Origin of the sequence: Thalassobius vesicularis, from assembly GCF_004799325.1 — a bacterium.
GTDB classification, from domain to species: Bacteria; Pseudomonadota; Alphaproteobacteria; order Rhodobacterales; family Rhodobacteraceae; genus Thalassobius; species Thalassobius vesicularis.
The window spans coordinates 613,875-668,818 of record NZ_SSMD01000001.1 but is presented as its reverse complement, the minus strand read 5'-3'; the positions used below and the strand labels follow the sequence as shown (position 1 = coordinate 668,818).

Sequence of the window (54,944 nt, the reverse complement as noted above, 5' to 3'; positions counted from 1 at the left end):
TCAGGGGCCGTCAAAGTTTCGGTCATGAGTCAGCGCGGGAACCCGCGCCCTTGCTTCTTGCACAGCTGACATATCTAGATCAACGAAAGTGACGCCGGGTTCTGTCCCTGCATCGGCCAAAACTTCGCCCCAGGGCGCGATTGCCAGGCTGTGCCCATAGGTTTTCCGCGGCTTGCCCGTCTGTGCCGTATGTGTCCCGGTCTGCGCGGGGGCCAGCACGAAACAGCCCGTCTCGATCGCGCGGGCACGCAGCAGCACCTCCCAATGGGCGGCGCCGGTGACGGGCGAGAACGCCGCCGGAACCGTCAGGATTTGCGCCCCCGCCTGCGCCAACGCGCGGTAGAGGTAGGGGAACCGCACGTCATAGCAGATGCTCAGCCCGATCTTGGCGAACCCCGCATCGACAATGCTGGCATGGCCACCGGGCCGATAGCCTGCGGATTCGCGATAGCTCTCGGTTTCGGACACCTGCACGTCAAACATGTGGATCTTGTCGTACCAAGCGGCGATCTGCCCCTCGGGCGAAATCAAGAAGGACCGATTGGCAAACCGCCCGTCCGCATCCCCGGTCTTCAGCGCCAAGGACCCGATCAGCAGCCAGATCCCCAACACCCGCGCCTCGGCCTGCAAGGCGGCCAGCGTCGGGTCGTCGTCCTGCAGATGCAACACCGCCTCTTGATGCGCGCGCGAGGTCGAAATGCAGTTCGTCACCTCGGGCGTCAGTACGAACCCCGCACCCCCGGCCGCCGATTGGCGAACCATCGCCAACGTCTCGGCCAGATTGGCCACGGGGTCATCGCTGACCGTCAGTTGCAGCAGGGCGGCGCGCATCTCAGGCCAGCAGCGCGTCCAGCTTGCCCTCTTGCTCCAGCGCGTAGAGGTCATCGCAGCCGCCGACATGCGTCTCGCCCACGAAAATCTGAGGCACAGTCCGGCGGCCATTGGCGCGCTGCATCATCTCGGGGCGGCGTTCGGGGGCGGCCCAAACGTCGATCTCGGTGTATTCGACACCCTTCTGGTTCAGCAGCCGCTTGGCCGCATGGCAAAAGCCACAGGTCGGGGTGGTGTAGATTTCCACGGGTTTCATGTCGCACGTTTCCTTTGCAGTCGCAGCACTTGTCCAAAATCTAGGGCCGGATTGCAACGCGCGCCAGTACCAGTGCGGAAACACCGCAGGCCCCAGCCGCCAGACAAGCGTCTGCGGCGGCACTGAGCGTCGCGCCAGTGGTCATCACGTCATCCACCAGCACCACATGCCGCCCCGCGATCAACCCCCGCCGTTTCGGATGCACCTGGATCGCGCCCTGCATCTGCGCAAACCGCGCCTCGCGCCCCTGATCCTGCGTGGTTTTGGTCCTTTGGGGCCGGATCAGCAGGTCCGGGCAATGCTGCGCGCCGGTTTCACGTGCCAAAGCAGCAGACAACAGCGCCGCCTGATTGAACTTGCGCTTCAGCAGCCGGGTCCAGTGCAGCGGCACGGGCGCGATAATCGGGTCGCCCTCCAGCAAGTCGCGCCCAGTTACCGCCAGCCACCGCCCTGCCCCGCGCGCGATGTCGTGGCGGTCGCCGTGCTTCAGGTCCATCACCAGTTGCCGTCCGTTACCCTCGTACAGAAATACAGCCCGCCCGCGCGACCAGGGTCTAGGCGTGGTCAGGCAATCGTCGCACAGCTCGGCCTGGCCTGATTCGCCGGGCAGAGGCACCCCGCAGGCGTCACATGTCAGCCCGGTGATGAACGGCGTGTCACGCCAGCAGGGGCCACACAGGCCGAACTCGGACTCGACCATATCGCCGCAGCGCAGGCAACGCGGCGGATAGATGAGACGTAACGCCGTTTGAAACTTTGCCTTCATCGCTTTATCTGTGCGTCCATGACCGAGATGCCAAAACTCACCGATCGCGCGACCCTGACGCGCCACCGCGCCCGCGCCCTGCGCGACCCCGCGCTGTTCCTGCATGAAACCGCCGTCGAGGATCTTCAGGATCGCCTCTCGCTGGTTAACAGAACCTTTACGTCGCCCGCGATCGTGACCGGGTTTCCCGAATTCTGGGCCGCCGCCTTTCCCGGCGCGCGCGTCGTCGCGGACGAGGACGTGCTGGATCTGGAACCCGGTGCGCATGACCTGGTGATCCACGCGCTGTCGCTGCACTGGGCCTCGGACCCTGTGGGACAGATGATCCAGTCGCGCCGCGCCTTGCGCCCTGACGGGCTGTTCATGGCGGCGATGTTCGGAGGGCAAACCCTGCACGAGCTGCGCACCGCCTTGGCCGAAGCTGAGTCGCGCGTCACCGGCGGGCTGTCCCCGCGTGTCGCCCCGATGGCCGAAATCCGCGATCTGGGCGGGCTGCTGCAACGCGCCGGTTTCGCGCTGCCCGTGGCCGACTCGGTCCCGCTGAATGTCAGCTACCAAAGCGCCTTTCACCTGATGCGCGACCTGCGCGCGATGGGCGAGACGAACGCACTGGAAAGCCGCCTGCGCCGCCCCACCCGCCGCGCCGTGCTGAACAAGGCTGCCGAGATCTACGCCGACACCTACGGCGCCGATGGCCGCATCCCCGCAACGTTCGAGATGATCTTTCTGCTGGGCTGGGCCCCGGACGAAAGCCAGCCCAAACCGCTGCGCCCGGGATCAGCCGCCGCCCGTCTGGCCGATGCGCTGGGAACCCGCGAAATCAAACTGCCCGATTGACCCGCCCGCCCCGGCCCCTATGTCGGAATGAAACACTCTGAACACGGAATATCACTGCGATGACGGACCAAGCCAAATGCCCGGCCCATGCCCCGGCGGATCACCCTAAAATCCCCGCTGAAAAGGTCGGCGTACTTATCGCCAATCTGGGTACTCCGGACGACACCGACTATTGGTCGATGCGCAAATACCTGTCCGAGTTCCTGTCCGACAAGCGCGTCATCGACTACCCGTCGTGGAAGTGGCAGCCGCTGCTGCAGCTGATCATCCTGTCGAAGCGGCCGTTCTCCTCGGGCAAGGCGTATCGCTCGATCTGGAACGAGGACAAGAACGAATCACCCCTGATGACCATTACCAAGGACCAGACCCAAGCCCTGCGTGCGGCACTGGTGGACCGCTACGGCGATCAGGTCATGGTTGAGTTCTGCATGCGCTACGGCAACCCCTCGACCCAGTCCAAGGTGCAGGAAATGGTTCAGGCCGGCTGCACCAAGATCCTGTTCCTGCCGCTTTATCCGCAATATGCCGGGGCCACCTCGGCCACTGCGAATGACCAGTTCTTCCGCGCGTTGATGCTGGAAAAATGGCAACCGGCCGTGCGCACCGTCTCCGCCTATTTCGACGATCCGGCCTATATCGACGCGCTGGCCCAATCGGTCGAGCGTGGCTTCGCCACCGCCGCCAAAAAGCCCGACATCCTGGTTGTCTCGTACCACGGGATGCCGAAACGCTATCTGCTAGAGGGCGACCCCTACCATTGCCAGTGCCAGAAAACCACGCGCCTGCTGCGCGAACGGCTGGGTTGGGCTGACACGGAAATCACCACGACCTTCCAGTCCGTCTTTGGCCCCGAGGAATGGCTGCGCCCCTACACCGTGGATCACGTCGCCGATCTGGCGCGGCAAGGCAAGAAATCCATTGCCGTGATCGCGCCCGCCTTCTCGGCCGATTGCATCGAGACGCTGGAAGAGATCAACGAGGAAATCCGCGAAAGCTTTGAGCACGCAGGCGGTGAAACCTTCACCTACATCCCCTGCCTGAACGACGAACCCGCCCATATCGCGGCGCTGGCGGGTGTGGTTGAACGCAACCTTGCGGGCTGGCTGGACTGATCCGGACGGCCCCGTACGCTACAGACTTTCAGACACAAAAAAAGGCGGTGGAAAAATCCACCGCCCTTTCTTTTTCCGTGACGGGAAATCAGTCAGCTGCAACAGCAGCGACGATTGCCAGGATCACCAGCGGAACGATGACGCCACCAGCCGACGAGCTGGAAGCTTCTTCGACGATGACCGGAGCTTCCATGACGGGCTCAGCCAGGTTGCCAGCGAAAGCGGTCGAAGCAGCGGCGGTCAGGGCAGCAGCGAGAACGAGTTTTTTCATTGTATCCTCCAGATATTAGCATAACCGCACGGATGATGCGGAAAGCATCCAAGACTTACCTCGTGGACTCCGATAAAGCAGCAATTTTGGACAATTGCAAATGCAGTTTATCGACGCCCTCGGGTGACCATGGGCGAGGCGTCAAATTAGCAACACCTGCGTGCCAACTTTCGTCAAAGCAAAAAGTTCAGAGATATGCTCATTATACAGGCCGATGCAGCCGTTCGACGAACGCCGCCCGATCTTGCGCGTGTCGTGGGTGCCGTGGATGCGGTAATAGGTCCAGCTCAGGTACAGCGCGTGGGTGCCCAGCGGGTTTTCCGGGCCCGGCGGGATGTACGGCGGCCATTCCGGATTGCGCTTGATCATCGACGGAGTCGGGCGCCATTCCGGGCCCTCGACCTTGCGCACGACATGCGTACGGCCACGTCTGGTCAGGTCGTCCGTCAGCGGCACGCTGGTCGGGTACAGCTTGTAGGTCGTGTGGTCCTCGGACCAGTAGTGCAGCGCCCGCGAATCGATATCGACCAGAATCGCACCCTTGTTCAGGTTGCGGAAATACGGCTGCCAATCCAGCCAGCGAAAGCTGGAGATATTGTGCCGGACGGCCGGGCTGACCTCGCGGTCGGCCTCGGTGGATTCGTCGGTGTTCAAGTTTTGGGCATAAGCCGGCGCGCCCAGAATCATGGCGCTTCCTGCTAGAAAATCACGTCTTTTCATAAACAGCTCCTGATGGCGTCCCCGGTTAAACGCCACCGATGGGTAAGGGTTCCGCCGAATATATGGCGCGAATGCCGCAGTCGCAAATCAAACCCTCGTTAATGGAACAACTCTCGCGGATGTGAGTTTGATCGGCAACGTCATCCGCGTTAAACCGTGCGGATCATTACTATGGAAAGTCACTATGCTGCGCATTCTGGTCCTGCTTCTTGTTGCCGTTTTCGGTCTGTCTGCCTGCGAAGCGCCCCAGCGCACGATGGGCCCCGACGGAAAACCCCTGCCGCGGATGTACCGGATCAGCAGCTCTGATTCCGCCAAGATCCAGTATCGGATGCTGGATTCGATCAACGCCCTGCGCAGCGCATCCGGCGCTCAGCCCGTCGTGATGAACGGCAAGCTGAACGCCGCAGCCGCCACCCATGCGCGTGACATGTCGGTTCAGAACCGCCCCTGGCATTTCGGCTCGGACGGCTCCTCGCCGCTGGATCGGATTGCCCGCGTTGGCTACGAAGGCCGCCTTGCCGGCGAGAACATCTCGGAGACGTACGAGACCGAGATGGAAACCCTCTCCGCCTGGATGGAGCAAGACGACACCCGCCGCGTGATCCTGGACCCGAACGCGAACGAGCTTGGCTTCTCCTGGTTCCAGGAGCCGAACGGCAAGATCTGGTGGACGCTGGTTCTGGGTGCCCGAGGCGGATCTGCGATCTAAGGATAGATCAGGATCGGCGTTCCCTCGCGGACCATCGCATAGATTTCTTCGATCTCGCGGTTACGCACCGCGATGCAGCCCGCCGTCCAGTCACGGCTGCGTTGCCGTTCCTTTGACTGACCGTGGATGAAGATATCCCCGCCGGGGCTGCGGCCCTTGGCATAGGCCTGCGCGCGGTCTGCGTTGTTGGGGTAGGAAATCCCGACCGACAGATGGAACTGCGAATCCGGGTTGCGGCGGTCGATGTAATACTTGCCCTCGGGGGTTTTGCCGTCTCCGGACACCGTCTTGTGCCCCTTCGGATCAAAGCCCAGCCCGATCTTGTAGGATTTCAGAACCTTGTTCTGATGCAGCAACTGCATCTGCCGCTTGTCCTTGAACACCTCGATCCGGGTCACTTCGGGACCGTGGTAGGATTTGAATTTCGAAGAACAGCCGCTCAGGCCGACCAGCACAACACCGATCATCACCAGCTTCACGAACCGCATCAGTCTCTCGCCTCAAGAGTATTGTTTTTTTCAGGTTTACCTTTTTTTGGGCGAAATGTGTAGACCCGGCGCGTGACTCATACGGATAGGCGGAAACGGCCAACCAGTTCGACATGGGCGGACCAGCGGAACTGATCGACGACCTGCACCCAGTCCAGGGCATAGCCGGCCTCGAGCAGGATTTTCGCGTCGCGGGCAAAGGTCACCGGGTTGCAGGACACGAATGCGATCACCGGTATCCGCGATTTCGCCAGCTCGTGTACCTGCGCCTCGGCCCCTGCGCGGGGCGGGTCGATCACGGCGGCACCGAATTTCGACAGCTCGTCCGGCAGCAGCGGGCGGCGGAACAGGTCGCGCGCCTCATGGGTCACGCGTTTCAGGCCCTGCGCCTCGCGCCAACCACGATCCAGCGCGGCTGTCATCTCGCGCGAGCCTTCGACGGCGTGCACTTCGGCCTTGCGCGCGATCGGCAGCGCAAAGGTGCCGCAACCTGCGAACAGATCGACCACCGGGTCGCAGCCCTGCACGATCTCCAGCACCGCGTCGCGCAGCGCCGACTCACCGTCCCTGGTGGCCTGCAGGAACGCGCCAAACGGCGGCATCACCTTGACCCCGCCCAGATCCTGCACCGGCGCGTGGCGCATCGCGACGACCTCGCCCTCCCACGCCAGGCGGGCCAGGCCGAATCGCTCGGTCACAGCGGCCAGGTCGATGCGCAGCTGCCCGTCCAGCGGCTTGCCCCCCGTCACCGCCAGATCCAGCCCCGAATCCGAGGCAGTCACCAGCACCGACAACTCTCCCTTGCGGCTACCGCCGACCACGGCCAGTTCCTCGGCCACCGGGATCGCAGCCAACAGCGCGGGGTCCAGCAACTGACACTCCGGGATCGCCACAATCGTGTCCGAGGCCCGTGCATGGAATCCCGCCAGCGCGCCCTTCTTGGTGCGCCGCGCGGAAATGCTGGCCCGCCGACGCGATTTCGCGCCCGAGGTCAGGATCGGCCGAAACTCTGCCTCGATCCCCTGCGCGGTCAGCGCATAGCGCACCACGTCCGTCTTCCACTGCGCCACGAACGGGTCCGAGGCGTGCTGCAACTGGCACCCGCCACAGGATTTGTAATGCTTGCAGGGCGCCGCAACCCGGTCCGCGCTGGGGGTGACGATACGCACATCGGTCAGCTTTGCGCCGTCCAGCGTGCCGGTCACCACCTCTCCGGGCAGTGTCAGGGGGGCGAAAACCGGGCCTTCGGCAATGCCGTCGCCCTGGTGACCAAGTCGGAGGATCGTGTGTTCTGTCATGGCCCCAGATACCAAGCCGTCACAGCAACGCCAAGAGCGCGTCGCGCCCTATCGTGAAACCGCTGTCGATCCAGATCTGCTCCAACCGTTTCAGCGCGGCCCCCAAAGCGGGGCCTTGCAGGTCCGGCATCAGGTCCGCGCCCTTGATCGGAAACTGCGCCTGCGCCGCGTGATGCAGCGGCGCGCGCTCCAGCATCAGCGGGGTTTCAAACGTAATCGCCCGCAGCATCGCCACGTCCACGGCCATTTGCTCGCCGTGTCGATAGGCGATTTCGGGCAAGGTTAGGGTCGATTCCAGCCCCTCGCGCAGATGCGCCAACTGCCGCGTTTGCGCATTGGACAGGCGCAGATGGTCCGCCGCATGAGGATCCCCCAGACAGGCCAGCCGCCGCACCGGATCGGGGTCAGCGCCCAGCGCGCCTTCGTGATGGACCAGCACCGGCAACCCGCGCGCATTTGCGCCCGGCAAAATCCGCGTCAACACGCCCGAAGCCTGCATCGCCGCCACCGCCGGCGCAGGGTCGCGCGCAGTCAGCAGCTTGCGCATCTCGGCGCCAATCCGTTCGACCGACAGCGCCTCCAACCCTTCGGTATTCTCGGCAATCGCGGCCAGCCCTTCGCGGTCCAGCCCTTCGTCGGGGTCGCCATACCACGCGTAAAACCGGAAGAACCGCAAGATACGCAGGTAATCTTCGCGGATACGCTGCTCAGGGTCTTCGATGAAACGTACATGCCGCGCCTCAAGATCGCGCAGCCCGCCGCCCAGCGGATCGACAACCGTCCCATCCGCGCGCGCATAGAGCGCGTTCATCGTGAAATCGCGCCGCCGCGCATCTTCGAGGATATCGTCCGAGAACGCCACGACCGCGCGCCGCCCATCGGTCTCCACATCGCGCCGAAAGGTCGTCACTTCGTGCGGCAGCCCCCCGGCGACCACGGTGATCGTGCCGTGCTCGATCCCTGTCGGCACGGGTTTCAGCCCCACCGCCTTGGCCAGCGCGATCACCCGATCGGGCCGCGCATCCGTGCAAATGTCGATATCTGCGACCTCGGCCCCGATCAGCGCGTTCCGCACGCAACCGCCCACGAAAAAGGCCTGATGGCCCCCCTTCTCCAGCATTGCGCAGACCTGCTGCGTTGCCGGGTTCGTGATCCAGTCGCCGCTGACCCGCATTTACCCCGCCATTCTGTCCGCCAACCCGCGCAGGATACGCGCGGTTGCGCCCCAGATATAATACGGACCGAAGGGAACCGTGAAGTAATACCGCCGCATCCCGCGCCAGCGCCGCCCCTGAATGGAAAACCGCGACACGTCCGCGACATGCGACAGCGGGACAAAGAACACCTCGTCCACCTCACCGGGTTCCGGCACCGGAGTAAACTCGCCCATCACCCGCGCCAGAACCGGAGTCACCGTGAACCCCGTCACCGTTTCATGCGCGGGCAAGGTGCCCAGCACCTCGACGATATCTGGGTTCAGGCCGACCTCTTCCTTGGCCTCTCGCAGCGCGGCCGCAACAACATCGGCGTCGGTGTCGTCCTGTTTGCCGCCCGGAAACGCGATCTGCCCCGGGTGATGCTTCAGATGCGAGGCGCGCTTGGTCAGGATGACATGCGGCACGCCGTCCTTCTGGATGAACGCAACCAGCACACCGGCGGGGCGCAGTTTCCGCCCCTCCGGCAACTGGATTTCCGGGTTCAGGTCAAAGTCGGACGAAGACGAGCTTGCCCGGCCCAGCGCCTTGATCACCCGGTCCAGCGGATCACTCATTCCCGGTGCCCTCGAACCCCAGCGTCGCCGGGTCCAGATCGTAATGCGCGCCGCAGAACTGGCAATCGGCGGTCAGGCGACCCTCGTCGTTGGTCATCTTGGCGATGTCCTTTTGCGAGTAGATCGACATGGTCTGGCGCACACGTTCTTCGGAACAGGTGCAGCCGAACCGCACCGGTTGCGAGTCGAACACCCGCGGAGCCTCTTCGTGGAACAGGCGCACCAGCAGGTCGGTGGGTTGCACCGACGGGCCGATCAGCTCCAGGTCATCGACCGTATCCAGCAGGATGTTGGCGCGGTTCCAGTTCTCGTAATCGTCGCCATCCACCAGATCGCGGGCGTGCAGCAGCCCCTCTGCGCCGGTCGCTTCGGTGCCTTTGGCAAAAGGCGAGGCTTTGGGCATGTGTTGCAGCATCACGCCGCCCGCGCGCCAATGTTCGCCCACGCCCGGCTCGGTCGATTTGCCAAAGCTCAGCGAGAACCGCGTCGGCAGCTGTTCAGACTGCGCGAAATACGCTTCGGCGGCGGTGGCCAGCGTCGGGCCGACCAACGGGGTCAGGCCCTGATACGGGGTCATGCCTTTGCCCTGGTCGATCAGAATCGCGAAATAGCCTTTGCCGATCTGCTCCATCGCGGGTCCATCGGTCAGTGCGTCAGCGTCGTAATTCGCATAGGCGCGAATTCGGGCGGGTTCGCCTTCCTCGTTCGGGCCGTAATAGTCGGTGGCGATCATCTTCACCGGGCCGTTCGACTGCACCTGCAACGACAGTTTCCAGCGCAGTTTGACGGTCTGGCCGATCAGGGCGGTCAGCAGGGTCATCTCTGCGACCAGCGCCTCGACCACGGGGGGATAGTCGTGCTGTTTCAGCACGCCATCCAGCACGCCGTCCAGCCGCGCGACGCGACCACGAATATCCGCATTGTCCAGCTGGAACGGCAAAACGGTGTCGTCCCAAGCGAGTTTATTTCCAAGAGTCATGGGGTTTCCTTACAGGTCTTGCCCTGCCATACCGCGTCAATATAGGTGTCGCAAGGCGAAGACCAAGGGTTCAGGAGGCACAGCATGATCAGACGGTTCGGCCAGGCCCCCTTGCCCGGCGTCAAATATACCCGTCGTCCGGGCGTCTACTGCCTGCTGCCGCAAGACGGTGCGTTGCTGCTGACCCACCAAGCCGAACCCTGGCCCGAATACCAGCTACCCGGCGGCGGTATCGACGCCGGAGAGCACCCGATCGCCGCCCTCCACCGCGAGGTACACGAGGAAACCGGCTGGCTGATTTCGACACCCAAGCTCGTGGGCGCGTTCCGGCGCTTTACTTTCATGCCCGAGTACGAGCTTTGGGCCGAGAAGCTGTGCACCATCTACATCGCCCGCCCGATCCGCCCCGTCGCCGCACCGACCGAGCCCGGCCACACCGCCTGCTGGATGTCGATCGCCGACGCCGCCGATTTCCTGGGCAACTCGGGCGATCGGCATTTCGCTGGCCTGCTACTGAACGGCCGTATCTAAACCCCCGGTGTATTCCACCAGCACCGCCGAAACATCGTCCGGAAATTCCTCGGTCTCGGCGAAATCCGCCAGCCGCCAGATCAGCGCCTCCATAAAGGCCTGCCCGCGGATGTTCTTCAGGTCGCTCATCAGGGTGATCAACCCCTCCTCGGACAGCAGGCTGTTATCCTCGGTCGGGCATTCCGTCACCCCGTCCGAATGGATCAGCAGCCGGTCCCCCGGTGCCAGCACGATCTGGGTTTCCTCGAACGTGGCGCCCGGCAACAGGCCCACCGGCAGGCCGCCATTTCCGATCATCCGGCACACGCCATCGGCCTGCTGCATCACCGGATAGGGGTGTCCGGCCTGCACCATCGTCACCGCACCGGTCGGCAGATCCATGATCGCCAGCATCAGGGTAAAGTAATGCTCGGTCTCCATCTCCTCCAGCACGATGGTGTTCAGCCGTTCGACCACTTCGGACGGCGGCAGCGCCGTCACCCGCCCCTCGGCATCGCGGACAAGGCCGATGTTCTGGTCCGGCGCGGCCGAGGACAGATACCCCGCCAATCGCGCCGTCATCAGCGCCGAGCTGACCCCGTGCCCGGACACGTCGATGGCAAAAATCCCGATCTGCTCGTCCGTGATCGGGTACATGCCCACCAGATCGCCGCCGACATGCCCGCTTGGCCGCAGCATCAACGACACCTGCGCGCCGCCAAAATCGCGATACCGTTCGCGCACCAGCGATTGTTGCAGCTTGCGCGCCTCGACCAGGTCACTGTCCAGCGCGTCATACATCGACTGCAACTGCGACAGTGTGTGGCTGACCAGCTTGTTCTTCTCGGTCAGTTCCCGCTCCATCCGCAGGATGCGTTCGCCCGCATTGATCCGCGCGCGCAGTTCGGCGGCGTTCACCGGCTTCGTCAGGAAATCGTCCGCCCCGCAATCCAGGCCGCGCGCCACGGCCTCCTTCTCGGTTTTCGAGGTCAGCAGGATGAAATAGCCATAGCTTTCGCGCGGCATCTGCCGAAACGTCTGGCAAAACTCCAACCCGTCCATACCCGGCATCATCCAGTCGCTCAGCACCAGATCGGGCTGCTGGATGGCGCATTTTTCCAGCGCGTCGAGGGCATTGTCCGCCTCGGTGACGACATAGCCCCAACGCGCCAGCGACGCCGCCAGAATGCGCCGCTGCAACCGGCTGTCGTCCACGATCAGAACGTTCCGGATCGCGGAAAGTGGCGCTGCCCCATCCAATGTCATCTCGGGTTCCGGCACCCTCTTCTCCGCGGTTTGCCCGTGTTGTCTGGGGTCGGTTTTACCCGCGCGGGGCTTAACGATGCGTGAACGCGCGCAATTTGAAACATTTCTCGGACTGAAACCGTTCGTTAAGGGTTTGAAGTCACCATGCACCCGATCCGAGCAAGGAGGCAGGACATGATTGACTGGGCCAGAGTCGCAGAATTGCGCGATCAGATCGGCGCCGACGATTTCGGCGAGGTGGTCGACCTGTTCCTTGAGGAGGTGCAGGAGGTGATCGCCAAACTCCGCGCCGGCCTTCCCAAGGACAAATTGGAATGCGCCCTTCATTTCCTGAAAGGCAGCGCATTGAACCTGGGTTTCGCCGACTTTTCCGAGCAGTGCCATATCGGCGAACGTCAGGCCGCGAATGGCGACGCGGACAAGGTGAACGTCCCCGCGATCCTGGCCAGCTTCGACGCCTCGCGCCACCTGTTCCTAGAGGAGTTGGAGGTGCGATTCGCCGCTTAGATCAGGAATTCTGCCAGAATCTGGTCGCCGGTAATATCGCGATAGGTGAACCCGGCCGCATCCAGTCGGGCGAACAGAATCCGGAAATTCTGCGCCTTGGTCGTCTCGATCCCGATCAGGACAGAGCCGAAGTTGCGGGCGGTTTTCTTCAGATACTCGAACCGCGCGATATCGTCGTCGGGGCCCAGGATCTTCAGGAAATCCTTCAGCGCGCCGGGGCGCTGCGGCAGGCGCAGAATGAAATACTTCTTCACGCCCGAATAGCGTTGGGCGCGTTCCTTCACCTCTGGCAGCCGCTCGAAATCGAAATTCCCGCCCGAGGTGACGCAGACCACCGTCTTGCCGCGAATCTGGTCGGCCACGTCGGTCAACGCATCCACGGCCAGGGCGCCTGCGGGCTCCAACACGATGCCTTCGACGTTCAGCATGTCCAGGATCGTCGTGCAAATCCGGTCTTCGGGGGCCAGGATCACGTCCAGCGGTTCCACATCCGAGAGCCGCGCAAACGTCTTTTGCCCGATGCAGGCCACCGCCGCGCCGTCCACAAACGTGTCGATCTTGTCCAGCACCACGGGCCGCCCCGCGACCAAAGCCGCCAACAGACTGCCGCCGCCCGCCGGTTCTACATAGGTGTAATGCGGACCGTCACCCAGATAGCTGCGAATGCCGGCCGACAGACCTCCGCCACCGACGGGCAGCAGGATGTGATCGGGCGCGCGCCCCAGCTGCTCCATCAGCTCGACAGCAACCGTCGCCTGCCCCTCGATCACGTCATCATCGTCGAAGGGCGACAGGAAATACGCCCCCTCGGCCGCGCAATATTCCTTGGCCGCGGCCAGAGTGTCGTCGAAATAGTCGCCAACCAACTGGATTTCGACATTTTCGCCGCCAAAAATCCGGGTCTTCTGGATCTTCTGCTGCGGAGTCGTCACCGGCATGAAGATCACGCCCCGCACCCCGTAATGCCGGCACATGAACGCCACGCCCTGCGCATGGTTGCCCGCGCTGGCACAAACGAACACGCTTTGCGTCGGATCATCGGCCAGCACCTTGCGCATCGCATTCAGCGCGCCGCGAATCTTGTACGACCGCACCGGCGACAGATCCTCGCGCTTCAGCCAGATGTCGGCGCCATAGCGATCCGACAGATGGGCGTTCCGCAAAAGCGGAGTGGCGGGGAAAACCTCGCGCATGGCGCGCTCGGCCGCTTGGGCATTGATCTGGAACTGGCTCATTTCAAAATCAGTGACGCAGCTTTGCTGCCTCTGCAAGCCCCTGACCTTGCTTACCCCCGCAAAACCCGATAATCGCCTCTGAGCAAGCGAATTAAGGGGAAAACGATGTCCGCGCCCAAGAAAGTCGTCCTGGCCTATTCCGGTGGCCTCGATACCTCGATCATCCTGAAGTGGCTGCAAACCGAATACGGTTGCGAAGTGGTGACCTTCACCGCCGATCTGGGCCAGGGCGAAGAGCTGGAGCCCGCCCGCAAAAAGGCCGAGATGCTGGGCATCGCGCCCGAGAACATCTACATCGAAGACGTCCGCGAGGAATTCGTGCGCGATTTCGTGTTCCCGATGTTCCGCGCAAATGCCGTCTACGAAGGCCTGTACCTGCTGGGCACCTCGATCGCGCGTCCGCTGATCTCCAAGCGTTTGGTCGAGATCGCCCATGAAACCGGCGCCGACGCCGTCGCTCACGGCGCGACCGGCAAGGGCAACGACCAGGTGCGTTTCGAACTCAGCGCCTACGCCCTGAACCCCGCCATCAAGGTGATCGCACCCTGGCGTCTGTGGGATCTGACCTCGCGCACGAAGCTCATCGACTTCGCCGAGAAGAACCAGATCCCGATCGCCAAGGACAAGCGCGGCGAGGCTCCGTTCTCGGTCGACGCGAACCTGCTGCACACCTCGTCCGAGGGTAAGGTTCTGGAAAACCCCGCCGACATGGCGCCCGATTACGTCTACCAGCGCACCGACGATCCGATCACCGCGCCGGACGAACCCGAATACATCGAGATCACCTTTGAAAAGGGCGACGCCGTCGCCATCAACGGCGAAGCGATGAGCCCGGCCACCATCCTGACCAAGCTGAACGAGTACGGCAAACGTCACGGCATCGGCCGTCTGGACTTCGTTGAAAACCGTTTCGTTGGCATGAAGTCGCGCGGCATCTACGAAACCCCCGGCGGCACCATCCTGCTAGAGGCACACCGCGGCATCGAACAGATCACCCTGGACAGCGGCGCAGGCCACCTGAAGGACTCGATCATGCCCCGCTACGCCGAGCTGATCTACAACGGCTTCTGGTTCTCGCCCGAGCGTGAGATGCTGCAGGCCCTGATCGACAAGTCGCAAGAACACGTCACCGGCACCGTCCGCGTCCGCCTGTTCAAAGGCGCGGCCTTCACCGTTGCCCGTTGGTCGGATCACTCGCTGTACTCCGAGGCCCACGTGACGTTTGAAGAAGACGCAGGCGCCTACGATCAGAAGGACGCCGCTGGCTTCATCCAGCTGAACGCACTGCGCCTGAAGCTGCTGGCCGCACGCAACCAGCGCCTGAAGGGCTGACTTGGCGGCACCTGCCCCAAGGTTAGAATTGTTGAATATGAAACGCCTCCGTATCTCTCGGGGGCGTTTTGCATTTTGGGGGACACCATGACGCTAGCCGAAATCGCTCAGATGATCCGCGCCGGGGTTCAATCCAGCGCCTTTGCCGACAGCCTGAAATTCGATTGCGGCGACGACGGCGTGCTGGTGATCGGCGGCGGCGATGTCTCGCTTGAAGATCGCGAGACGGATGTGACCCTGAAAATGTCCGTCGAAAACGTCGAAAAGCTGATCAAGGGCAAGCTGAACCCGATGACCGCCCTGATGATGGGCAAGATCAAACTGTCCGGCAATCCGGCGGTTGCGATGAAGCTGAAAGACCTGCTTTAGAGCCTGATTTTCGCCAACCGCTCGTAATGCGGCAGCGCCTGCTCCAGCAGGTCCGCCGCCTTTCCTGTCAGTTCCGGCAACGCCCCCTCGGCGGGCGCAAACCCGGTCGAGCCATGCACCGCCCCGTACCAATGCGCGGCCCAGACGCCATCCGCCGGATGCCCGCCTTTCGGCCAGGACAGCATCGCCGGATCGAACGCCAGCCCGATCGCGTCGCACAATTTGCGCAACATCCCCCCGGGGTCGCGCCGGATGTCCGCGCTGTCCACCACCACCGGCACCTGCCCCAACGCCTGCACGTAATCGAACAACTCGGTCTGCTGGGTGAAGCCGATATCCTCCAGCCCGAACCCGTCCCATTTCGCACCAAAACTGGCAATCACCCGCGCGGGGTGACGGATCAGGAACACGTTGACCACCTCGGCCATCCACGCGCGCGGCATTCCTGGGATCATGTGTTGGGTCATGTGTTTCTGGTAAAAATGCGGCTTTTGGGCTGGAATAGAGCCTGTTAGCGACGCCGCAACCTCCTCGACCCCCTCGGGACGCGAGGCCAGAATTTCCGCGCGCATCGGATGGTCCAACCCGGTCATCCGCAGATACGGGCCGTAGAACGGCTCATCCACCACGGCGCAATCGGACCGTGCGCCGAACGAATACATCATCGCCGTGGACAGGTTCCGCGGGCCAGACCACATCGCGATCCGCATCAGGCGCACTCCTGCTCGATCAGGGCTTTGTACAATTCGCGCAGACGTTTCGTGACCGGCCCCATCTGCCCGTCCCCGATCTGCCGCCCGTCGATCATGCCCACCGGCGTTTGCGCGCCGAACGTGCCGGTCAGAAACGCCTCATCCGCGCCGTAGGTATCGACCAGCGAGTAATTCCTCTCGAACACCGGGATTCCGTTGGCCCGACACAGCGCGATCACCTTCCCCCGCGTGATTCCGTTCATGCAATAATCCCCGGTCGAGGTCCAAACCGCCCCCTTCCGCACGATGAAAAAGTTGCAGGCGTTGGTCGTGTTCACGAACCCATGCACGTCCAGCATCAGCGCCTCATCCGCACCCGCCTTTTCCGCCGCGATACAGGCCAGAATGCAGTTCAGTTTGGAATGCGAGTTCAGCTTCGGGTCCTGGCTCATTGGCAGTCCCCGGATATGCGGCACCGTCGCCAAGGTGATCGGACGCGGGATCGAGGGGCGCGAATGTTCGATGATAATCGCCACCGTCGGCCCCGATCGGGACAGCGAGGGATGCTGGAACGGCCGCACCTTCACCCCGCGCGTCACCATCAGCCGCGCATGGGCATCCGCGACCATCCCGTTGGCCTTTTGTGTCTCTAACAAGGCGGAAATCACCTGTTCTCGGGTCATCCCGATGTCCAGATCAATCGCCTTGGCAGCTTCGAACAACCGGTCCATGTGGTCGTCCAGAAACGCCCAGGTGCCGTTGTACAGCCGCAGCCCCTCCCACACGCCGTCGCCCAGCATGAACCCACTGTCATAGACCGAGACCTTGGCCGCCTCTTTCGGCACGATCTGCCCGTTCAGGTAGATCAGGATCTGGTCGTTGCGGGCGTCCTCTTCGGCCTGGTGGGTGGTGACGTGATCGGTCATGCGCGCTCTCCTTTGCGGTCAGGCTACGGTGCGACGCGCATGATGCAAGCGCCTTCACGCGCCCTCACCCTTGCGTGACAAATGATTACGGGGATTGGCCCGCCCTCGGGCACCACACATTCTGGCCGCGAAAGGGGATTTCGCCATGACCAACACCTTCAAACCCGTCCTTCTGGTCGCCGCAATGCTGGTCGGCGTGTTGTTGGAGTGCCGCACCGCCCAAGCCGACACGCTGACCGTCGCGGGCGGCTGTTTCTGGTGCGTCGAAAGCGATTTCGAAAAGGTCAAAGGTGTGTCCGAGGTCACCTCGGGCTATACCGGCGGCACGGTCGACAATCCCAGTTACAAGCAAGTCACTCGCGGCGGCACCGGCCATTATGAGGCCGTGCAGATCACCTTTGACCCCGGTGTTGTTTCCCGTGAAACCCTGCTGGGGCTGTTCTTCCGCTCGGTCGATCCCACCGATGCGGGCGGGCAGTTCTGTGATCGCGGCGACAGCTACCGCACGGCGATTTTCGTCTCTAATCCAGCTGAACAAGCCCTTGCCGAGGCTGCAAAGGCCGATGCGCAAAAGGCGTTGGGCAAGACAATCGTGACGCCCATCCTGCCGGCGAAAACCTTTTGGCCTGCCGAGGAGTATCACCAGAATTACTACAAAGGGTCCGGCCTGCGGATCACCCGCTTTGGCCCGGTTCAGCAGTCCACGGCCTACCGCCTATACCGCGAAGCCTGCGGGCGGGATCAGCGGGTGAAACAGCTTTGGGGCAAGGCCGCGGCCTTTACCCACTGAAACCCTGCACGTCGCGCAGATCGGGGATGACATCCGCCGTCCCCTTGCGCGTCACCATCAGCGCGGCGGCGCGGGTGGCCAGGTCGATGGCTTGTTCGATCGGCATTCCGCGATCCAGCCCGGCCAGTACATAGCCCGTGAACGTGTCCCCGGCCCCGGTCGTATCCACCGGAACCACTTTGCGGGCGGGGAATTTGCGAGGGGCCCAGTCGCGCGATTTCTCGAACAACAGACAGCCCTCGGCCCCGCGAGTGACCAACACGGTTTTCACACCCATCTGCGGCCCCGGCATCAGCCCGGTGGCGGAATGCAGCTGCTCCATCTCGACCGCGTTCAGGATCAGCATGTCCAGTTTCGGCATGATCGCCGTCACCGCCGCCACCGAAAACGGCGCCGCCGCGTAGACGATCTTCAACCCCAGTTGCGAGCCTATTTCAGCCGCAAACCGCTGTTTGTTGGTCTCGTTCTGCATCAGCAGGGTGTCGCCCGGATGCGCCTCGGCCAGCGCCAGGCCAACCACCGATTCCGGGATGTCCCGGTTCGCTCCGGGATAGATGACGATGGCATTCTCGCCGTTGTCATCGACGTTGATGATCGCATGGCCCGTGGGATGCGACACCTCGCGGATCCAGCGCGTATCGACGCCGTATTCCGTCAGCCGCTCGACCGCCCAGCGCCCGTCCGGTCCAATCGCCCCGATATGCGCCGCACGGGCTCCGGCGCGGGCGACCGCGACGGACATGTTCGCGCCTTTGCCGCCCAAACCACGCTCTAACGAGGCAGCGGCGATCGTCTCACCGGGGGCCGGCAGATGCGGCACCCGATAGACGTAATCGGCATTGATAGACCCGAGATTCCAGACGGTCATTCGGGCCCCCTTGCGTTAACCCACCTTGCACGCGGCCAGAACGGCCATGTTCAGGATGTCATTTGCCGTCGCATTGGTCGAGCAAATCTGGATCGATTTATCGACACCCGACAGGATCGGCCCGATCACGGTGGCCCCTGCCATTTCCTGCATCAGCTTCACGCTGATCGAGGCCGAGTGACGCGCCGGAACCACCAGAATGTTCGCCGGACCCGACAGGCGCTGGAACGGATAGGCCTCGGCGGCTTTGGGGTTCAGCGCCACGTCGACGGTCATTTCGCCTTCGTACTCGAAATCCACGCCGCGCTTTTCCAGCACGCGCGGGGCGATGTGCATCTTCTCGGCACGTTCGGAAATCGGATAGCCGAAGGTCGAGAACGACACGAACGCGACCCGAGGCTCCAGCCCCAGGTGACGCGCCACATCGGCGCTGCGTTCTGCGATGTTGGCCAGGTCTTCTTCGTTCGGCCATTCATGCACCAGCGTGTCCGAGATCAGCACGATCCGGCCCTTGTGGATGATCGCCGTGACACCGGCCGCGCCATGTTTCGCGTCGGCGTCGAAGACGTGGTTGATCAGCTCCATCACATGCGCCGATTTCCGGGTTGCCCCGGTTATCAGGCCGTCGCCGTGACCATGCGCCAGCATCAGCGCGCTGAACACGTGGCGATCACGTGCCGCCAGACGGTGAACATCGTGACGGTCAAAGCCTTTGCGCTGCAGGCGCTGGTACAGGAAATCCTTGTAGGTCGACAGGTAACGCGTGTTGGCGGCGTTGATCACCTCCAGCTCGCGCACCGCGTCGCCCATACCGGCGGCTTCCAGCTTTTCGCGCACATCGGCCTCGCGGCCCACGACCAGGGCCTTGCCCAGACCCGAACGCTGGTATTGCACCGCAGCCCGCAGCACGCGCGGATCGTCACCCTCGGCAAAGATCATCCGGGCCTGCGCATTGCGCGCACGGGCGTGGATGCCTTGCAGAATGCTGGCCGTCGGGTCCATCCGCGTCTTCAGCGAAACCTCGTACGCGTCCATGTCGATGATCGGGCGCCGCGCGGCCCCGGTGTTCATCCCCGCACGCGCCACCGCCGGCGGGATCGTGTAGATCAGGCGCGGATCGAACGGCGTCGGGATGATGTAGTCGCGGCCAAAGCTCAGCGCTTTGCCATAGGCCATCGCCACTTCGTCCGGCACATCCTCGCGCGCCAGTTTGGCCAGGGCCTCGGCGCAGGCGATCTTCATGTCGTCGTTGATCGCACGGGCGTGGATGTCCAGCGCGCCGCGGAACAGGTAGGGAAAGCCCAGAACGTTGTTCACCTGGTTCGGATAGTCCGAACGCCCCGTCGCCACGATCGCATCCGGGCGAACGGCGTGCGCCTCTTCCGGGGTGATTTCCGGATCGGGGTTGGCCATCGCGAAAATGACCGGGTTCTCGGCCATCGATTCCACCATCGCCTGCGTCACGGCACCCTTCACGGACACACCCAGGAACACGTCGGCCCCGGCCATCGCCTCTTCGAGCGTGCGCAGGTCGGTCTTCGCCGCATGAGCCGATTTCCACTGGTTCATACCCTCGGTACGGCCCTGATAGATCACGCCCTTGGTGTCGCACATGATGCAGTTGTCGTGCTTGGCGCCCATCGTCTTGATCAGCTCAAGGCAGGCGATCCCCGCGGCCCCGGCGCCGTTCAGAACGATCCGGCACTCCTCGATCTTTTTCCCCGAGATGTGCAGCGCGTTGATCAGACCCGCCGCGCAGATCACCGCCGTCCCGTGCTGGTCGTCATGGAAGACGGGGATGTCCATCTCTTCCTTCAGGCGCTGCTCGATGATGAAGCATTCGGGCGCCTTGATGTCTTCCAGGTTGATCCCGCCAAAGGTCGGGCCCATCAGCTTGACGGCCTTGATGATTTCCTCGGGGTCTTCGGTATCCAGCTCGATATCGATCGAGTTCACGTCGGCGAACCGTTTGAACAGGATCGACTTGCCCTCCATCACCGGCTTCGACGCCAGCGCACCCAGGTTGCCCAGACCCAGCACCGCCGTCCCGTTCGAGATCACCGCCACCAGGTTGCCTTTGTTGGTATAGTCATAGGCGGTTTCCGGCACCGCCGCGATTGCTTCACATGGAACAGCGACGCCGGGGCTATAGGCCAGCGACAGGTCGCGCTGCGTGGTCATCGGAACGCTGGGCGTGATGTCGAATTTGCCCGGGCGGGGCTCCAGGTGGAAGGCAAGCGCCTCTTCGGGGGTAACGCGGTTTTTGGTCATGTCATCGGGCCTGTGAATGATGGGGCTTTCGCCTCTTACAAGGTGTGGGCCGCAGTCTCAACAGAAAGACGTTTTCGCCTTTCGTCCAAACCACCGGATTTGTAAGGTTCCCCGAAATAACAGGGGGACAGACGTGAGCACGGTCACGCCGATGATGGCGCAATATCTGGAGATCAAGGAAGCGCACAAAGATGCGCTGCTGTTCTACCGGATGGGCGATTTCTACGAGATGTTCTTTGACGACGCCGTCGCCGCATCCGAGGCGCTGGATATTGCCCTGACCAAACGCGGCAAGCACCTGGATCAGGACATCCCCATGTGCGGTGTCCCCGTCCACGCCGCCGAAGGGTATTTTCTGACCCTCATCCGCAAGGGCTTCCGCGTCGCCGTCTGCGAACAGATGGAAGACCCCGCCGAGGCGAAAAAGCGCGGCTCGAAATCCGTGGTCCGGCGCGAAGTCGTCCGCCTTGTCACCCCCGGCACCCTGACCGAGGACTCGCTGCTCGAAGCGCGCCGCAACAACTTCCTCGCCGCCTATGCCGCCGTCCGTGATCAGGCCGCTTTGGCTTGGGCCGACATCTCGACCGGCGAGTTTCACGTCACCCCCCTGACGCCCCTTCGGCTGGGTCCGGAACTGGCCCGTTTGCGCCCGTCTGAGGTCGTCGTCGCCGATAGCGAGGAGTTGTACGTTTCCGGCTCAGAATCTTACGATTCCCGGCAGATCATCATCGATAACGGGGCGTCCGTTACCCCGCTTGGCCGCGCTGCGTTCGACTCGACTTCGGCTGAAAAACGGCTGTGCGATCTGTTCCAGGTCGGCTCTCTGGATGCCTTCGGGCAGTTCACCCGAGCCGAGGTGTCGGCCATGGGCGCCGTGCTGCAATACCTTGAAATCACACAGAAAGGTAAGCTGCCCCTGCTGCGCCGTCCGGCCCGCGAAGCCGAGGCGCGCACCGTCCAGATCGACGCCGCAACCCGCCGCTCGCTAGAGCTGACGCACGCGATGAACGGTGGCCGTGCCGGTTCCCTGCTGGCCGCGATCGACCGCACCGTCACCGCCGCCGGCGCGCGCTTGTTGGAACGTCGCCTTTCCAGCCCCTCGCGCGTGCTGGACGTGATCCATTCGCGGCTCGAAGCTGTTGATTTCGCTTACGAAAACACGACCATCGCGCGTGGATTGCGCGACGCGCTGCGCAAGGTTCCCGACCTGGATCGCGCGCTTTCCCGGCTGGGTCTGGACCGCGGCGGCCCCCGCGATCTGGCCGCGATCCGGAATAGTTTGCAGCAGGCCGGGGAAATTGCTTCGATTTATAACGAAATCAACCTGCCGGGTTTGCTGGCCAACGCGGCCCAAGATCTTGTGGGTCACGACGAACTTCTGGACCTTTTGGATCAGGCTCTGGTCGCCGAGCCGCCCCTCCTGGCCCGCGACGGTGGTTTTATCGCGCCCGGTTTCGACGACGAGCTGGACGAGATGCGCCAACTGCGCGACGAAGGCCGCGGCGTCATCGCCCGGATGCAGCAGAAATACATCGACGATACGGGTATTAACTCGTTGAAAATCAAGCACAATAACGTGCTTGGCTACTTCATCGAGGTGACCTCGACCCACGCCGAAAAGATGCTGTCGGCCCCCCTGTCGGACACGTTCAAACACCGCCAGACCACCGCCAACCAGGTGCGTTTCACGACGGTCCCGCTGTCCGAGATGGAGACCAAGATCCTGAACGCCGGTGGCCGCGCGCTGGAGATCGAAAAGCGCCTGTTCGACACGCTGAAAACCGCGATAATTCAACAGGTTGGCCCCCTCACCGCCGCATCCCGTGCGCTGGCCGAGCTGGATCTGGCAAGCGCCCTTGCCGACCTTGCGCGCGGTGAAAACTGGTGCAAACCGCAGGTCGATGACACCCGCGCGCTGGAGATCGTCGCCGGGCGTCACCCCGTTGTCGAACAAGCCCTTAGAAAACAAGGGGATGCGCCCTTTGTCGCTAATGACTGCGACCTGAGCGCCGCACCAAATGCCGCCGCGATCTGGCTGCTGACCGGTCCGAACATGGCCGGTAAATCGACCTTCCTGCGCCAGAATGCGTTAATTGCTTTGCTGGCCCAGATGGGCAGCTACGTCCCCGCCGACAGTGCGCATATCGGTGTCATCAGCCAGCTGTTCAGCCGCGTTGGCGCCTCGGATGACCTGGCGCGCGGGCGCTCGACCTTCATGGTCGAGATGGTGGAAACCGCCGCGATCCTGAACCAGGCCGATGACAAAGCCCTTGTTATCCTTGACGAAATCGGGCGCGGGACGGCCACGTATGACGGCCTCTCGATCGCCTGGGCCACGCTTGAACACCTGCACGACGTCAACAAATCCCGCGCGCTGTTCGCCACGCATTACCACGAGATGACCTCGCTTGCGGGCAAGCTGACCGGCGTCGAAAACGCGACCGTGACCGTTAAGGAATATGAAGGCGACGTTATTTTCCTGCACGAGGTCCGCAAAGGTGCCGCTGATCGGTCGTACGGTGTGCAAGTCGCGAAACTGGCCGGCCTGCCCGAAGCTGTCGTCGCCCGCGCTCGCATCGTGCTGGATGCGCTAGAGAAGGGCGAACGTGAAGGCGCAAAGAAGCAGGCCACGATCGACGACCTGCCGCTGTTCTCGGTCGCGCCGCCCCCGCCGCCGGTTCGCGTCAAGGATTCCGCGGTCGAAAAGCGGCTAGAGGACATCCACCCAGACGCCCTGACCCCACGCCAAGCCCTTGATTTGATTTACGAACTGAAGGCCCTGAAGGGCGAGTGATTACCAGCTGCCGCTGGCCCCGCCCCCGCTGGACGACCCGCCGCCGAACGAACCGCTGGAACTGCTTTCGCTCCGCTCTTTACGCGGGATGGTGACGGTTTCCGACCAGCTGTCACCGCAATTCAGGCAGTGATAGTCGACCTGCCGCAGCCCCTCGGACGTGTAGGTCGCCGCTTGCAAGGTCTGCGAGTTGCTCTCGGCGGTGCGATGCCCGCAACTGCGGCAGGTCGAGTATTTGCCCAGCAGCGCGTTGTACCCCTCAACCGTCGTATGACCGCATTTCGGGCACAGCCAGACGTCGTAATCGACGGATTTCAGCTGTTCCTCGGTCAGTTGGCCGGGGTCCAGATGCAGATCGTCCTGCACCTCGTCCAAGCGGCGCATCGTGGTGCCGTCAATCGGGCAAACGCGCGGCTTCAGGCGTTGCCACTTGCGATACAACACCCACGGAATCGCGGCAAACGGCGCCAAGATCGCCACGATCCACAGGCCAAGTGATTGAATTCCCCGCCAAATCTTGCCCATAAACTGCTGAGTGCCCGAGGCATCAAACTCGCCCGGCCACACGCCCGTCAGGTGGTGAATCACCTCGTCCACGCCGCGCTGGATGCCGCCTACATAGTCGTCGCGCTTGAAGCGGGGCACGATCACGTCGTCGATGATCTCTTTCATCGCGTCGTTCTGGGCCGAGCCATAGCCGCTGCCGACCTCGATCCGCAGCTTGCGATCGACCTGAGCGATCAGCAGCATTACCCCGTCATTGCGCTGCGCGTTGCCGACGCCCCATTTGTTGAACAGATCGGTGGCAAACGCCTCTAGCGCGCCTTCGTAACCGTAGTCATCCAACGCCACGACGGTGACGACCGTAAACTCGATATCCCGTTGTTCTTTCAGCTCTTTCAGCACATTACGCAGGTCGTCTTCGTCACCGGGCGGCAGCATGTCAGCGAAATCGTTGACGTAAACTTCGGTGTAATCCGGCAGCGTTTGCGCGCCGGCCATCGGCGCGATCAGCAAGAAAAGGGCGGTCAGAAAACGGCGCAAAAGAAAAGCTCCCGACGATTGGGTCGGGAGCTTTCTAGCATCGAAATGCGTTTCTGTTTAGCCGGGATTCGAGGACACGCCCACCTGCGCCGGGCGCAGCAGACGTTCGCCCAGCATGAAACCCTCGCCCGAAACCTGAATGATGTCGCCCGCCTTGGTGCCGGGAACCGGCGCTTCGAACATCGCTTCGTGCACTTGCGGGTCGAACTTGTCGCCCACCGCGGGCGAGATCAGCTCGATCCCGTGCTTTTTGAAGACGTTCAGCAGCTCGCGCATGGTCAGCTCGACGCCTTCCAGAACGGCGGCGAATTGGGCGCGGTGTTCGTCGGTGACGGCATCCAGTGCGCGCTTCATGTTGTCGTAAACCGGCAGCACATCACGCGCCAGTTTTGATCCGCCATACTGCTCGGCCTCGCGGCGTTGCTTGTCGGCGCGCTTGCGGGCGTTTTCCGCATCGGCCAGCGCACGCATGAATTTGTCTTTGAATTCATCGCGTTCGGCGCGCAGGGCGTCCAGCTCTGCATCATCATCGGAAATCTCGGACATGTCGTCCGCATAGGCTTCGGCCTCGGCGGCCTCGATGTCGTCCAGGAAATCGTCGTTCTTGGGCTCTGCCATAGTTCTACCTCTAGCTCCGGTCCGAAATCATCTTTCCGACCAGTTGTGCCGTGTAATCCACGATCGGCACGATCCGTCCATAGTTCAGGCGCGTTGGGCCGATAACGCCCACCGCACCGATAATTTTACGATCAGCGTTCATATATGGGGAAACCACCAAAGTGGAACCCGAAAGTGAGAAAAGTTTGTTCTCGGAGCCGATAAAAATGCGCACACCTTCGCCCGCTTCGGTCAGTTGCAGGAACTCTTCGATGTCGCGCTTGCGTTCCAGGTCGTCGAACAGGGTTCGGATACGCTCCAGATCAGATTCATCCCCGCCCGCGTTCAGCAGATTCGAGCGTCCGCGCACGATCAGCCGTTCATTCCGGTCGCCTTCGTTCTCCCAGACAGCCAGCCCGCTTTCGACCAGCTGATGCGCCAGCGTATCGATTTCCTGACGACGGTTGGTGATCTCCTGCCGGATCTGCGTGCTGAGATCGGACAGCGTTTTCCCCTCGATCAGCGCGTTCAGGAAGTTCGCCGCCTCGCGCATCGAAGACGGCGTTTGCCCCAGCGGCGGCGTGAACAGGCGATTTTCCACGTGGCCATCCGCGAAAACCAGCACCACCAAGGCGCGGTCTGCACCAAGCGAGACGAACTCCAGGTGCTTGATCGGTGCCTCGTGTTTCGGCGTCAGCACGATCGAAGCCCCATGCGTCACCCCGGACAGTGCCGTACTGACCCGATCCAACAACCCGCCGACATCGCGCGAATTGCTGGTCAGCGTCTCGTCCAGCTTTTGCCGGTCGGTCTGGTCCAGATCGCGGACCTCCAGAAACCCGTCGACGAACATGCGCAGGCCCAGTTGCGTCGGCACCCGCCCGGCTGACACATGCGGACTGCCCAGCAGGCCCATATACTCCAGATCCTGCATCACGTTGCGGATCGTCGCGGCGCTGACCTTTTCACTCAGCGCGCGGGTCAGGGTGCGGGACCCAACCGGATCGCCGCTGGCCAGATATGCCTCGACCACGCGGCGGAACACCTCGCGCGAGCGGTCGTTCATTTCGTCCAGAATGTTTTCGCCTTTTGTCATACGCCCATCCTAACCGCCCGCCATTAAAGAGCCAACGCAGCAAAGGTCAACGGGGCTTGCCTTTCGGGGACCGGGGCCTGTATCCCAAGGCCAACAGAAGGGGAAACACCATGCGCCCATCCGGCCGTAAACTGAACGAAATGCGCTCTGTCTCGATCGAGACCGGGGTCACCAAACATGCCGAGGGCTCGTGCCTGATCAAGATGGGCGACACCCACGTCCTGTGCACCGCCACGATCGAGGATCGCGTCCCCCCGTTCATCAAAGGCTCGGGTCTGGGCTGGGTGACGGCGGAATACGGCATGCTGCCGCGCTCCACCTCGTCGCGCATGCGGCGCGAGGCGGCGACCGGCAAGCAAGGCGGAAGAACCGTTGAAATTCAAAGGCTTATCGGTCGTGCCCTGCGTGCCGGTGTGGATCGCGTCGCCCTGGGCGAGCGTCAGATCACCATCGACTGCGACGTGATCCAGGCCGACGGCGGCACCCGCTGCGCCTCGATCACCGGGGGTTGGGTCGCGCTGCGTCTTGCCGTGGACAAGCTGATGAAGGCCGGTCTGGTCACCTCGAACCCGCTGGTCGATCCGGTCGCCGCGGTGTCCTGCGGTATCTACGCCGGTCAGCCCGTGCTGGACCTGGACTACCCAGAAGACAGCGAAGCCGGCGTTGACGGCAACTTCATCATGCTGGCCTCGGGTCGCCTGATCGAAGTGCAAATGTCCGCCGAGGGCGCCACCTACTCGCGCGACCAGATGAACCAACTGCTGGATCTGGCCGAAAAAGGCGTGGCCGAACTGGTCGTCGCCCAAAAGGCTGCGGTCAATGCGTAAGTTCACCGGCGACCAGCTGGTCATGGCCAGCCACAACAAGGGCAAGCTGCGCGAGATCGCCGCGCTGCTGGCCCCGTTTGGCATCAAGGTCAGTTCAGCCGCCGATCACGGACTGGATGAACCCGAGGAAACCGAAAGCACCTTCGCCGGCAACGCCCGGATCAAGGCGCATTACGCGGCAAAGGCGACCGGCCTGCCCGCCCTGTCCGATGACAGCGGCATTTCCGTCGATGCGCTGGACGGCGCGCCGGGTGTTTACACCGCTGACTGGGCCGAAACCCCGAACGGCCGCGATTTTGCCATGGCGATGGAAAAGACGTGGAACCTTCTTGAGGCGAAAAACGCTCCCTTCCCCCGCACTGCCGCGTTCAACTGCACGCTCTGCCTCGCCTGGCCCGATGGTCATGACGAACTGTTCGTCGGCAAGGTCGATGGTCAGGTCGTCTGGCCGATGCGCGGCGAGCACGGCTTTGGCTACGATCCGATCTTTGTGCCCAACGGGTTCGACATCACCTTTGGTGAGATGGACCCCGCGAAAAAGCACGAGATGAGCCACCGCGCCGACGCATTCGCCAAACTGGTGGCAGGCTGCTTTGACTGAGGATTGGCAGAACGGCGGCTTTGGGATTTACGTCCACTGGCCGTTCTGTCAGGCCAAGTGCCCCTACTGCGATTTCAACAGCCATGTCGCCCGAGAAATCGACCAATCCCGCTGGCTTAGAGCCTATATTGCCGAAATCGACCGCTACGCCGAACAGGTGCCCGGACGGGCCTTGACCTCGGTGTTTTTCGGCGGCGGGACGCCCAGTTTGATGAATCCCGACGTGGTTCACGGCGTTCTGGACCAGTTGCGCCAACATTGGGCGTTTTCCAACGACATCGAGATCACGCTAGAGGCCAATCCCGGTTCGGTCGAGGCCGGTCGTTTCGCCGGATACGCGCAGGCTGGCGTCAATCGGGTGTCGATGGGGATTCAGGCTCTAAATAACCGCGATTTGCGTGCTTTGGGGCGAATTCACACGGTCGAGGAAGCCCGAAAAGCCTTCGACATCGCCCGCACGCAATTCAACCGCGTCAGCTTTGACCTGATCTACGCGCGGCAGGATCAAACGCTGACAGATTGGCAGGCCGAACTCCGCGAAGCGTTGGATATGGCGATCGACCACCTGTCGCTGTACCAACTCACGATCGAGGAAGGCACCGCCTTCGGGGATCGCTACAAGCGCGGCAAGTTGCGGGGCCTGCCCGAGGATGACCAGGCCGCCGACATGTACGAAGCGACCCAAGACATCTGCGGCGAGGCCGGGATGCTGGCCTACGAAGTCTCGAACCACGCCCGCCCCGGCGCGGAATCCCGCCATAATAGTGTCTATTGGCGCTATGGCGATTACGTCGGAATCGGCCCCGGCGCGCATGGCCGCCTGACGATCAACGGCCAGAAATACGCGACCGAAGCGCAGTCCAACCCCACCAAATGGCTGCTTGGCGCAGAGGCCGGCCGCACCGAGACCGTCCGGGATGCGCTGACGCAGAACGACCAAGGCAACGAATACCTCTTGATGGGGCTTCGGCTTGTCGAAGGAATCTCGCTCAACCGGTTCCAAAAACTCAGCGGTAGCCCTTTGAACCCCAAGCAGATGCACTACCTGCAAGACATCGGTATGATTACCGAGAATGGGGATTGCATCGCCGTCACCCCAGAGGGGCGCGCGGTGCTGAATTCGGTGATACGAGAACTATTGTTGGACTGAAGATGCGGTACGTTTGGGCCATTTTGGGGTTGATTAGTGTCGCAATCGGCATCGCAGGCATCGTTCTGCCACTGGTGCCGACCGTCCCCATGATGATCCTGGCCGCGTTCTTTTTCGCCAGATCCAGCGAGCGGCTTCACAACTGGCTTTTGTCGCACCCGACGTTCGGGCCTCCCATTCAGGATTGGCAGCAACGCGGCGCGATTAGCGCCAAAGGAAAGCGCATCGCCACGCTTTCCATCGCCGTTGTGTTCGGGATTTCACTGATCCTTGGCCTGCGTCCGCTGATCCTGCTGATCCAGGCCGTCACCTTGGGCGCAGTCCTGACGTTTATCTGGTCTCGACCTAGTTCGTAGAGGACAGCAACCGGCAAATCTCGTCCAGCTGCTCCAGATTGTTGTAGCTGACGGTAATTTTGCCCGACTCCTGGCCCGCAGTGTGGTCAATCGTAACCTTCATGCCCAGGTTTGCCGACAAATCCCCCTCTAGCGCACGGGTGTCGGCGTCCTTTTCCACCACACGCGGCGCAGATTTCGGGGCCGAGGGGGTACGGGGGACATCACCCTTGGCCAGCTTTTCGGTCTCGCGCACCGACAGATTGCCCGTTATAACCCGCCGCGCCAGCGCGACCGGGTCATCCGACGTGATCAGCGCACGCGCGTGACCCGCGGACAGCTTTCCTTCGCGGACATAGTCCTGCACTTCGTCGGGCAGGTTCAGCAAACGCACCAGGTTCGCGATGTAACTGCGGCTTTTGCCCAGCACTTCCGACAGTTTTTCCTGCGTGTGGCCGAATTTTTCCATCAGCTGGCGGTAACCTGCGGCCTCTTCCACCGCGTTCAGATCCGCGCGCTGGATGTTCTCGATGATTGCAACTTCCAGCACTTCGACATCGTCAAAGTCGCGCACCAGAACCGGAATCATGTGCAACTGCGCCATCTGCGCGGCGCGCCAGCGGCGTTCACCGGCGACAATTTCGTATTCACCCGCACGACCCGGCCGTTCGCGCACGATCAGCGGCTGGATGATCCCCTTTTCCTTGATCGAAGCGGAAAGCTCCTGCAGCTGATCCGGCGTAAAGGTGCGGCGCGGCTGGTCGGGGTTCGGGAAAATCTTTTCGACCGGAATCGACATATCCGGGCGTCGCGGGGTCGCGCCATCCGTCCGGGTTTCCGCTGCCGAAACATCCGCCATCAGCGCAGACAGGCCACGGCCCAAGCCGCGGGGCTTCATTCTTTTTTCGCTCATTCTTGCCTCCGGGTGGTTATGCCGCTGCGCGGACGTTCTTGTTCATAAGCTCGCGCGCAAGGGCGATATAGGCCTGCGCCCCCTTCGAAGCCGGATCATACTCCAACACGGGCATCGCATATGACGGCGCTTCGGACACGCGAACATTGCGCGGAATGACGGTTTCAAAAACCAGCTCACCCAGGTTCGTACGGGCGTCGGATTCGACCTGCTGGGACAAGTTGTTGCGTGCGTCATACATGGTCAACACAACACCTTCGATCCGCAGGTTCGGATTTGCCGATTGGCGCACCTCACGGATGGTCAGCATCAGCTGCGAAAGGCCCTCCAGCGCAAAGAATTCCGACTGCAGCGGAACCAGTACGGAATGCGCCGAGACCATCGCGTTGACCGTCAGCAGGTTCAGCGACGGCGGGCAGTCGATCAGGATATAATCGTAGGCGCGCTCGTCCATCGCATGTTGACGCAGGGCGTCATGCAGCAGAAAGCTCCGCTTTTCGTTCGAGATCAGCTCGATATCCGCCGAGGACAGATCAACGGTGGCAGGAATGATGTCGATTCCGGGGAAATTCGTGTTCTGAATGACCTCATCCAGCCCGACATCGTCCAGCAGCAGTTCGTAGGTCGTGTATTCGCGGTCTTCGGGCTCGATCCCCAGCCCGGTCGAGGCGTTCCCCTGCGGATCCAGATCGACGATCAGAACGCGGCACCCCTCGGCAGCCAGCGCGGCGCCCAGGTTGATCGTGGTCGTGGTTTTGCCCACGCCGCCTTTTTGGTTGGCGACCGCGATGATTTTCGGCCCAAGCGGACGAGTCGGATCAGACACGGGAAATACCTCCGATTTTCAGAATAACGGCCCCTGATTCCGTTCCACTATTAGTGGGTTCGCAGTTGAAAAACCACGAAGCTTCGGCCGCAAGGCGCTCTTTTTCCCAGTTGACGCCTTTTGGCAGCAAAGCGACGCCGGATTCTTTCAAATGCTGTGCAGCAAAGCCCAGCAACGTGTCGAGGTCGGCCAAGGCCCGGGCAGACAGAACATCGGCCTGCAGTGGGTCAACCCGTTCGATTCGATCGCAAATCACCTCGGTCTGGATCGAAAGCTCTCGCGCGACGGTGCGCAGGAAAACCGACTTGCGGGAATCGCTTTCGACCAACGTGAACCGTGCATCGGGGTTTTTCTCGGCCCCGATGATCGCGCAGACCAAGCCGGGGAACCCCCCACCGCTGCCAAGATCGACCCAATGACCAAACCCATCGGGCGCGAGCGAGTAAACCTGCGCAGAATCGACGAAGTGGCGCGTCCACAGCTCGGGCAGCGTGGACTTTGCCACCAGGTTGATCCGCGGATTCCACTTGCGCAGCAGGTCGGCGTAATGCTCCAGCCGCTCTAATGTTTCACGTGAAACATTGATGGGCAATTCGTTCAAGCCGAACGCTCCTTCTTTGCCTGACGCAGCTTTGCCAGCAAAAGCGTCAGCGCGGCCGGGGTCATACCCTCGACCCGCCCCGCCTGCGCCAGGTTCCGCGGCTGAGCCAGCGTCAGTTTCTTGCGCAGCTCGTTGGACAGGCCGTCCAGATTGTCATAGCTGAATCCGTCCGGGATCACCTGATCTTCGTCACGCTTGATTGCATCCACGTCGCGCTGCTGCCGCTCGATGTAGTTGGCGTAAAGCGCGTCACGCTCCAGCTGTGCCCGGATTTCGCTGTCGATATCCGACAGGTTGCCGTCAATCTTCAGCAGCGTGTCAAAGGTCACATCCGGAAATGCGAGAACTTGGAACAGGTTGCGGCGGGCACCATCCTGATTGATCGCCATACCCAGCCCGGACAGTTCGCGCGGCGTAACCGATTGATCCAGAAGCCGATCCTTACCAGCGGCCAACCGCTCCATCTTGTCCTCAAACGCGACCTTGCGGGCTTCGCCCACGCATCCGACCTCGATCCCCTTGCCCGTCAGCCGCTGGTCGGCGTTGTCCGCCCGCAGCGACAAACGGAATTCAGCGCGCGAGGTGAACATGCGGTAAGGCTCCGACACGCCGCGCGTGATCAGGTCATCCACCATCACGCCGATATAGCTGTCGCGCCGGCTGAAGAGCACCGGATCGCGCCCCAAGGCATCCGCAGCGGCGTTCAGACCAGCCACCAGACCTTGCGCTGCGGCCTCCTCATACCCCGTGGTGCCGTTGATCTGCCCCGCCAGATACAGCCCCGGCACGGTTTTCACCGCCAGCCGATCATCCAGCGCGCGCGGGTCCACGTAGTCGTATTCGATGGCATAGCCGGGTTGCAGGATCACCGCGTCCTCAAGCCCATAGATCGAATGCACGTAATCGTGCTGAACATCCTCGGGCAGCGAGGTCGAAATCCCGTTCGGATAGACCGTGTGATCGTCCAACCCTTCCGGCTCCAGGAAAATCTGGTGAGAGGATTTATCCGCAAATCGAACGATCTTATCCTCGATTGACGGGCAATAACGCGGGCCGATCCCCTCGATATGACCGCCATACATCGCCGAGCGCCCAAGGTTGTCCCGAATGATCTGGTGCGTTTTTTCGTTGGTATGCGTGATCCCGCAGGCGATTTGCCGGACAAACGGCCCCTTCGACAGGAACGAGAACATCACCGGATCTTCGTCGCCCGGCTGTTCCTCCAGCAGATCCCATTTGATCGTGCGCCCATCCAGACGCGGCGGCGTGCCGGTTTTCAGGCGGCCCAGCGGCAGCGCGAAATCGTCAATCCGTTGCGCCAGCTTGACCGAGGGCTTATCCCCCATCCGCCCGCCCGGACGCTTTTGATCGCCAATATGGATGATCCCGCGCAGGAAAGTGCCCGTGGTCAGCACCACATTGCGGGCGCTCAGCTGGCTTCCATCCTCAAGCACAACCCCGGACACGCGCCCTTCGGACATGATCAGATCGACGGCTTCGCCCTCGACAACTTGCAGGTTTTCCTGGGTTTCGATCTCATGCCGCATCGCTTGGCGATAGAGTTTGCGGTCAGATTGCGTGCGCGGCCCCTGAACCGCAGGCCCCTTACGACGGTTAAGCAGCCGAAACTGGATGCCCGACATATCCGCAACGCGACCCATCACGCCGTCCAGCGCGTCGATCTCTCGAACCAGATGCCCCTTACCCAAGCCACCAATCGCTGGGTTGCAGGACATCACACCCAGCCCCTCACGCTTTAGCGTGACCAAAGCAGTGCGCGCGCCCATCCGAGCAGACGCATGCGCAGCGTCGCAGCCCGCATGCCCGCCGCCAATCACCACAACCTCGAAGTCGAATTGTTTCACGTGAAACACTCCTCACTTCCCAAGACAGAAGCTGGCGAAAATCTCGTCCAGCACGTTTTCGACATCGATGCGACCGACCAGGGAATCCAGGGCGCGGATCGCACTACGAACTTCTTCGGCCGCCAAATCGGTGACGTTTTCGCCGATCAAAACATATTCCCGCGCGACTTGCAGGTTTTGAACCGCCCGCTGCATCGCTAGCCTGTGCCGCTCCCGCGTGGCCACCCCGATATTCGAGGCACGCCCCACCAGCACCTGAGTGATCCGTTCTATCAGATTCGTAACACCCTCGCCACTCAGTCCCGAGATCGCGTCGCCCTTGTCCTCCAGCGTGTCCGCCTTGGCGCGCAGGACGATATCTTCGGGCTCAGGCGCAAAGTCCGGATGCTGCCCGCCTTCGATCAGAAACACCCGCAGATCCGCAAGCGAGGCGCGCTGACGTGCCCGTGCAATCCCGATTTCCTCGATCTTATCCTGCGTTTCGCGCAGCCCGGCGGTATCCAGCAAGGTCACCGGCAAACCGCCCAGGTCCATCCGAACCTCGATCACATCACGCGTCGTGCCCGCATATTCCGAGGTGATCGCTGCCTCGCGCCCCGCCAGGGCGTTCAGCAGCGTCGACTTCCCGACATTCGGCGCGCCAACAATGGCGACCTCGAAACCCGTGCGCACCCGTTCGGCGGCCTTGGTGCCATCGACTTCGCGTTGCAGGCTGTCCACCGTCCGGTCCACCAACTCGGTCACTTCGGGCGAGACATCCGTGGGCACTTCCTCATCCGCGAAATCAATCGTGGCCTCCAACAGCGCCGCCGCACGGATCAGATCGCGCCGCCATTGCTCGGCCCGTTTTCCCAGATCCCCGGACAAAACCCGCAGGGCCTGACGCCGTTGCGCCTCGGTCTCGGCCTCGATCAAGTCGGCCAGCCCTTCGACCTGGGCCAGATCAAGCCGGCCGTTTTCCAGCGCGCGCCGGGTAAATTCCCCCGGTTCCGCCTGCCGAAGCCCCTCCAGCGATCCCAGAACACGCAGAACAGCCGCGACAACGGCAGTACTGCCGTGCAGCTGAAACTCGACCACTTCCTCGCCGGTAAAGCTATGCCGATCCGCGAAGGTCAGTACCAGTGCCTCGTCCAGACGCACGCCGTCCTGATCTTTCAGCAGGCGAAGGCTGGCTTTGCGCGGCTGCGGAATATCCCCGCACAACGCCTTGCACGCGGCATGCGCCGACGGCCCGGAAACGCGGATTACCGCGACCCCGGCCTTGCCGTGGGCCGTGGCAAGGGCGAAAATCGTGTCCATCTTTCCGGTCCTCTGGTCGCCCGTTTAGGCGTTCATCGAGTCGAAGAATTCGCCGTTCGTCTTGGTTTGCTTCAGTTTCGAGATCAGGAACTCGATCGCGTCCGTGGTCCCCATCGGGTTCAGGATGCGGCGCAGGACAAAGGTCTTCTGCAGGTCTTTCGAGTCCACCAGCAGGTCCTCTTTCCGGGTGCCGGATTTGAGGATGTCCATCGCCGGGAAGACGCGCTTGTCCGCGACCTTGCGATCCAGAACGATCTCGCTGTTACCGGTGCCTTTGAATTCTTCAAAGATCACTTCGTCCATCCGCGAACCCGTGTCGATCAGCGCCGTCGCGATGATGGTCAGCGAGCCGCCCTCCTCGATATTCCGGGCCGCACCAAAGAACCGCTTGGGCCGTTGCAGCGCGTTCGCGTCCACACCACCGGTCAGAACCTTACCCGACGACGGCACAACAGTGTTGAACGCCCTACCAAGTCTTGTGATCGAGTCGAGAAGGATCACAACATCTCGTTTATGCTCGACCAGACGCTTGGCCTTTTCGATGACCATTTCGGACACGGCCACGTGGCGCGTCGCCGGTTCGTCGAAGGTCGAGGACACGACCTCGCCCTTCACCGAGCGCTGCATGTCCGTCACCTCTTCGGGGCGTTCGTCGATCAGCAGGACGATCAGATAGCATTCCGGGTGGTTGGTTTCGATCGAGTGCGCGATGTTCTGCAGCAGCACCGTCTTACCCGTCCGCGGCGGCGCCACGATCAGCGCACGCTGGCCTTTCCCGATCGGGGCCACCAGGTCGATGATCCGGGCCGAGCGATCCTTGATCGTCGGGTCCTCGATCTCCATCTTCAGGCGTTCGTCGGGGTACAGCGGCGTCAGGTTGTCGAACGCGATCTTGTGGCGCGCACGTTCCGGGTTCTCAAAGTTGATCGAGGTCACCTCGGTCAGCGCAAAGTACCGCTCATTCTCTTCCGGCGCTTTCATCACGCCTTCGATGGTGTCCCCGGTCCGCAGCGAGTGTTGGCGGATCATGTCGGGCGACACGTAGATGTCATCGGGACCGGGCAGATAGTTCGCTTCGGGCGAGCGCAGGAACCCGAAACCGTCCTGCAGCACTTCCAGCACGCCGTCGCCACCGATGACCCAACCTTCGTCCGCCATCTCGCGCAGGATCTGGAACATCATCTCGCCCTTGCGCATGGTCGAGGCGTTCTCGATCTCCAGCTCCTCGGCCATGGCCAACAGGTCTTTGGGGCTCTTGGCCTTGAGATCGGACAGGTTCAAGCGTTGCTCGGTCATGGAATATACCTCTGTCAGCCCCGTGGGACTGGCATTCATTCTTCTATGTGGAAGTACAGTTCCCCCGGACGGGGGCTTGCCGGGTTAGATACGGCCCCAGACCCCCCGAGTCAATTCCCCGGAGGGTTAGGCCCTTCTCCTCTTAAATAAATATAAAGAAAAGAAAGGATGATGATGATTATGGGAGGCGATTTTCCGTGGATTATTGAGTTATCCCAAGGGGTTTCCCATAAGCCCGGGCAAAACGGTTCTGTCTGGGGAAAACTTTTTGCGCCTGCAGAAAAACCAAAGAAAGACCGAGCAATTTCAATGTCTTGATAAACGAAAAATGGATTCCACCCTGTGGATGACTTCTGTATGAACTGTGCACAGGTCCGTTTATCCCCAAACCGGGGCTTTTCCTTTTCCGCATGGGGAAAACCTGCGAAAGCCGTCCCCGAAAATCGTGGAAATCCGTGAACGGCCCGTTCCCCCATGACTTGTACCCAATCCTTCCTTAAGAAGTTCCTAACGTCTTCCACGAGGTTATCCACATGTCGCATCCGCTGATCCTGGCGTCAGGGTCCGAAATCCGGCAGCAACTGCTGCGCAACGCCGGGGTTCCCTTTGAAATCGCCAAGCCGCGAATCGACGAAGAGATGGTCCGCGACGCCTTGCAGGCGGAACAAGCGACCCCCCGCGATATCGCCGATACCCTGGCCGAGATGAAGGCGCTGAAGATCAGCGAACGCACGCCGGACCGCTTGGTTCTGGGTTGCGATCAGGTGCTGGACCTGGGCGGCCAGGTTCTGTCGAAACCGCGCGACCGCGATGATGCCCGCGCCCAGCTGCTGGCGATGCGCGGCCAGCGGCACATGCTGCTGTCAGCTGCGGTGCTCTGCGAGAACGGCAAACCGATCTGGCGCCATGTCGGGCAGGTTCGCCTGCAAATGCGCGAGTTTTCAGACGCGTTCCTGGACGGTTACCTGGATCGCAACTGGCCCGGCATCTCTTACTGCGTCGGGGCCTATAAGCTGGAAGAAGAAGGCATCCGCTTGTTTTCCCGGGTCGATGGCGATTACTTTAACGTGCTGGGCCTGCCCCTGATTGAGTTGTTGAATTACCTGACCGTGCGTGGAGATTTGCAAGCATGAGTTCGCCGCGTATTCCCCTGGCTGGTGTGATTGGCCACCCCGTCGCGCATTCCAAATCGCCGCGTCTGCATGGCCATTGGTTGCGGAAATACGGGCTGCCGGGCTTCTATGTCCCGATGGATGTCGCGCCCGACGATCTGGAAACCGTGCTGCGCACCCTGCCCAAGGTCGGTTTCGTCGGCGCCAACGTCACCGTCCCCCATAAAGAGGCCGCGCTGGAAATCGCCGACGTCGCCTCGGACCGCGCGACGTTGATCGGGGCGGCGAACACGCTGACTTTCCGCGAAGACGGCAAGATCTACGCCGACAATACCGATGGGTATGGGTTTATCGAAAACCTCCGTCAGGGCGCGCCGGACTGGGATCCCAAGGCCGGTCCCGCGATGGTTCTGGGTGCCGGCGGTGCCTCGCGCGCGATCCTTGCCTCTCTGCTGCATGCCGGCGTGCCCGAGATCATGTTGTCCAACCGTACCCGCCTGCGCGCCGATGCGCTGCACCACGAATTTGGCACCCGCATTCAGGTCGTCGACTGGGTGCAGGCCGGCAACGCGCTAGAGGACGCCGCATTGGTCGTGAACACCACCGCCCTTGGCATGACCGGCAAACCCGAGCTGCGCATCCCCCTCGACGGTCTGCAAAAACAGGCCGTTGTCACCGACATCGTCTACACCCCGCTGAAAACCCACCTTCTGCAAGTCGCCGAGGAGATCGGCTGCCACACCGTGGACGGGCTGGGAATGCTGATTTATCAGGCCGTTCCGGGCTTTGAGCGTTGGTTCGGCCAGCGCCCCGAAGTGGACGAAACTGTACGGAAAGTGATCCTGGAATGAGCTTCAAACTCGGCCTGACCGGCTCTATCGGCATGGGTAAATCGACCACCGCGAAACTGCTGGCCGACGAAGGTTGCGCCGTCTGGGACGCCGATGCCGCCGTGCACCGACTGTACGCCCCCGGCGGTCTGGCCGTCGCACCGATGCAGGCCGCCTTTCCCGACGCCATCGAAAACGGTGCGGTGTCCCGCGACCGGTTGAAGGCGATCATCATGGCCGACCCCACCGCCCTCAAACGGATCGAGGCGATCGTCCATCCGCTGGTCGGTCAGGACCGCGCCGACTTCATCGCGCAGGCCGCCGCCGACATTCTGGTCTTCGACGTCCCCCTGATGTTTGAAACCGGCGGCAACCGGAACATGGACGCCGTTCTGGTCGTCTCGGCCCCCGAGGACGTTCAGCGCGCCCGCGTTCTGGCCCGCGGCACCATGACCGAAGCACAGTTCGAGGCGATCAAGGCCAAGCAAACCCCCGACGCCGAGAAACGCGAACGCGCGGACTATGTCGTCATCACCGACACGCCGGAACACGCAAAGGCGCAGGTTCAGGCCATTCTGGCCAAGATACGCAAGGGTATGGCAGATGCGTGAGATCGTCCTCGACACCGAAACCACCGGCTTTGACCCGTTCAAGGGCGACCGCATCGTCGAAATCGGCTGCGTCGAGCTGCTGAACCACATGCCCACGGGCAACACGTTCCACGTCTACATCAACCCCGAACGGGGCATGCCAGACGAGGCATTCGGCGTCCACGGCATCGGCCCCGACTTGCTGAACCCGCCCCGCCCCGCCGGCCCCGGCGAGGTGACGCTGCTGGACAAACCCGTTTTCGCCAAGGTCGGCCGCGATTTCCGCGACTTCATCGCCGATGCAAAGCTGGTGATCCACAACGCCAGCTTCGACATGAAATTCCTGAACGCCGAGCTGAAATGGATGGGTCTGCCCGAGATTCCGTGGGAAAGGGCGATCGACACGCTGGGCATGGCGCGCTCGAAATTCCCCGGCTCGCCCGCCACGCTGGACGCTTTGTGCCGTCGTTTCGCGATTGATAACTCGAACCGCGTGCTGCACGGCGCGCTTCTCGACTCCGAAATCCTGGCCGAAGTGTATCTGGAGCTGATCGGCGGTCGCCAACCCGATTTCGGTCTGGGCAACGCGACCCAGTCCAGCGCGTCCGGCGCAAGCGCGGAAAGCGAATGGCGCCCGTTTGCGCGCCCCGCCCCGCTGCCGCCGCGTATCACAAAAGAAGAAGCCGCCGCCCATCAGGCCCTGTTGGACAAGATGGGCGACGGCGCGCTTTGGAAAAAGCTGGGCTCTTAGGAAACCGTGGTCGGTTGTGCCTGCTGGCGACGCGCCAGTTCGTTACGGTACAGCGCAACGAAGTCGATCATTTCCAGGTTCAGCGGCGGGAAGCCACCGTCGCGGGTCATGTCGCTGACGATGCGGCGCACGAACGGGAACAGGATGCGCGGGCACTCGATCAGCAGGAACGGGTGCATCTGGTCTTCCGGCACGCCTTCGATGTGGAACAGGCCGACATAGTCGACTTCCAGGATGAACAGCTTGTCGCCGTTCTCTTTCGAGGCGGACTCGACCTTGATCTTCAGCGCCACTTCGAACTGGTGCTCGGTGGTGCGTTTCTTGGCGTCCAGGTTCACCTGCACGTTGATCGCGGGAACAACTTCGCCATTGACGCTTTTCTGCGCCAGGATGTTTTCGAACGACAGGTCGCGCACGAACTGATTGATGACGTTCAGTTTCAGCTGCGGGGCGGCTGCGGCACCGTTTTCGGCCATTTTTATCTCCAGAAAAAAGAATTTGCCCGATGTGTATCAGGGAGAGATGACACCCTCAATGCTTGGTCCAGCCCGAAGGCCGATGTGTCGCGCGGTTTTCGGGGTCAATTTCGAAAAACTCGCCGTCAATCGTGTTCGGATCGACGCTGGGCCGGTGCGCCTGCGCCGTACCCATGCTAAAGGTCTGCACCTTCACCCGCTTGCGGACAAACCCGAAAACCGCCGTCCGAACGGCCGGGATCAGCAGGGCAAAGCCCATCGCGTCGGTGAAAAACCCCGGCGTCAGCAGCAAAACGCCCGAGATCAGCACCATCGCGCCATGCGCCAAGGGCTCGGTCGGGTCGTTCAGCTCGTTGAAGCTGTTTTGCAGGTTCCGCAGCGCCAGACGCCCCTGCGCCCGCATCAGCGAGGTGCCGATGATCGCGGTCAGGATCACGATGGCAAGCGTGGGCCACAGCCCGATCAGGCCGCCAACCTGGATGAAAAGGGCGATCTCGATAAGCGGAACCGCGATAAATGCGATCAACAGCCACATGAACGTGCTCTCCTTTCGTGCCGGTGCAGTGGACTTGCCCGGCGGTAGCACCTACATAAGGGCGAGGACACCATGTTTAAATGACCCCCGACCAAGAGGATCTCATGAACTCGCCCATTATTCAGCTTCTGGTACTGGCCGCCATCGCGGTTTTCCTCATTCTGAGGCTGAAAAACGTACTCGGGACCCGCGAAGGTTTTGAAAAGCCCGTCACGCCGCGTCAGATGGAAACCCAGGCGCGTCGCCCGGACCTGACTGTCGTCGAAAGCGGCCCGGATCGCGATATCCTGGACCACGCCGAAGAAGGCTCGGACACCGCACTCGCCCTGTCGCAGATGAAGCGGCTGGAGCCGAGCTTCAGCGTGAACGACTTCCTGCAAGGCGCGCGTGGTGCCTACGAAATGATCCTGATGGGGTTCGAGCGTGGCGATCTGGCCGACATCCGCCCCTTCCTGTCGGACGAGGTTTACGCAACCTTCGCCCAGGTCGTTGAAGCCCGCGATCAGCAGGGCCTGCAGGTCGAGGCCGAATTCATGGGCGTGCGCGAAACCGCGCTGGTCGAGGCTGAGTTGCTGAACGGCCGCACCGCCGAAATCACCGTCCGTTTCGTGGGCGAGTTGACCTCGGTCGTCCGCGACGCCTCGGGCGAAGTGGTCGAGGGCAAGCCGAACACGCCCAAGAAACAGCGCGACGTCTGGACCTTTGCCCGTCAGATGGGAACCGATGATCCGAACTGGCAACTTGTTGCCACGGGCGGATGATCCGGGTTCTGGCAGCAGCAGCGCTGGGGCTATTCATGGCCGGAATGGCGCACTCTCAGGATACCACCTACAAAATTCTGGATTTCAAGGATCTGGATGGGTGGGAACGGGACGATCATGCCGCTGCCCTGCAGGTGTTTCAGAACACCTGCACCGATCTGGATGAACCTGACTGGGCCTCGCTTTGTGCGGTGGCCCAGAACATCACCAGCGCCAAATCCTTTTTCGAGCTGTTCTTCCGCCCCGTCCTGATCGAGGACGGCAACGACGCCCTGTTCACCGGCTATTTCGAGCCCGAGCTGGACGGCGCCCTTGCCCCGGACGAACGCTTTCGTTTCCCGCTCTACAGCATGCCCTCCGAAGCACGCGAAAACACCGTCTGGCTGTCGCGCCGCGAGATCGAGACGACCGACGCCATGCACGGCCGCGGTCTGGAAATCGCCTGGGTCGATGACCCGGTCGAGCTGTTCTTTCTGCAAGTCCAAGGCTCGGGCCGGATCAGGTTGCCCAACGGCAATCATGTGCGGATCGGCTATGCGGGTGCGAATGGTCATCCCTACCGCTCGATCGGGGTCGAGCTGATCCGGCGCGGCGTCTACTCGCCCCATCAGGTCTCGGCGCAGGTCATCAAGAACTGGGTCCGCCGCAATCCCGTCGACGGGCTGGAGTTGCTGCGCCACAACCCGTCCTATGTGTTCTTCCGCACCGTTGATCGCGTCTCGCCCGAGGATGGCCCGCTTGGTGCGATGAACCGCTCCGTCACCGCGATGCGCTCGCTGGCCGTCGATCCCGCCTTCACCCCGCTCGGCGCACCGATCTGGCTTGAGAAAGACGGCGAAGATCCGCTTCGCCGGCTGATGATCGCGCAGGATACCGGCTCGGCCATCAAGGGCGCGCAGCGGGCGGACATCTTTTTCGGCACGGGCGACGACGCCGGCCGCGCCGCCGGGCGGCTGAAAGACCCGGGCCGGATGCTGGTGCTGTTGCCGATCCAGCGCGCCTTTGCCTTACTGCCGGAGTCCGAACAGTGACACGTCGTAAGCTGACCGAGGATGAGGTCGCCCTTTGGCGTCTCGTGGCTGACTCCACCGCGCGGATGCACCCGGATCATGCGCAGGCCAAACCACATAATCCAAAGCCCAAACCACACAAAACCCCCAAGACTCGGCTGCCCGATTTCACCATCGGACAGGCCGCGCCGGGGGGTGCGCCCGCCCATGATCTGCGCCCCGCGATTGCCGATCAGCTGAACGCGGCGCCCCTGCGGATGGACAAAAAAGCCTTTACCCGCATGGCGCGCGGCAAGCTGGTCCCCGAGGATCGCATCGACCTGCACGGCATGACGATGGACCGCGCTCACCCTGCCCTGTTGCGGTTCGTGCTGCGGTCCCACGCCCAAGGCTTGCGTCTGGTTCTGGTCATCACCGGCAAAGGCAAACCCAAGGACGAAGACGGCCCGATCCCCGTCCGGCGCGGGGTTCTGAAGCATAACGTGCCGCAATGGCTGTCGATGCCGCCGTTGAACTCGGTCGTGTTGCAGGTGGCGCAGGCGCATATCAGCCACGGCGGAACCGGGGCCTATTACGTCTATCTGCGACGCCAGCGCTAGTTCTGCAAAAGCAGCGGTGACAGGATAATTTTCGTTGCGCCCTGCAGGGTTAGCGCCGTTCCCGGCAGCAACCCGGTGCGTCCGCCGGCGTCTCGGTCGAACGCATAACCCACGGCGTCACTGCGCCGAAGCAGCTGGATCAGCAGCTCGGACGTGCCCACGGTAAAGTGCCGATCGTCCGAAGAGGCCGCGAATTCGCTGACATCAACCACCGTGACCGGCAGGTCGCCCAGCAGCTTTTCGTCCGCCAGCAACCCAAGCCGCTGCTTGTCGCCGTTGATCGCCGAGGACAACTGAAGCGCGCGGTCGCCATCCGACACGAAGATGATAAAGGGCTGCGGCAGGCGCTTGAACCGCGCGGTCTGCTGCTTGAACACCTCGATATCCAGATCCGGCGACACCAGCACCACCCCGCCCAGATGACGGTTGGCCCAACCCGGCTGGCCGATCTCGATCTGGCGCAAGGTCTCCATCACCAGCATCGCGCCCAGCGAGTGGCCGATCAGAATGATCCGATCCGGCCCCGCAGCGCTGATCTGAGTCAGGAACTTCTCCAACCCGTCGCGGGTGTACAGCACGCTGTCGCGGTCATGAGCATAGCCCAGCGGGTGCGCGGCACTGGGCCAGGAAAAATGCACACCGACCCCCGGCAGCTCAAAGTCATGCATCAACTGGGTTGTCCGAAACACCCCATCGGCAAAGCTGTTGTTATAGCCGTGAACGTACAGCATCACGTCCCGCTCGCCGGGTTTGCGCTGTTTCAACGCCCTGCGCAGCGCATCCGAGAACGCCGCTGCGGTCTGGTGGTCGGTGCGTCGCGTAACCACGAAATCCCGCGCGGCGTCTGCCCGGGAATGGGCGAAACGAATCCGGCCCTGCCGATGCGCAGGCGGCACCGAAACGTCGAGGTCCATATAGGCCAGCGTGTCCGAACGCTCGCCCCCGAACCAGCCGCCCTCTGTCTGCTTGCGCAACGTGGCAACAAAGGTCTGATGGTGCGTGCCGACCTGCGCGGCGTCATCAGAGAAAACGATATTCGTCCGGTCGGTACAGGACGCGACCAGAAAAACCACCAGGAAAACGCGAAGGATCTGCCGCAAGGAACGCCCCATTTTTAGGCGGGACGTTACATGCAGCTAAAAAGATATTCTAGAGGACGTAGCGGCTGACATCGGCGGATTTCACCAACTCGCCCAGGTTGTCCTGAACAAAGCCAGCATCAACCGTTACCGACTGCCCGGCGCGGTCGGGCGCGGTAAAGGACAGCTCCTCGAACACCCGCTCCATCACCGTATACAGCCGTCGTGCGCCAATGTTTTCAACGGTTTGGTTCACCTCGGCGGCGATCTTGGCCAGCGCGGCGATGCCATCGTCGGTGAAGGTGACGGTGACCTCTTCGGTGCCCATCAGCGCGGTGTATTGCCGGGTCAGCGCGTTGTCCGTCTCGGTCAGGATGCGCACGAAATCGCCTTCGGTCAGCGGCTTCAGCTCGACCCGGATCGGCAGACGCCCCTGCAATTCCGGCAGCAGATCGCTTGGCTTGGCGATGTGGAACGCGCCCGAGGCGATGAACAGGATGTGGTCGGTTTTCACCGGGCCATGCTTGGTGCTGACGGTCGTGCCTTCGATCAGCGGCAGCAAGTCGCGCTGCACGCCCTCGCGGCTGACATCGGCGCCTCGGGTTTCGGCGCGGGCGCAGACCTTGTCGATCTCGTCCAGGAACACGATGCCGTTCTGTTCGACTGCTTCCAGCGCGGCGCGGGTGACGGTTTCATCGTCCAACAGCTTGTCCGCCTCTTCCGAGATCAGCACCTCGTAGCTTTGCGCCACGGTCATCTTGCGCCGCACGGTGCGTCCGCCGAACGCTTTGCCGAAGATATCGCCCAGGTTCATCATGCCCATCTGGCCGCCCGGTTGCCCCGGCATGTCGAACATTGACATCGGGTTCGAGCTGTCGGCCACGTCGAGTTCGATCACGGTATTGTCCAGCTCACCCGACTTCAGCTTTTTGCGGAACATCTCGCGTGTCGCATCACGGGCGTCCTTACCGGCGATGGCCTCGATCACGCGGTCCTCGGCGGCTTGGTGCGCCTTGGCCTTTACGTCCTCGCGCATATGTTCGCGGGTCATCGCGATGGCGCTGTCCACCAGATCGCGGATGATCTGTTCAACGTCGCGACCGACATAGCCGACCTCGGTGAACTTGGTCGCCTCGACCTTGATGAAGGGCGCGCGGGCCAGTTTGGCCAGACGGCGGCTGATCTCGGTTTTGCCGACGCCGGTCGGGCCGATCATCAGGATGTTCTTGGGATACACCTCGTCGCGCAGATCATCGCCCAGTTGCTTGCGCCGCCAACGGTTGCGCAGGGCCACGGCGACGGCGCGTTTCGCGTCTTTCTGCCCGATGATGAAGCGATCCAGTTCGCTGACGATTTCACGAGGGGTCAGGTCGGTCATTTGCTGATGCTTTCCACGGTCAGGTTGCCATTGGTGTAGACGCAGATGTCGGCGGCGATTGCCATGGCGCGGCGTGCTATGGCTTCGGCGTCATGGTCGCTGTCCATCAGCGCCCGCGCGGCTGCCAGAGCGTAATTCCCGCCGGATCCGATGGCGGTCACGTCATGTTCGGGCTCCAGCACGTCGCCCGCGCCGGTGATCACGAACATCTCGGTGCCGTCGCTGACGATCAGCATCGCCTCCAGCTTTTGCAGGTACTTGTCGGTGCGCCAGTCCTTGGCCAGTTCGACGCTGGCGCGGGCCAGTTGGCCGGGGGTGGCCTCCAGCTTTTTCTCAAGCCGTTCCAACAGGGTGAACGCATCGGCGGTCGAGCCCGCGAACCCCGCCACTACGTCATATCCGCCGGGGGACAGTCGGCGCACCTTGCGCGCGGTGCCCTTGATCACGGTCTGGCCTAGGGAAACCTGCCCGTCGCCGGCGATCACCACCTTGCCGCCTTTCTTGACACCGATAATCGTGGTGCCGTGCCATCCGGGGAATTTGTCGTCCGCCATTTGCGCCCTCCGTTTGCTTCAACGCTATATGGAACCTGCCGCACCTGCACACAAGGGTTCCGCTTGTCTGGGGCGAGCCGCAGCGATAGCCTGCGCCGCATGAGCGAGCGGAAAGTCCTGCGTTTTTACCTCGAAGACAGCCTGCGGGACAGCGCCCGCGAAGGCACGCATAATTTCATCGGTCAGATTGCCCGCCTGGCGCAAAGCGCCGGGTTTTCGGTGGAATATCGGGGCAATTCGCTGGCCGAGCGTACCGCCAGCATCGCCCGCGACGGCTATGCCCTGTTTCACATGGAACAACCCACGACCGAGCGCGGCCTGTGTTTCCGGCGCGTCTATCACTATCCGTTCTGGGCGATCGAGCCGACGAACGAACGCTGGGACTGGCGCGTCGCCAAGGCTGCGTTCAATCCCCGCGAAACCGACCCGAAGCTGGCGCGCCCGTTTTACCGCCGCTGGCAGCAGCGCCTTTTCAAGGACGCGCCCGCCACGGCCACGCAAGAGGGATTCATCTTTGTCCCGCTTCAGGGGCGGCTGTTGGAAAGACGCTCGTTCCAGCTGGTCAGCCCGGTCGAGATGATCCTGTCGACCCTACAACATGATCCGAAACGGCAGGTCATCGCCACGCTGCACCCGAATGAACATTACACCCGCGAGGAACAGAAACGGCTGGAGCAGTTGCAGGAACGGTTCTCGCATTTCCACGTCAAAACCGGTGGCATGGTCGAGCTGCTGCGGACCTGCGATTACATCGTGACCGAGAACTCCTCGGTCGCGTTCAACGGCTATTTCTTCGGTAAGCCCAGCGTGCTGTTCGCGCGCTCGGATTTCCACCACATCGCCGCCAGCGTCGAACATCTGGGCGTGGCCCACGCGTTTGCGGATGTCACCCAGATGCGGCCCGATTACGCGCGCTACATCCATTGGTTCTGGCAGCAGATGTCGATCAACGCGGGCCGCCCCGAGGCCCCCGAGCGGATCGCCGAGGCCCTGCGCCGCAACGGCTGGCCCATATGAAAAAACCCCGGCGCCGGGCCGGGGTTTTTCCGTGAAATCGGGGTTGGATCAGATCGAGTCTTTGATCCAGGCCTGCAGCGCGGCCTTGGGCGCGGCGCCAGCGCGGTTCGAAACCACCTGACCGTCCTTGAAGATGAACAGCGCGGGGATGCCACGCACACCCATTGCAGCGGCCGAGTTCGGATTCTGGTCCACGTCGACCTTGGCGATCTTCACCTTGCCTTCCAGCTCTTTCGCCAGCTCTTCCAGCGACGGGCCGATCTGTTTGCAGGGGCCGCACCATTCCGCCCAGAAATCCACCACAACGGGGATGTCCGAGTTTTTGACTTCGGCGTCGAAGGTTGCATCGGTAACGGCGACGGTGGCCATATCAGTTCTCCTGAAAGAGTGGGTTTGGAGAGGAACCTAGAAAGCAACCCCCCCAGCGTCAAGGGAGCGTCACCTGTTCCAGTGCCGCAGTCGTCAATTCAGTGGGCAGCAGCATCAATTCCGCGGTTCTTGTCCACAGGATTGCCGTCTCGATCCGCCGGTCCGGGTAAATCTGCGCCAGCGCCACGGCATATGCCCCCAACTGCCGCAGCAGGCCATCTGGTACGTTTTCGGGGCGATTTGGTACAACGGCGTTTGTCTTGTAATCGACGATCAGCACCCGGTCCGAGGTCAGCACCAGCCGGTCGATCACGCCATGCATCCGCCGCCCAAGGCCGGGCAGGTCGGCGGTCACCGGCACCTCGGGCAGCGAGTCCGGGCCGAACAGAAAGCCAAGCGCCGGATTGCCCAGAACGCCCGCCGCCTCGGACAGCAGTTCTTCGGTTTGAGGGCTGCCGTCGCAGACAACCTGCGCAACGGTCGGCCAGTCGTCGGGGTCGGTGCCGGGCAGGTGTTCCAACAGGGCGTGCAACCAGCTGCCGCGCTCCATCGCGGCCTCTTCGTCTAGGCCTGCCTCTCCGGCAAGGGCCTTGGCGCCGCCCAGATCCGAGGGGCTGAGCGTGCCCGTGGTCTTCTCGGGCTGCGTCGCGGGTTCGGTGAAATATCCGGGCAAGATCGTTTCGGTCTGCGCTGCCTGCCCCTCGGGTTCTGACACGGGCGGCGTCCAGTCACCCACAGACAGGCCCAACCCCTCACCAGCAGGCGTGGGCAGCGCCCCGGCCCCAAGCCGAAGCGCGGCCTGACGGACCTTGTCGTACCAACTGCCGTCGCCCTCTTTCCAGTCGCCAGCACCGGCCAGCATCAGCCACTTTTCGGCGCGCGTCATGGCGACGTAAAGCAGCCGGTCGCTTTCGGCCTGCTCTCGCGCGGCATCCTCGGCGCGGGCGGCGTCCAGCAGGGGGGGCAGGTCACTGCTAGGCGGTTTCCAGTAGGGCGCGCCGTCCACGACCTGCACATCCCCGCGATTGGGCGAGGGCCGGTTCAGTGCGTCGGGCAGGATCACGATCGGAGCCTCCAGCCCCTTGGCGCCGTGCACCGTCATGACGCGGATCTGGTCCTGCGCGGCGTCCATCTGGCGCTTGATCTCCAGATCGTCGGTCACCATCCATTCCAGAAAGCCCTTGAGGCTGGGGATCGCGTTCCGCTCATACGCCAGCGCCTGCGCGAGGAAGGCGTTGATGCCGTCCTCGGCCTCGACCCCAAGGCGGGCCAGCAGTTTGCGGCGGCCGTCATGCAGGGTCAGAATGCGCTCGATCAGGTCGTAGGGGCGCAAGAAGTCGGTTTGGCCACGTAGATCGTCCAGCACGGCCATTTCCGCCGGATACTCGGCGGCGCGTTTACGCATCGCTTCCCACAGGAACGGCTCTTTGCGGCTGTGCGCCAGTTGGAACAGCTGCTTTTCCGACCACCCAAACAGCGGGGATTTCAGCGCGACGGCCAGGCTAAAGCTGTCTTCGGGCGTAGAGAGGAACGACAAAAGCGCGGCCAGATCCTTGACCGCCAGTTCGGCCCCGACCTTCATCCGGTCAGCCCCGGCGATGTCCAGGTTGCGGGCCTTGCAGGCGCGGATGATCTCGGGGAACAGGCCCGAGCGTTTGCGCACCAGCACCAGAAAATCACCCGGAGTCACCGCGCGCATCCGGTACGTCCCGCTATGGCCGATCTCTTCGGGGATCGGGTGGCGGTCGCGGATCAGGCGTTCGATCGTGTCGGCGATATGCTCGGCCAGGCGCACGTTGTGGTGCTTTTCGCTCAGCCTGTCGACGGGATCGTCCCATTCCTCCTCGGTGTCGTCTTTCACCTTGGCGATGACGGGCCAGATATCGACCCGGCCGGGCATCTGGCCCTTGAAGGCGATGTGCTGGCCGGTGTCCGGAAAGCCCGAGTCCGCGTGGTTGCGGAAGGTTTCATCCACCAACCCCAGAACGGCCTGAGACGAGCGGAACGAGTATTTCAGTTCTTTCTGCGCAAGCGGGCGGTCCGTGCCATCCAGGCGCGCGGCGAATTCGGCCTGCATCCGGTCGAACTCGCGCGGATCGGCGCCCTGGAACGAGTAGATCGACTGTTTCTTGTCGCCCACCACGAAGATCGTGCGTTCGGCCCCGCCGCGGGCACCCTCGCCGCTGGTGAATTCCTGCGCCAGCAACTCGATCACGCGCCACTGCGCCGGCGAGGTATCCTGCGCCTCGTCCACCAGAATGTGGTCGATCCCGCCGTCCAATCGGTACAGCACCCACGCGGCGACGGTCGGGTCGGTCAGCAGATCGCGGGCGCGCAGGATCAGGTCGTCGAAATCCAGCCAGCCGCGCTCTTGCTTCTTGCGTTCGTAGGTGGGCAGGAACAGCCCCGCGAAATCGTGCAAAACGGCGGTCTTGCGCGCCGCAGCAAGCGCCAGCCGCCGGGGGCGCGCATCCTCGACCCGGCGCATCAGCGCCTCTAGCTGGTCCAGCTTCGTGCCCAGCAGTGGGCGGGTATCCTTGGTCGGGAAAGAGCCTATCTTGGCCTGAAACGCCTTTTGGCCGGACTTGTTCAGGAACACCCCTTCGAGGGTTTGCATCGCGTCCAGCCCCGGCCCGGTGACGGTGGCCAGCTGGGTCGCGGCCTTTACGTCATTCGTGGTGCCAGCATTCAGGACGGGCAAGATCTCGGCCAAAAGCTCGACCTCGCCGCCCAGAAAGACCTCGGCCAGCAGGGCGGCTTCGGTGTAATCCTCTGGGACGCCCAGCCGTTCCAGGCAGGCGGGCAGCGTCATCGGCGGCTGAAATTCTGCCCGCCGCCCGACCAGATCTCGTGTCAGCCCGGCGAAATCGTTGCTGGTGACATAGGCGGCGACGGCCTCCAGCTTGTGCCGCTGGGGGCCCTCGGCGATCTCGCGCAGGACTTCTTCTTGCAGCAGCGCGGCGGCGCGATCCTCCATCTCGGTGAATTGCGGGCTGACCTTTGCCTCTAGCGGAAAGCGGCGCAGCAGCGAGGCGCAGAACGAGTGGATGGTCTGGATTTTCAGCCCGCCCGGCGTCTCGATGGCGCGGGCAAACAGGGTGCGGGCGTTTCGCAGTTCCTCGGAGGTGACGTCGCCTTCGACCCCCAGATCAACCAGTTGGTGGCGCAGGTCATCGTCGCGCAGCATGGCCCACTCGCCCAGACGCTTGAACAACCGGTTCTGCATCTCAGAGGCGGCGGCCTTGGTGTAGGTCAGGCACAGGATGTGCTGCGGCTGGACCTTGCGCAGCAACAGGCGCGCCACGCGGTCGGTCAGAACGCGGGTTTTGCCGGACCCCGCATTTGCGGACAGCCAGGTGGACCAATCGGGCCGGGCCGCCTGAACCTGGGCTTCGGTTGCATCGTCACGCATCGCTCAGGTCCTCTTTGACGGGGTCCGAGGTCAAATCCCACTCGCCAAAGCGCGACAGCGGATCGTAGTCGGAAACATCCTGTTCCTTGAACATCGCGCGGCGGGCGGTGAAGCCTTTATCAGGCTCTAAATAGGCCGAAATCAGGTTTTGGAACTTCTGCCAGACCACATCCGCGGGCTCAGTCTCCAGCGGCGCGGGCGCCTCGACCGGGCTGGCGCCAAGGCCAATATAGATCGCGGCGGCCACTTTCAGCGGGCCGATGGGATCAAAGCCGCCGCGCTCCAGCATCGCGGCCTCAAGCAGCAGCTGCTTGTCGAACTGTTGCTGTTGTTTCTTCGATGGCGGGGTCGAGGTCTTATAGTCGTAGATCACCGCCTGCCCGTGGTCGTCCACGTCGATACGGTCGGCCTTGCCGGTCAGGGTAAAGCCAAGCGCGGGCAGCTCGGCCTTGCCGTCAGCCTCTAGCCGGGCGGGGTTGGAGGTCTCGCGGCGTTTCAGTTCCTGCTGCACGAACCAGTCGGAAATCCGCGCGATCCGCGCAAGCCAGAGGCTGCGGATCTCGGGCCAGGGGGCCTTGGCGTCCAGCACCTCTTGCGCGATCTGGTTCAGGCGCGCGGCGGTCAATTGGTCGGGGGCAGAGTCCTTGATGAACGCCTCGAACACGCTGTGCAGGATGGTACCGCGCAGCATCGCGTCGGGCACTTTCATCAACGGGTCCAGCGGGCGCAGATTCAGGATGCGCTTGGCGTAGACGAAATAGGGGTCGCGGATCAGTTTCGACACATCCGTCACCGACATCTCGCGCAACCGCGCTTCGGCGGGCGGGCACGGGGATGGGCGCTGGGCGGGGTCGGTTTGGCCGGGTTTTTCAAGCTCGCGCGCCATGAGAAGCCATCCGGCACCCCGATCCCGCGCGCCTTGCAACGCGGCGGGGCCATCCTGTTCCGGCAGCCCGTTCAGCAGGTTCATGACGCGGTTGACCCAGCGCGACGGCACCGTTTGCGCATCGTCCGAGCGGATCGAGCGGGTTAGCCACACCTCGGGCGCGGCGATAGCCTGCTGAAAGTCGTGGGCGGACAGGCCGATTCGACGCTCGGGCAACAACAGACCCGATTTCAGCCGCATCTGCCGGTTCAGCCACGGATCGGGCGAGGGTGCCTCGGGCCAGCTGCCCTCGTTCAGCCCGGCCAGGATCAGCAGATCGGCGCCTTGAACGCGTGCCTCCAGCGTACCCCAAATCAGGATGTTTGCGTGGGGCGTGTCCGGGTTGCGGACCTCTTGCCGGGACAGGATCGCGCCGAACATGTCGGCATAATCGCGGGCGTTCATCTCGCCGCCGCTGTTGGATTCCTGCACCAGTTCGTCAACGGTTTTGCGCGCGCTGCGCCCGGCGTCTTCCTTCCAAAGCTCGGACTGCCGTTCGGGGGTCGAGCCATCAGCCAGCGCCTCGGCCAGGGCAAGGTGCCGGTCCAGCCAGTCGGTCAGGGGCATCGTGTCGGCGATCTGATCCACGAAACAGGCGATCACCCACTCGATCCAATCGGCGGATCCCTCATGCCTGACGGCAAAGGCGCGTAGGGTGTCGGGGGTCGGATAAGGGATGCCCTTGCGGCGGATGTGCAGCTCCAACTCGCGCGACCAGCGCAGGTGCGGACCGCGCCCGCCACCCGAGTGGGTCAGCGGGTGAAACAGCAGGGTCAGCAGCGATTCCGAGGTCAGTTTCTGGTGAAACAGAGCCGAAACGTGCCGCAGGAACCGCCCCGGAGGCGACAGCTGCAACGGCGTGCCCGCGCTGTCATCGGGGACGATATTCCAGCGCGCTAGGGTGGCCGTCACCTGCCGCGTCAGCATCCGGTCGGGCGTGATCAGCGCGGCGGTGATCCCCTCGGCCGCGGCCTGGCGCAGACGCATGGCGATCGCCAACGCCTCTTCGCGCTGCGAGGGGGCCTCTAGCAGCGTGACGCGCTCCATCGCCGTGGACAGATCAGGCAGCGACGGCCCCTCGGTCAGCCATCTGTCTGTCACCGGCGCGGGCCGCAACGCCAGAGAGACGAGCGTGTTCCGCTCCGGACAGATACCAATGCTGTCGTCCCATGGCTGGACGTCCTGAGGGGCAAGGCCAAGCTCGTCCATCAGCTTGCGGAACCGGTATTGCGGGTGGTCCTCGGAGCTAAGCGGGTCGGCCAGGTCGTCCCAGCCCGACAGCGGCATGTCGAAGTCAAAGCCGGGCAACACGATCGCACCTTGCGGCAGCTTGGCCACGGCGCGCATCAGCTGCATCGTCGTGCCGCGCGACCCGGTCGAGCCCGCGATGATCACCGGGTTTTGCGGCGGGGAGGCTTGCCAGATCTCTGCCAGCGTCTCGATCACCATGCGCTGGCGGGTTTCCTTGTCGGGCGCCTCAAGTGTGTTGTCGAAATAGTGCTGGACGATGTCCAGGAACCGCAGCGCGCGTTTCCAGTGGCCGGACTCGTCGCTGACGTCCAGCGTCTGGATGGTTTCGGGGTCCACGCCCTCGCCGTGCATTTCGTCCAGCAGGGCGGCCAGACTGTCGGCCAGATCGTAAAGCGAGGAGCGAGGCGCCAGGTCCGGTTCGGTCTCCAGCAGGGCCGAGACAAGCTGCGTGATCTCCAGTCGCCTGCGCAGCGGGGGCACGGGCGGGGGGATTTGCGGCAAACCGGCACCCAGCGACAGGTCGGTGACCAGTTGCAGGCGGGGCAACAGCAGCGCGGGGCCAGCGTCGAACAGATCGCGGACGCGGCGCTGCATTCGGCGTGTGTTCAGCACCAGTTGCGTGCGGGCCAGCGCCTCGGGTGGGCGGCCTTCGTGGCGCTGCGACAGGCCCCGGACCAAGGCGCGCGGGAAATCCACCCCCAAAGGGATGCCAAAGACGCGAGGCTTGTCCGAAGGCTCAAACATGCGTGTACCCGATCATACGCTCGGCCAGCGCGATCCCTTCGGGACGGCCGACATCACACCACTGACCGGGATAGGATAGTCCGAACAGCCGCCGTTGGGCCAGCATGCGATTCCACAAAAGGTTGAGCGAGAAAGCGTCCTCGGGGATCTCGGCCAGCAGATCGGGTTTCAGGATTTGCAGACCGGAATAAACCTGCCCCGGCCCGCGCGTCAGGCGGTTTTCGCTGTCGGCGACAAAGTCCCCCTGCCCGGTATGGCCCACCGCGTTTTCCAGCGGGATGCACAGCAGCAGCGCGTCCATCTGGTCAGGGTTCCACGCGTGCAGCAGCTGTTGCAATGGGTTCGGGCCAGCCCAGACCGCATCGGTGTTCATCGTGAAAACCGGGCCATTGCCCAGCAAAGGCAGAGCTTTTCGTAGCCCGCCGCCTGTTTCAAGAATGCGGTCGCTTTCGTCCGAGATCGCGATGTCCCGGCCCGCCAGATGGGTGCGGATCGCGTCGGGCAGGTAGTGCACGTTCACCACCGTCCGAGCGGGCTGGATCGCCTCGACCAGTTCCAGCGCGTGGTCCAGCAGCGGTTTGCCCGCGACCTCGATCATCGGTTTGGGGCGATCGGCGGTCAGTGCCCCCATCCGGGTGCCAAACCCCGCCGCGAACAACATCACAGAGTCGGGACGCATCCGGCCTGATCCTTGAGTTTCTTCAGCGCGTCGGGTGTGGGCGCCGGCAGGGCGCGGATCATGTCGGCGACGGGTGCCAGCGCGGGGTGGTTCAGGCCGGCCATCAGGTGATCCCAGACGCGGGGGATCAGGTCGACGTAATGCGGTTTGTTGAAGTGCAGCGACAGGCGGGCGAACACCCCCAGAATGCGCAGGTTCCGCTGAACGCCCAGCACTTGGTAGGCGGCGGTGAATGCGTCACTATTCCAGCCGGATTTGGCGATATAGTGGGCGATCATCGCGGCCTCGACCGGGGCCGAGACATCGCGGCGCGCGTCTTTCAACAGCGACACCAGATCATAGGCGGGGTGCCCGGTTCGGGCGTCCTGAAAGTCCAGCAGCCCGACCCGTTGCGCGCCCTCGCGGTCCGGCAGCCACAGCAGGTTTTCGGCGTGATAGTCGCGCTGGATCAGGACGGTCTGGTCGGGCGCGTGCGTCTTCAGGATTGGTAGGAACGCGGCCTCGAATTCAGCCTGTCCAGCCTCGTCCCCTAGGACCCCACGTCGATACCAGCGCCAGGCCAGGCCGGCCATCTGGGTCATGAACTCGGGCGAGTAGGCGTCCAGTTCGGGCGGCGGGGTGCGGTGCAGGGTAAGCAGGACATCGGTAGCGGCCTCGTACAGCGGTTGCTCGGTCGCGGGGTCACGGGCGACGACGCGGGCGAACAGATCGTCGCCCAGATCCTCGAGCAGCAGAAAGCCATGCGCTTCGTCCTCGGCTAGGATGCGCGGCGCGCTTAGCCCGGCGCCGTCCAGAAACCGGGCGATGCGGACGAAGGGGCG

At 62.8% G+C, this 54,944-nt stretch carries 58 protein-coding genes (2 of these 58 cut by a window edge); 22 read left to right on the top strand and 36 right to left on the bottom strand.

The window, feature by feature from the left end:
• On the bottom strand, position 1 holds a 1-nt sliver of the coding sequence (locus E7681_RS03320) for a MarR family winged helix-turn-helix transcriptional regulator (protein ID WP_136337829.1). It extends 440 nt beyond the left edge of the window; just 1 of its 441 coding nucleotides falls inside the window; the start codon is cut by the window's left edge — 1 of its three bases falls inside, at position 1; its stop codon lies off the left edge, out of view.
• On the bottom strand, positions 1-831 hold the full coding sequence (locus tag E7681_RS03315; RefSeq protein ID WP_136337828.1) for a carbon-nitrogen hydrolase family protein: 831 nt from the start codon (positions 829-831) through the stop codon (positions 1-3). The genes E7681_RS03320 and E7681_RS03315 overlap by 1 nt, the downstream gene beginning before the upstream one ends.
• A 1-nt stretch (position 832) precedes the next feature.
• Positions 833-1,087 (bottom strand): glutaredoxin 3, encoded by a 255-nt coding sequence (gene grxC / locus E7681_RS03310; RefSeq protein WP_136337827.1) that lies wholly within the window; start codon positions 1,085-1,087, stop codon positions 833-835.
• A 40-nt stretch (positions 1,088-1,127) separates the two neighbouring features.
• Positions 1,128-1,853: a ComF family protein gene (locus E7681_RS03305; RefSeq protein ID WP_136337826.1), complete on the bottom strand. Its 726-nt coding sequence runs from the start codon at positions 1,851-1,853 to the stop codon at positions 1,128-1,130.
• Between the two features lie 18 nt (positions 1,854-1,871).
• Between E7681_RS03305 and E7681_RS03300 the strand changes: the two genes are divergently transcribed.
• Together E7681_RS03300 and hemH are read left to right on the top strand one after the other, a co-directional pair.
• On the top strand, positions 1,872-2,690 hold the full coding sequence (locus tag E7681_RS03300) for a methyltransferase domain-containing protein (protein ID WP_136337825.1): 819 nt from the start codon (positions 1,872-1,874) through the stop codon (positions 2,688-2,690).
• Positions 2,691-2,749: 59 nt separating this feature from the next.
• The gene (gene hemH / locus E7681_RS03295; protein WP_136337824.1) at positions 2,750-3,802 is read left to right on the top strand and encodes a ferrochelatase; all 1,053 of its coding nucleotides are present in this window, start codon (positions 2,750-2,752) and stop codon (positions 3,800-3,802) included.
• 88 nt (positions 3,803-3,890) lie between these two features.
• Here hemH and E7681_RS03290 read toward each other — a convergent pair whose 3' ends face one another.
• Positions 3,891-4,073, bottom strand: coding sequence for a hypothetical protein (locus E7681_RS03290; RefSeq protein WP_136337823.1), 183 nt, complete (start codon positions 4,071-4,073; stop codon positions 3,891-3,893).
• Positions 4,074-4,214: 141 nt separating this feature from the next.
• On the bottom strand, positions 4,215-4,793 hold the full coding sequence (locus tag E7681_RS03285) for a L,D-transpeptidase (RefSeq protein WP_136337822.1): 579 nt from the start codon (positions 4,791-4,793) through the stop codon (positions 4,215-4,217).
• 184 nt (positions 4,794-4,977) lie between these two features.
• Between E7681_RS03285 and dalA the strand changes: the two genes are divergently transcribed.
• On the top strand, positions 4,978-5,505 hold the full coding sequence (gene dalA / locus E7681_RS03280; RefSeq protein ID WP_136337821.1) for a divisome-associated lipoprotein DalA: 528 nt from the start codon (positions 4,978-4,980) through the stop codon (positions 5,503-5,505).
• On the opposite strand, the gene E7681_RS03275 is transcribed toward dalA, so the two are convergent.
• The 5 genes from E7681_RS03275 to hslO form a co-directional block, all read right to left on the bottom strand.
• Positions 5,502-5,993 (bottom strand): L,D-transpeptidase family protein, encoded by a 492-nt coding sequence (locus tag E7681_RS03275; RefSeq protein ID WP_136337820.1) that lies wholly within the window; start codon positions 5,991-5,993, stop codon positions 5,502-5,504. The two genes, dalA and E7681_RS03275, sit on opposite strands and share 4 nt — an antisense overlap.
• A 77-nt stretch (positions 5,994-6,070) precedes the next feature.
• Positions 6,071-7,291 (bottom strand): class I SAM-dependent RNA methyltransferase, encoded by a 1,221-nt coding sequence (locus tag E7681_RS03270; protein ID WP_136337819.1) that lies wholly within the window; start codon positions 7,289-7,291, stop codon positions 6,071-6,073.
• 19 nt (positions 7,292-7,310) lie between these two features.
• Complete coding sequence (locus E7681_RS03265) at positions 7,311-8,465, bottom strand: CCA tRNA nucleotidyltransferase (protein ID WP_136337818.1); 1,155 nt, start codon at positions 8,463-8,465, stop codon at positions 7,311-7,313.
• Complete coding sequence (locus E7681_RS03260) at positions 8,466-9,062, bottom strand: CoA pyrophosphatase (protein WP_136337817.1); 597 nt, start codon at positions 9,060-9,062, stop codon at positions 8,466-8,468.
• Positions 9,055-10,041: an Hsp33 family molecular chaperone HslO gene (gene hslO / locus E7681_RS03255; protein ID WP_136337816.1), complete on the bottom strand. Its 987-nt coding sequence runs from the start codon at positions 10,039-10,041 to the stop codon at positions 9,055-9,057. Before hslO ends, E7681_RS03260 begins: the two co-directional genes overlap by 8 nt.
• 84 nt (positions 10,042-10,125) lie before the next feature.
• Here hslO and E7681_RS03250 point away from each other — a divergent pair, with 84 nt between their 5' ends.
• Positions 10,126-10,572, top strand: a complete 447-nt coding sequence (locus E7681_RS03250; RefSeq protein WP_136337815.1) for an NUDIX domain-containing protein — start codon at positions 10,126-10,128, stop codon at positions 10,570-10,572.
• On the opposite strand, the gene E7681_RS03245 is transcribed toward E7681_RS03250, so the two are convergent.
• The gene (locus E7681_RS03245; RefSeq protein ID WP_136337814.1) at positions 10,552-11,817 is read right to left on the bottom strand and encodes a PP2C family protein-serine/threonine phosphatase; all 1,266 of its coding nucleotides are present in this window, start codon (positions 11,815-11,817) and stop codon (positions 10,552-10,554) included. The genes E7681_RS03250 and E7681_RS03245 overlap by 21 nt on opposite strands.
• Positions 11,818-11,991: 174 nt before the next feature.
• On the opposite strand from E7681_RS03245, the gene E7681_RS03240 reads away from it, so the two are divergent.
• Entirely contained in the window at positions 11,992-12,324 is a 333-nt protein-coding gene (locus tag E7681_RS03240) for an Hpt domain-containing protein (RefSeq protein WP_136337813.1), read from the top strand.
• Here E7681_RS03240 and ilvA read toward each other — a convergent pair.
• Positions 12,321-13,559, bottom strand: a complete 1,239-nt coding sequence (gene ilvA / locus E7681_RS03235) for a threonine ammonia-lyase IlvA (RefSeq protein WP_136337812.1) — start codon at positions 13,557-13,559, stop codon at positions 12,321-12,323. The two genes, E7681_RS03240 and ilvA, sit on opposite strands and share 4 nt — an antisense overlap.
• A gap of 105 nt (positions 13,560-13,664) precedes the next feature.
• On the opposite strand from ilvA, the gene E7681_RS03230 reads away from it, so the two are divergent.
• Both E7681_RS03230 and E7681_RS03225 read left to right on the top strand, forming a co-directional pair.
• Positions 13,665-14,891 (top strand): argininosuccinate synthase, encoded by a 1,227-nt coding sequence (locus E7681_RS03230; RefSeq protein ID WP_136337811.1) that lies wholly within the window; start codon positions 13,665-13,667, stop codon positions 14,889-14,891.
• Positions 14,892-14,978: 87 nt separating this feature from the next.
• A complete protein-coding gene (locus E7681_RS03225) occupies positions 14,979-15,260 on the top strand; it encodes an SCP2 sterol-binding domain-containing protein (protein ID WP_136337810.1) in 282 nt (93 codons plus the stop codon).
• On the opposite strand, the gene E7681_RS03220 is transcribed toward E7681_RS03225, so the two are convergent.
• A complete protein-coding gene (locus E7681_RS03220) occupies positions 15,257-15,970 on the bottom strand; it encodes a sulfotransferase-like domain-containing protein (RefSeq protein WP_136337809.1) in 714 nt (237 codons plus the stop codon). The genes E7681_RS03225 and E7681_RS03220 overlap by 4 nt on opposite strands.
• Positions 15,970-16,878, bottom strand: a complete 909-nt coding sequence (locus tag E7681_RS03215) for a D-amino acid aminotransferase (RefSeq protein WP_136337808.1) — start codon at positions 16,876-16,878, stop codon at positions 15,970-15,972. The genes E7681_RS03220 and E7681_RS03215 overlap by 1 nt, the downstream gene beginning before the upstream one ends.
• Before the next feature lie 145 nt (positions 16,879-17,023).
• On the opposite strand from E7681_RS03215, the gene msrA reads away from it, so the two are divergent.
• Positions 17,024-17,668 carry a peptide-methionine (S)-S-oxide reductase MsrA gene (gene msrA, locus E7681_RS03210; protein ID WP_136337807.1) on the top strand — a complete coding sequence of 215 codons (645 nt, stop codon included), beginning with the start codon at positions 17,024-17,026 and terminating at the stop codon, positions 17,666-17,668.
• On the opposite strand, the gene E7681_RS03205 is transcribed toward msrA, so the two are convergent.
• Positions 17,658-18,536, bottom strand: coding sequence for a ribokinase (locus E7681_RS03205; RefSeq protein WP_136337806.1), 879 nt, complete (start codon positions 18,534-18,536; stop codon positions 17,658-17,660). The genes msrA and E7681_RS03205 overlap by 11 nt on opposite strands.
• Before the next feature lie 15 nt (positions 18,537-18,551).
• Complete coding sequence (locus E7681_RS03200) at positions 18,552-20,807, bottom strand: NADP-dependent malic enzyme (protein WP_136337805.1); 2,256 nt, start codon at positions 20,805-20,807, stop codon at positions 18,552-18,554.
• A 151-nt stretch (positions 20,808-20,958) separates the two neighbouring features.
• Here E7681_RS03200 and mutS point away from each other — a divergent pair, with 151 nt between their 5' ends.
• Complete coding sequence (mutS, locus tag E7681_RS03195; RefSeq protein WP_136337929.1) at positions 20,959-23,601, top strand: DNA mismatch repair protein MutS; 2,643 nt, start codon at positions 20,959-20,961, stop codon at positions 23,599-23,601.
• Here mutS and E7681_RS03190 read toward each other — a convergent pair whose 3' ends face one another.
• Genes E7681_RS03190 through hrcA form a run of 3 tightly spaced genes read right to left on the bottom strand, consistent with a single transcriptional unit; the run spans position 23,602 to position 26,338 of the window.
• Positions 23,602-24,645 (bottom strand): TPM domain-containing protein, encoded by a 1,044-nt coding sequence (locus E7681_RS03190; protein ID WP_136337804.1) that lies wholly within the window; start codon positions 24,643-24,645, stop codon positions 23,602-23,604.
• Between the two features lie 57 nt (positions 24,646-24,702).
• Positions 24,703-25,263 (bottom strand): nucleotide exchange factor GrpE, encoded by a 561-nt coding sequence (locus E7681_RS03185; RefSeq protein WP_136337803.1) that lies wholly within the window; start codon positions 25,261-25,263, stop codon positions 24,703-24,705.
• 10 nt (positions 25,264-25,273) lie between these two features.
• Positions 25,274-26,338: a heat-inducible transcriptional repressor HrcA gene (gene hrcA / locus E7681_RS03180; protein ID WP_136337802.1), complete on the bottom strand. Its 1,065-nt coding sequence runs from the start codon at positions 26,336-26,338 to the stop codon at positions 25,274-25,276.
• Between the two features lie 110 nt (positions 26,339-26,448).
• On the opposite strand from hrcA, the gene rph reads away from it, so the two are divergent.
• Genes rph through E7681_RS03160 form a run of 4 tightly spaced genes read left to right on the top strand, consistent with a single transcriptional unit; the run spans position 26,449 to position 29,272 of the window.
• Positions 26,449-27,165, top strand: a complete 717-nt coding sequence (gene rph, locus E7681_RS03175) for a ribonuclease PH (protein ID WP_136337801.1) — start codon at positions 26,449-26,451, stop codon at positions 27,163-27,165.
• Positions 27,158-27,766, top strand: coding sequence for an RdgB/HAM1 family non-canonical purine NTP pyrophosphatase (gene rdgB / locus E7681_RS03170; RefSeq protein ID WP_136337800.1), 609 nt, complete (start codon positions 27,158-27,160; stop codon positions 27,764-27,766). The genes rph and rdgB overlap by 8 nt, the downstream gene beginning before the upstream one ends.
• The gene (gene hemW / locus E7681_RS03165; protein ID WP_136337799.1) at positions 27,759-28,916 is read left to right on the top strand and encodes a radical SAM family heme chaperone HemW; all 1,158 of its coding nucleotides are present in this window, start codon (positions 27,759-27,761) and stop codon (positions 28,914-28,916) included. Before rdgB ends, hemW begins: the two co-directional genes overlap by 8 nt.
• A 2-nt stretch (positions 28,917-28,918) precedes the next feature.
• On the top strand, positions 28,919-29,272 hold the full coding sequence (locus E7681_RS03160) for a YbaN family protein (RefSeq protein WP_136337798.1): 354 nt from the start codon (positions 28,919-28,921) through the stop codon (positions 29,270-29,272).
• Here the strand turns inward: E7681_RS03160 and E7681_RS03155 are convergent.
• The 6 genes from E7681_RS03155 to rho are packed head-to-tail and all read right to left on the bottom strand — an operon-like array spanning position 29,262 to position 36,051.
• The gene (locus E7681_RS03155; protein WP_136337797.1) at positions 29,262-30,164 is read right to left on the bottom strand and encodes a ParB/RepB/Spo0J family partition protein; all 903 of its coding nucleotides are present in this window, start codon (positions 30,162-30,164) and stop codon (positions 29,262-29,264) included. The genes E7681_RS03160 and E7681_RS03155 overlap by 11 nt on opposite strands.
• 16 nt (positions 30,165-30,180) lie before the next feature.
• Positions 30,181-30,990 carry a ParA family protein gene (locus E7681_RS03150; protein WP_136337796.1) on the bottom strand — a complete coding sequence of 270 codons (810 nt, stop codon included), beginning with the start codon at positions 30,988-30,990 and terminating at the stop codon, positions 30,181-30,183.
• A complete protein-coding gene (rsmG, locus tag E7681_RS03145) occupies positions 30,983-31,591 on the bottom strand; it encodes a 16S rRNA (guanine(527)-N(7))-methyltransferase RsmG (protein ID WP_136337795.1) in 609 nt (202 codons plus the stop codon). Before rsmG ends, E7681_RS03150 begins: the two co-directional genes overlap by 8 nt.
• Positions 31,588-33,456 (bottom strand): tRNA uridine-5-carboxymethylaminomethyl(34) synthesis enzyme MnmG, encoded by a 1,869-nt coding sequence (gene mnmG / locus E7681_RS03140; protein WP_136337794.1) that lies wholly within the window; start codon positions 33,454-33,456, stop codon positions 31,588-31,590. The genes rsmG and mnmG overlap by 4 nt, the downstream gene beginning before the upstream one ends.
• 12 nt (positions 33,457-33,468) lie before the next feature.
• Positions 33,469-34,755 carry a tRNA uridine-5-carboxymethylaminomethyl(34) synthesis GTPase MnmE gene (mnmE, locus tag E7681_RS03135; protein ID WP_136337793.1) on the bottom strand — a complete coding sequence of 429 codons (1,287 nt, stop codon included), beginning with the start codon at positions 34,753-34,755 and terminating at the stop codon, positions 33,469-33,471.
• Between the two features lie 24 nt (positions 34,756-34,779).
• Complete coding sequence (gene rho / locus E7681_RS03130; RefSeq protein ID WP_136337792.1) at positions 34,780-36,051, bottom strand: transcription termination factor Rho; 1,272 nt, start codon at positions 36,049-36,051, stop codon at positions 34,780-34,782.
• Positions 36,052-36,219: 168 nt separating this feature from the next.
• Between rho and E7681_RS18770 the strand changes: the two genes are divergently transcribed.
• The 5 genes from E7681_RS18770 (at position 36,220) to dnaQ (ending at position 39,334) form a co-directional block, all read left to right on the top strand.
• A complete protein-coding gene (locus E7681_RS18770) occupies positions 36,220-36,369 on the top strand; it encodes a hypothetical protein (RefSeq protein ID WP_168733147.1) in 150 nt (49 codons plus the stop codon).
• A 215-nt stretch (positions 36,370-36,584) separates the two neighbouring features.
• Positions 36,585-37,184, top strand: a complete 600-nt coding sequence (locus tag E7681_RS03125; RefSeq protein ID WP_136337791.1) for a Maf family protein — start codon at positions 36,585-36,587, stop codon at positions 37,182-37,184.
• Complete coding sequence (locus tag E7681_RS03120; protein ID WP_136337790.1) at positions 37,181-38,014, top strand: shikimate dehydrogenase; 834 nt, start codon at positions 37,181-37,183, stop codon at positions 38,012-38,014. The genes E7681_RS03125 and E7681_RS03120 overlap by 4 nt, the downstream gene beginning before the upstream one ends.
• Positions 38,011-38,604: a dephospho-CoA kinase gene (gene coaE / locus E7681_RS03115; protein WP_136337789.1), complete on the top strand. Its 594-nt coding sequence runs from the start codon at positions 38,011-38,013 to the stop codon at positions 38,602-38,604. The genes E7681_RS03120 and coaE overlap by 4 nt, the downstream gene beginning before the upstream one ends.
• Positions 38,597-39,334, top strand: a complete 738-nt coding sequence (gene dnaQ / locus E7681_RS03110; protein ID WP_136337788.1) for a DNA polymerase III subunit epsilon — start codon at positions 38,597-38,599, stop codon at positions 39,332-39,334. The genes coaE and dnaQ overlap by 8 nt, the downstream gene beginning before the upstream one ends.
• Here dnaQ and secB read toward each other — a convergent pair.
• Both secB and E7681_RS03100 read right to left on the bottom strand, forming a co-directional pair.
• On the bottom strand, positions 39,331-39,810 hold the full coding sequence (gene secB, locus E7681_RS03105; RefSeq protein WP_136337787.1) for a protein-export chaperone SecB: 480 nt from the start codon (positions 39,808-39,810) through the stop codon (positions 39,331-39,333). The two genes, dnaQ and secB, sit on opposite strands and share 4 nt — an antisense overlap.
• Before the next feature lie 55 nt (positions 39,811-39,865).
• Positions 39,866-40,345 carry an FxsA family protein gene (locus E7681_RS03100; RefSeq protein ID WP_136337786.1) on the bottom strand — a complete coding sequence of 160 codons (480 nt, stop codon included), beginning with the start codon at positions 40,343-40,345 and terminating at the stop codon, positions 39,866-39,868.
• Between the two features lie 104 nt (positions 40,346-40,449).
• Between E7681_RS03100 and E7681_RS03095 the strand changes: the two genes are divergently transcribed.
• Genes E7681_RS03095 through E7681_RS03085 form a run of 3 tightly spaced genes read left to right on the top strand, consistent with a single transcriptional unit; the run spans position 40,450 to position 42,715 of the window.
• Entirely contained in the window at positions 40,450-41,106 is a 657-nt protein-coding gene (locus tag E7681_RS03095) for a Tim44/TimA family putative adaptor protein (protein ID WP_136337785.1), read from the top strand.
• Positions 41,107-41,141: 35 nt separating this feature from the next.
• Positions 41,142-42,137, top strand: a complete 996-nt coding sequence (gene mltA / locus E7681_RS03090) for a murein transglycosylase A (protein ID WP_425471373.1) — start codon at positions 41,142-41,144, stop codon at positions 42,135-42,137.
• Positions 42,134-42,715, top strand: a complete 582-nt coding sequence (locus tag E7681_RS03085) for a Smr/MutS family protein (protein ID WP_136337783.1) — start codon at positions 42,134-42,136, stop codon at positions 42,713-42,715. Before mltA ends, E7681_RS03085 begins: the two co-directional genes overlap by 4 nt.
• Here E7681_RS03085 and E7681_RS03080 read toward each other — a convergent pair.
• Genes E7681_RS03080 through hslV form a run of 3 tightly spaced genes read right to left on the bottom strand, consistent with a single transcriptional unit; the run spans position 42,712 to position 45,726 of the window.
• The gene (locus tag E7681_RS03080; protein WP_168733146.1) at positions 42,712-43,815 is read right to left on the bottom strand and encodes an alpha/beta hydrolase; all 1,104 of its coding nucleotides are present in this window, start codon (positions 43,813-43,815) and stop codon (positions 42,712-42,714) included. The genes E7681_RS03085 and E7681_RS03080 overlap by 4 nt on opposite strands.
• 49 nt (positions 43,816-43,864) lie before the next feature.
• Complete coding sequence (hslU, locus tag E7681_RS03075; protein WP_136337781.1) at positions 43,865-45,172, bottom strand: ATP-dependent protease ATPase subunit HslU; 1,308 nt, start codon at positions 45,170-45,172, stop codon at positions 43,865-43,867.
• Positions 45,169-45,726, bottom strand: coding sequence for an ATP-dependent protease subunit HslV (gene hslV / locus E7681_RS03070; RefSeq protein WP_136337780.1), 558 nt, complete (start codon positions 45,724-45,726; stop codon positions 45,169-45,171). Before hslV ends, hslU begins: the two co-directional genes overlap by 4 nt.
• Positions 45,727-45,825: 99 nt before the next feature.
• Here hslV and E7681_RS03065 point away from each other — a divergent pair, with 99 nt between their 5' ends.
• Entirely contained in the window at positions 45,826-46,743 is a 918-nt protein-coding gene (locus E7681_RS03065; RefSeq protein WP_136337779.1) for a hypothetical protein, read from the top strand.
• 48 nt (positions 46,744-46,791) lie between these two features.
• Here E7681_RS03065 and trxA read toward each other — a convergent pair whose 3' ends face one another.
• The 5 genes in view from trxA to E7681_RS03040 are tightly spaced (at most 58 nt apart) and all read right to left on the bottom strand, a layout consistent with a single transcriptional unit that may run on beyond the window.
• Positions 46,792-47,112, bottom strand: a complete 321-nt coding sequence (gene trxA / locus E7681_RS03060) for a thioredoxin (protein ID WP_136337778.1) — start codon at positions 47,110-47,112, stop codon at positions 46,792-46,794.
• A gap of 58 nt (positions 47,113-47,170) precedes the next feature.
• A complete protein-coding gene (addA, locus tag E7681_RS03055) occupies positions 47,171-50,524 on the bottom strand; it encodes a double-strand break repair helicase AddA (RefSeq protein ID WP_136337777.1) in 3,354 nt (1,117 codons plus the stop codon).
• On the bottom strand, positions 50,517-53,444 hold the full coding sequence (gene addB, locus E7681_RS03050; RefSeq protein WP_136337776.1) for a double-strand break repair protein AddB: 2,928 nt from the start codon (positions 53,442-53,444) through the stop codon (positions 50,517-50,519). Before addB ends, addA begins: the two co-directional genes overlap by 8 nt.
• The gene (locus E7681_RS03045) at positions 53,437-54,123 is read right to left on the bottom strand and encodes a nucleotidyltransferase family protein (protein WP_136337775.1); all 687 of its coding nucleotides are present in this window, start codon (positions 54,121-54,123) and stop codon (positions 53,437-53,439) included. The genes addB and E7681_RS03045 overlap by 8 nt, the downstream gene beginning before the upstream one ends.
• On the bottom strand, positions 54,105-54,944 hold the 3' portion of the coding sequence (locus E7681_RS03040; RefSeq protein WP_136337774.1) for an aminoglycoside phosphotransferase family protein. The gene runs 171 nt beyond the window's last position; only the last 840 of its 1,011 coding nucleotides appear in the window; the start codon falls outside the window, past its right edge; its stop codon occupies positions 54,105-54,107. Before E7681_RS03040 ends, E7681_RS03045 begins: the two co-directional genes overlap by 19 nt.

Excerpts from the sequence above, each read along its gene's own strand:
- E7681_RS03315 (WP_136337828.1), bottom strand. The coding sequence starts at position 831 with ATGCGCGCCGCCCTGCTGCAACTGACGGTCAGCGATGACCCCGTGGCC.
- grxC (WP_136337827.1), bottom strand. The coding sequence starts at position 1,087 with ATGAAACCCGTGGAAATCTACACCACCCCGACCTGTGGCTTTTGCCAT.
- E7681_RS03305 (WP_136337826.1), bottom strand. The coding sequence starts at position 1,853 with ATGAAGGCAAAGTTTCAAACGGCGTTACGTCTCATCTATCCGCCGCGT.
- E7681_RS03300 (WP_136337825.1), top strand. The coding sequence starts at position 1,872 with ATGACCGAGATGCCAAAACTCACCGATCGCGCGACCCTGACGCGCCAC.
- hemH (WP_136337824.1), top strand. The coding sequence starts at position 2,750 with ATGACGGACCAAGCCAAATGCCCGGCCCATGCCCCGGCGGATCACCCT.
- E7681_RS03290 (WP_136337823.1), bottom strand. The coding sequence starts at position 4,073 with ATGAAAAAACTCGTTCTCGCTGCTGCCCTGACCGCCGCTGCTTCGACC.
- E7681_RS03285 (WP_136337822.1), bottom strand. The coding sequence starts at position 4,793 with ATGAAAAGACGTGATTTTCTAGCAGGAAGCGCCATGATTCTGGGCGCG.
- dalA (WP_136337821.1), top strand. The coding sequence starts at position 4,978 with ATGCTGCGCATTCTGGTCCTGCTTCTTGTTGCCGTTTTCGGTCTGTCT.
- E7681_RS03275 (WP_136337820.1), bottom strand. The coding sequence starts at position 5,993 with ATGCGGTTCGTGAAGCTGGTGATGATCGGTGTTGTGCTGGTCGGCCTG.
- E7681_RS03270 (WP_136337819.1), bottom strand. The coding sequence starts at position 7,291 with ATGACAGAACACACGATCCTCCGACTTGGTCACCAGGGCGACGGCATT.
- E7681_RS03265 (WP_136337818.1), bottom strand. The coding sequence starts at position 8,465 with ATGCGGGTCAGCGGCGACTGGATCACGAACCCGGCAACGCAGCAGGTC.
- E7681_RS03260 (WP_136337817.1), bottom strand. The coding sequence starts at position 9,062 with ATGAGTGATCCGCTGGACCGGGTGATCAAGGCGCTGGGCCGGGCAAGC.
- hslO (WP_136337816.1), bottom strand. The coding sequence starts at position 10,041 with ATGACTCTTGGAAATAAACTCGCTTGGGACGACACCGTTTTGCCGTTC.
- E7681_RS03250 (WP_136337815.1), top strand. The coding sequence starts at position 10,126 with ATGATCAGACGGTTCGGCCAGGCCCCCTTGCCCGGCGTCAAATATACC.
- E7681_RS03245 (WP_136337814.1), bottom strand. The coding sequence starts at position 11,817 with ATGACATTGGATGGGGCAGCGCCACTTTCCGCGATCCGGAACGTTCTG.
- E7681_RS03240 (WP_136337813.1), top strand. The coding sequence starts at position 11,992 with ATGATTGACTGGGCCAGAGTCGCAGAATTGCGCGATCAGATCGGCGCC.
- ilvA (WP_136337812.1), bottom strand. The coding sequence starts at position 13,559 with ATGAGCCAGTTCCAGATCAATGCCCAAGCGGCCGAGCGCGCCATGCGC.
- E7681_RS03230 (WP_136337811.1), top strand. The coding sequence starts at position 13,665 with ATGTCCGCGCCCAAGAAAGTCGTCCTGGCCTATTCCGGTGGCCTCGAT.
- E7681_RS03225 (WP_136337810.1), top strand. The coding sequence starts at position 14,979 with ATGACGCTAGCCGAAATCGCTCAGATGATCCGCGCCGGGGTTCAATCC.
- E7681_RS03220 (WP_136337809.1), bottom strand. The coding sequence starts at position 15,970 with ATGCGGATCGCGATGTGGTCTGGCCCGCGGAACCTGTCCACGGCGATG.
- E7681_RS03215 (WP_136337808.1), bottom strand. The coding sequence starts at position 16,878 with ATGACCGATCACGTCACCACCCACCAGGCCGAAGAGGACGCCCGCAAC.
- msrA (WP_136337807.1), top strand. The coding sequence starts at position 17,024 with ATGACCAACACCTTCAAACCCGTCCTTCTGGTCGCCGCAATGCTGGTC.
- E7681_RS03205 (WP_136337806.1), bottom strand. The coding sequence starts at position 18,536 with ATGACCGTCTGGAATCTCGGGTCTATCAATGCCGATTACGTCTATCGG.
- E7681_RS03200 (WP_136337805.1), bottom strand. The coding sequence starts at position 20,807 with ATGACCAAAAACCGCGTTACCCCCGAAGAGGCGCTTGCCTTCCACCTG.
- mutS (WP_136337929.1), top strand. The coding sequence starts at position 20,959 with ATGATGGCGCAATATCTGGAGATCAAGGAAGCGCACAAAGATGCGCTG.
- E7681_RS03185 (WP_136337803.1), bottom strand. The coding sequence starts at position 25,263 with ATGGCAGAGCCCAAGAACGACGATTTCCTGGACGACATCGAGGCCGCC.
- hrcA (WP_136337802.1), bottom strand. The coding sequence starts at position 26,338 with ATGACAAAAGGCGAAAACATTCTGGACGAAATGAACGACCGCTCGCGC.
- rph (WP_136337801.1), top strand. The coding sequence starts at position 26,449 with ATGCGCCCATCCGGCCGTAAACTGAACGAAATGCGCTCTGTCTCGATC.
- rdgB (WP_136337800.1), top strand. The coding sequence starts at position 27,158 with ATGCGTAAGTTCACCGGCGACCAGCTGGTCATGGCCAGCCACAACAAG.
- E7681_RS03160 (WP_136337798.1), top strand. The coding sequence starts at position 28,919 with ATGCGGTACGTTTGGGCCATTTTGGGGTTGATTAGTGTCGCAATCGGC.
- E7681_RS03155 (WP_136337797.1), bottom strand. The coding sequence starts at position 30,164 with ATGAGCGAAAAAAGAATGAAGCCCCGCGGCTTGGGCCGTGGCCTGTCT.
- mnmE (WP_136337793.1), bottom strand. The coding sequence starts at position 34,755 with ATGGACACGATTTTCGCCCTTGCCACGGCCCACGGCAAGGCCGGGGTC.
- rho (WP_136337792.1), bottom strand. The coding sequence starts at position 36,051 with ATGACCGAGCAACGCTTGAACCTGTCCGATCTCAAGGCCAAGAGCCCC.
- E7681_RS18770 (WP_168733147.1), top strand. The coding sequence starts at position 36,220 with ATGATGATGATTATGGGAGGCGATTTTCCGTGGATTATTGAGTTATCC.
- E7681_RS03125 (WP_136337791.1), top strand. The coding sequence starts at position 36,585 with ATGTCGCATCCGCTGATCCTGGCGTCAGGGTCCGAAATCCGGCAGCAA.
- E7681_RS03120 (WP_136337790.1), top strand. The coding sequence starts at position 37,181 with ATGAGTTCGCCGCGTATTCCCCTGGCTGGTGTGATTGGCCACCCCGTC.
- coaE (WP_136337789.1), top strand. The coding sequence starts at position 38,011 with ATGAGCTTCAAACTCGGCCTGACCGGCTCTATCGGCATGGGTAAATCG.
- dnaQ (WP_136337788.1), top strand. The coding sequence starts at position 38,597 with ATGCGTGAGATCGTCCTCGACACCGAAACCACCGGCTTTGACCCGTTC.
- secB (WP_136337787.1), bottom strand. The coding sequence starts at position 39,810 with ATGGCCGAAAACGGTGCCGCAGCCGCCCCGCAGCTGAAACTGAACGTC.
- E7681_RS03100 (WP_136337786.1), bottom strand. The coding sequence starts at position 40,345 with ATGTGGCTGTTGATCGCATTTATCGCGGTTCCGCTTATCGAGATCGCC.
- E7681_RS03095 (WP_136337785.1), top strand. The coding sequence starts at position 40,450 with ATGAACTCGCCCATTATTCAGCTTCTGGTACTGGCCGCCATCGCGGTT.
- mltA (WP_425471373.1), top strand. The coding sequence starts at position 41,142 with ATGGCCGGAATGGCGCACTCTCAGGATACCACCTACAAAATTCTGGAT.
- hslU (WP_136337781.1), bottom strand. The coding sequence starts at position 45,172 with ATGACCGACCTGACCCCTCGTGAAATCGTCAGCGAACTGGATCGCTTC.
- hslV (WP_136337780.1), bottom strand. The coding sequence starts at position 45,726 with ATGGCGGACGACAAATTCCCCGGATGGCACGGCACCACGATTATCGGT.
- E7681_RS03065 (WP_136337779.1), top strand. The coding sequence starts at position 45,826 with ATGAGCGAGCGGAAAGTCCTGCGTTTTTACCTCGAAGACAGCCTGCGG.
- trxA (WP_136337778.1), bottom strand. The coding sequence starts at position 47,112 with ATGGCCACCGTCGCCGTTACCGATGCAACCTTCGACGCCGAAGTCAAA.
- addA (WP_136337777.1), bottom strand. The coding sequence starts at position 50,524 with ATGCGTGACGATGCAACCGAAGCCCAGGTTCAGGCGGCCCGGCCCGAT.
- addB (WP_136337776.1), bottom strand. The coding sequence starts at position 53,444 with ATGTTTGAGCCTTCGGACAAGCCTCGCGTCTTTGGCATCCCTTTGGGG.
- E7681_RS03045 (WP_136337775.1), bottom strand. The coding sequence starts at position 54,123 with ATGCGTCCCGACTCTGTGATGTTGTTCGCGGCGGGGTTTGGCACCCGG.